Annotated in this window: 44 protein-coding genes and 3 pseudogenes; 28 read left to right on the forward strand and 19 right to left on the reverse strand. The window is 58.4% G+C overall.

Annotated elements, in window-relative coordinates:
• Window positions 1-229: 229 nt before the first annotated feature.
• On the forward strand, window positions 230-1138 hold the full coding sequence (locus BMW49_RS10025) for a LysR family transcriptional regulator (protein WP_069521277.1): 909 nt from the start codon (window positions 230-232) through the stop codon (window positions 1136-1138).
• A gap of 149 nt (window positions 1139-1287) precedes the next feature.
• Here the strand turns inward: BMW49_RS10025 and BMW49_RS10030 are convergent, their stop codons facing one another.
• Window positions 1288-2445, reverse strand: coding sequence for an L-talarate/galactarate dehydratase (locus BMW49_RS10030; protein WP_069521275.1), 1158 nt, complete (start codon window positions 2443-2445; stop codon window positions 1288-1290).
• 269 nt (window positions 2446-2714) lie between these two features.
• On the opposite strand from BMW49_RS10030, the gene BMW49_RS10035 reads away from it, so the two are divergent.
• Window positions 2715-2981 carry a ParD-like family protein gene (locus tag BMW49_RS10035; RefSeq protein WP_069521273.1) on the forward strand — a complete coding sequence of 89 codons (267 nt, stop codon included), beginning with the start codon at window positions 2715-2717 and terminating at the stop codon, window positions 2979-2981.
• On the forward strand, window positions 2978-3775 hold the full coding sequence (map, locus tag BMW49_RS10040) for a type I methionyl aminopeptidase (RefSeq protein ID WP_069521271.1): 798 nt from the start codon (window positions 2978-2980) through the stop codon (window positions 3773-3775). Before BMW49_RS10035 ends, map begins: the two co-directional genes overlap by 4 nt.
• A 257-nt stretch (window positions 3776-4032) precedes the next feature.
• Here the strand turns inward: map and BMW49_RS10045 are convergent, their stop codons facing one another.
• From BMW49_RS10045 to BMW49_RS10060, 4 genes are all read right to left on the reverse strand, one after another.
• Window positions 4033-5139: a hypothetical protein gene (locus BMW49_RS10045; protein ID WP_371850894.1), complete on the reverse strand. Its 1107-nt coding sequence runs from the start codon at window positions 5137-5139 to the stop codon at window positions 4033-4035.
• Window positions 5140-5396: 257 nt separating this feature from the next.
• Entirely contained in the window at window positions 5397-6113 is a 717-nt protein-coding gene (locus tag BMW49_RS10050) for a tRNA (adenine(22)-N(1))-methyltransferase (RefSeq protein WP_069521270.1), read from the reverse strand.
• A 329-nt stretch (window positions 6114-6442) separates the two neighbouring features.
• The gene (locus BMW49_RS10055) at window positions 6443-7129 is read right to left on the reverse strand and encodes a glutathione S-transferase family protein (protein ID WP_069521269.1); all 687 of its coding nucleotides are present in this window, start codon (window positions 7127-7129) and stop codon (window positions 6443-6445) included.
• Window positions 7130-7178: 49 nt separating this feature from the next.
• Entirely contained in the window at window positions 7179-7937 is a 759-nt protein-coding gene (locus BMW49_RS10060; RefSeq protein ID WP_069521268.1) for an SDR family NAD(P)-dependent oxidoreductase, read from the reverse strand.
• A gap of 157 nt (window positions 7938-8094) precedes the next feature.
• Here BMW49_RS10060 and BMW49_RS10065 point away from each other — a divergent pair, with 157 nt between their 5' ends.
• Window positions 8095-8994 (forward strand): AraC family transcriptional regulator, encoded by a 900-nt coding sequence (locus BMW49_RS10065; RefSeq protein ID WP_069521267.1) that lies wholly within the window; start codon window positions 8095-8097, stop codon window positions 8992-8994.
• A gap of 76 nt (window positions 8995-9070) precedes the next feature.
• Here BMW49_RS10065 and BMW49_RS10070 read toward each other — a convergent pair whose 3' ends face one another.
• Window positions 9071-9568 (reverse strand): Lrp/AsnC family transcriptional regulator, encoded by a 498-nt coding sequence (locus tag BMW49_RS10070; RefSeq protein ID WP_069521266.1) that lies wholly within the window; start codon window positions 9566-9568, stop codon window positions 9071-9073.
• A gap of 79 nt (window positions 9569-9647) precedes the next feature.
• Between BMW49_RS10070 and BMW49_RS10075 the strand changes: the two genes are divergently transcribed.
• Entirely contained in the window at window positions 9648-10811 is a 1164-nt protein-coding gene (locus tag BMW49_RS10075) for an MFS transporter (RefSeq protein WP_083251821.1), read from the forward strand.
• 101 nt (window positions 10812-10912) lie between these two features.
• Here BMW49_RS10075 and BMW49_RS10080 read toward each other — a convergent pair whose 3' ends face one another.
• Entirely contained in the window at window positions 10913-11623 is a 711-nt protein-coding gene (locus BMW49_RS10080) for a hypothetical protein (RefSeq protein WP_170829068.1), read from the reverse strand.
• Window positions 11624-11924: 301 nt separating this feature from the next.
• A complete protein-coding gene (locus BMW49_RS10085) occupies window positions 11925-13109 on the reverse strand; it encodes an aldo/keto reductase (protein ID WP_069521264.1) in 1185 nt (394 codons plus the stop codon).
• 188 nt (window positions 13110-13297) lie between these two features.
• Between BMW49_RS10085 and BMW49_RS10090 the strand changes: the two genes are divergently transcribed.
• Together BMW49_RS10090 and BMW49_RS10095 are read left to right on the forward strand one after the other, a co-directional pair.
• Complete coding sequence (locus BMW49_RS10090; RefSeq protein WP_069521285.1) at window positions 13298-14278, forward strand: AraC family transcriptional regulator; 981 nt, start codon at window positions 13298-13300, stop codon at window positions 14276-14278.
• A 252-nt stretch (window positions 14279-14530) separates the two neighbouring features.
• A complete protein-coding gene (locus BMW49_RS10095; RefSeq protein WP_069521263.1) occupies window positions 14531-15247 on the forward strand; it encodes a class I SAM-dependent methyltransferase in 717 nt (238 codons plus the stop codon).
• A gap of 213 nt (window positions 15248-15460) precedes the next feature.
• Here BMW49_RS10095 and BMW49_RS10100 read toward each other — a convergent pair whose 3' ends face one another.
• A complete protein-coding gene (locus BMW49_RS10100) occupies window positions 15461-16354 on the reverse strand; it encodes a LysR family transcriptional regulator (RefSeq protein WP_069521262.1) in 894 nt (297 codons plus the stop codon).
• A 94-nt stretch (window positions 16355-16448) separates the two neighbouring features.
• On the opposite strand from BMW49_RS10100, the gene BMW49_RS10105 reads away from it, so the two are divergent.
• The 8 genes and pseudogenes from BMW49_RS10105 (at window position 16449) to BMW49_RS10140 (ending at window position 23251) form a co-directional block, all read left to right on the forward strand.
• Window positions 16449-17615 (forward strand): MFS transporter, encoded by a 1167-nt coding sequence (locus tag BMW49_RS10105; protein WP_069521261.1) that lies wholly within the window; start codon window positions 16449-16451, stop codon window positions 17613-17615.
• Window positions 17616-17889: 274 nt separating this feature from the next.
• Window positions 17890-18363, forward strand: a complete 474-nt coding sequence (locus BMW49_RS10110) for a carboxymuconolactone decarboxylase family protein (RefSeq protein WP_083251820.1) — start codon at window positions 17890-17892, stop codon at window positions 18361-18363.
• A gap of 106 nt (window positions 18364-18469) precedes the next feature.
• A complete protein-coding gene (locus BMW49_RS10115; RefSeq protein WP_305885273.1) occupies window positions 18470-18808 on the forward strand; it encodes a MerR family transcriptional regulator in 339 nt (112 codons plus the stop codon).
• A 289-nt stretch (window positions 18809-19097) separates the two neighbouring features.
• Window positions 19098-19670 (forward strand): annotated as a pseudogene (locus tag BMW49_RS10120) (SDR family oxidoreductase); the annotation flags it as partial.
• A 365-nt stretch (window positions 19671-20035) separates the two neighbouring features.
• Window positions 20036-20464 carry a disulfide bond formation protein B gene (locus tag BMW49_RS10125; RefSeq protein WP_069521260.1) on the forward strand — a complete coding sequence of 143 codons (429 nt, stop codon included), beginning with the start codon at window positions 20036-20038 and terminating at the stop codon, window positions 20462-20464.
• A complete protein-coding gene (locus BMW49_RS10130; protein ID WP_069521259.1) occupies window positions 20461-21126 on the forward strand; it encodes a DsbA family protein in 666 nt (221 codons plus the stop codon). Before BMW49_RS10125 ends, BMW49_RS10130 begins: the two co-directional genes overlap by 4 nt.
• 45 nt (window positions 21127-21171) lie before the next feature.
• Window positions 21172-21627, forward strand: coding sequence for a methyltransferase family protein (locus BMW49_RS10135; protein ID WP_069521258.1), 456 nt, complete (start codon window positions 21172-21174; stop codon window positions 21625-21627).
• Window positions 21628-21928: 301 nt separating this feature from the next.
• On the forward strand, window positions 21929-23251 hold the full coding sequence (locus tag BMW49_RS10140; protein ID WP_069521257.1) for an OprD family porin: 1323 nt from the start codon (window positions 21929-21931) through the stop codon (window positions 23249-23251).
• Between the two features lie 429 nt (window positions 23252-23680).
• Here the strand turns inward: BMW49_RS10140 and BMW49_RS10145 are convergent, their stop codons facing one another.
• Window positions 23681-24007 carry a DUF2790 domain-containing protein gene (locus BMW49_RS10145; protein ID WP_069521256.1) on the reverse strand — a complete coding sequence of 109 codons (327 nt, stop codon included), beginning with the start codon at window positions 24005-24007 and terminating at the stop codon, window positions 23681-23683.
• A 302-nt stretch (window positions 24008-24309) separates the two neighbouring features.
• Window positions 24310-24984: a heavy metal response regulator transcription factor gene (locus BMW49_RS10150; RefSeq protein WP_069521255.1), complete on the reverse strand. Its 675-nt coding sequence runs from the start codon at window positions 24982-24984 to the stop codon at window positions 24310-24312.
• 423 nt (window positions 24985-25407) lie between these two features.
• On the opposite strand from BMW49_RS10150, the gene BMW49_RS10155 reads away from it, so the two are divergent.
• From BMW49_RS10155 to BMW49_RS10165, 3 genes are all read left to right on the forward strand, one after another.
• The gene (locus BMW49_RS10155; protein WP_083251819.1) at window positions 25408-26607 is read left to right on the forward strand and encodes a TolC family protein; all 1200 of its coding nucleotides are present in this window, start codon (window positions 25408-25410) and stop codon (window positions 26605-26607) included.
• Window positions 26608-26704: 97 nt separating this feature from the next.
• Window positions 26705-28234 (forward strand): efflux RND transporter periplasmic adaptor subunit, encoded by a 1530-nt coding sequence (locus BMW49_RS10160; RefSeq protein WP_371850893.1) that lies wholly within the window; start codon window positions 26705-26707, stop codon window positions 28232-28234.
• A gap of 22 nt (window positions 28235-28256) precedes the next feature.
• Complete coding sequence (locus BMW49_RS10165; protein ID WP_069521254.1) at window positions 28257-31424, forward strand: CusA/CzcA family heavy metal efflux RND transporter; 3168 nt, start codon at window positions 28257-28259, stop codon at window positions 31422-31424.
• A 45-nt stretch (window positions 31425-31469) separates the two neighbouring features.
• Here the strand turns inward: BMW49_RS10165 and BMW49_RS10170 are convergent, their stop codons facing one another.
• Genes BMW49_RS10170 through BMW49_RS10180 form a run of 3 tightly spaced genes read right to left on the reverse strand, consistent with a single transcriptional unit; the run spans window position 31470 to window position 34502 of the window.
• Complete coding sequence (locus tag BMW49_RS10170; RefSeq protein ID WP_069521253.1) at window positions 31470-32429, reverse strand: cation diffusion facilitator family transporter; 960 nt, start codon at window positions 32427-32429, stop codon at window positions 31470-31472.
• 28 nt (window positions 32430-32457) lie between these two features.
• Window positions 32458-33831: a heavy metal sensor histidine kinase gene (locus tag BMW49_RS10175; RefSeq protein ID WP_069521252.1), complete on the reverse strand. Its 1374-nt coding sequence runs from the start codon at window positions 33829-33831 to the stop codon at window positions 32458-32460.
• A complete protein-coding gene (locus tag BMW49_RS10180) occupies window positions 33828-34502 on the reverse strand; it encodes a heavy metal response regulator transcription factor (RefSeq protein ID WP_069521251.1) in 675 nt (224 codons plus the stop codon). The genes BMW49_RS10175 and BMW49_RS10180 overlap by 4 nt, the downstream gene beginning before the upstream one ends.
• Window positions 34503-34545: 43 nt before the next feature.
• Between BMW49_RS10180 and BMW49_RS10185 the strand changes: the two are divergent.
• From BMW49_RS10185 to BMW49_RS10215, 7 genes and pseudogenes are all read left to right on the forward strand, one after another.
• Window positions 34546-34929 (forward strand): annotated as a pseudogene (locus BMW49_RS10185) (SDR family oxidoreductase); the annotation flags it as partial.
• Between the two features lie 538 nt (window positions 34930-35467).
• A complete protein-coding gene (locus BMW49_RS10190; RefSeq protein ID WP_069521250.1) occupies window positions 35468-36052 on the forward strand; it encodes a TetR/AcrR family transcriptional regulator in 585 nt (194 codons plus the stop codon).
• Window positions 36053-36161: 109 nt separating this feature from the next.
• Window positions 36162-37025, forward strand: coding sequence for an NAD(P)-dependent oxidoreductase (locus BMW49_RS10195; protein ID WP_069521248.1), 864 nt, complete (start codon window positions 36162-36164; stop codon window positions 37023-37025).
• A 21-nt stretch (window positions 37026-37046) separates the two neighbouring features.
• Complete coding sequence (locus BMW49_RS10200) at window positions 37047-38279, forward strand: MFS transporter (protein ID WP_069521246.1); 1233 nt, start codon at window positions 37047-37049, stop codon at window positions 38277-38279.
• Between the two features lie 279 nt (window positions 38280-38558).
• Complete coding sequence (locus BMW49_RS10205) at window positions 38559-39185, forward strand: nitroreductase family protein (RefSeq protein WP_069521244.1); 627 nt, start codon at window positions 38559-38561, stop codon at window positions 39183-39185.
• 9 nt (window positions 39186-39194) lie between these two features.
• Window positions 39195-39404 (forward strand): annotated as a pseudogene (locus tag BMW49_RS25100) (LysR family transcriptional regulator); the annotation flags it as partial.
• 545 nt (window positions 39405-39949) lie between these two features.
• Window positions 39950-42088, forward strand: a complete 2139-nt coding sequence (locus BMW49_RS10215; protein ID WP_069521240.1) for a hypothetical protein — start codon at window positions 39950-39952, stop codon at window positions 42086-42088.
• 351 nt (window positions 42089-42439) lie between these two features.
• On the opposite strand, the gene BMW49_RS10220 is transcribed toward BMW49_RS10215, so the two are convergent.
• The 4 genes from BMW49_RS10220 to BMW49_RS10235 form a co-directional block, all read right to left on the reverse strand.
• Window positions 42440-43399, reverse strand: a complete 960-nt coding sequence (locus BMW49_RS10220) for a restriction endonuclease (protein WP_069521238.1) — start codon at window positions 43397-43399, stop codon at window positions 42440-42442.
• A gap of 345 nt (window positions 43400-43744) precedes the next feature.
• A complete protein-coding gene (locus tag BMW49_RS10225; RefSeq protein WP_069521236.1) occupies window positions 43745-44101 on the reverse strand; it encodes a DUF7079 family protein in 357 nt (118 codons plus the stop codon).
• Window positions 44086-44868, reverse strand: a complete 783-nt coding sequence (locus tag BMW49_RS10230) for a hypothetical protein (protein ID WP_069521234.1) — start codon at window positions 44866-44868, stop codon at window positions 44086-44088. Before BMW49_RS10230 ends, BMW49_RS10225 begins: the two co-directional genes overlap by 16 nt.
• A 10-nt stretch (window positions 44869-44878) precedes the next feature.
• A complete protein-coding gene (locus tag BMW49_RS10235) occupies window positions 44879-45424 on the reverse strand; it encodes a PAAR domain-containing protein (protein ID WP_083251818.1) in 546 nt (181 codons plus the stop codon).
• 509 nt (window positions 45425-45933) lie between these two features.
• Here BMW49_RS10235 and BMW49_RS10240 point away from each other — a divergent pair.
• Together BMW49_RS10240 and BMW49_RS10245 are read left to right on the forward strand one after the other, a co-directional pair.
• Window positions 45934-46176, forward strand: coding sequence for a hypothetical protein (locus BMW49_RS10240; RefSeq protein WP_069521232.1), 243 nt, complete (start codon window positions 45934-45936; stop codon window positions 46174-46176).
• The gene (locus BMW49_RS10245; RefSeq protein ID WP_069521231.1) at window positions 46169-46465 is read left to right on the forward strand and encodes a LasR-specific antiactivator QslA; all 297 of its coding nucleotides are present in this window, start codon (window positions 46169-46171) and stop codon (window positions 46463-46465) included. The genes BMW49_RS10240 and BMW49_RS10245 overlap by 8 nt, the downstream gene beginning before the upstream one ends.
• A gap of 59 nt (window positions 46466-46524) precedes the next feature.
• Here BMW49_RS10245 and BMW49_RS10250 read toward each other — a convergent pair whose 3' ends face one another.
• Window positions 46525-47517 (reverse strand): hypothetical protein, encoded by a 993-nt coding sequence (locus BMW49_RS10250; RefSeq protein WP_069521229.1) that lies wholly within the window; start codon window positions 47515-47517, stop codon window positions 46525-46527.
• 290 nt (window positions 47518-47807) lie between these two features.
• On the opposite strand from BMW49_RS10250, the gene BMW49_RS10255 reads away from it, so the two are divergent.
• On the forward strand, window positions 47808-48974 hold the full coding sequence (locus tag BMW49_RS10255) for a zinc-dependent alcohol dehydrogenase (protein WP_069521227.1): 1167 nt from the start codon (window positions 47808-47810) through the stop codon (window positions 48972-48974).
• Window positions 48975-49165 lie beyond the last annotated feature (191 nt).

Below are 49165 nucleotides of genomic sequence, written 5' to 3' on the forward strand. Positions count from 1 at the left end.
TCATCGAATGTTCTGCGTTTTTGGGACATGGGCAAACTCCTCGATAGATGTATTTTCCACCTATCGAGGTGTCCGGGGAAATTAGACCACTACAGACACCATCACCCCGACACCCGCCTTCTGCGCCCTCAGGCCCACCTCAACACCTGCCCACACCCCCGATAATGGACGCACTCATTGATACAGGTCTAATCTAGATTAACTCTCGATTGATACCCGGATTGAATCAATGTTTGAACTGGCCCAACTGCGCTGCTTCACCACCTTGGCCTGCGAGCTGAACTTTCGCCGCGCCGCCGAACGCCTGCACATGACCCAGCCACCGCTGAGCCGGCAGATCCAGTTGTTGGAACATCAACTGGGCGTGACCCTGTTCACCCGCAGCACCCGCGCGGTGGCGCTTACCGCAGCCGGCCGGGCGTTCTTTATCGAGGCCCAGGCACTGCTCGACCAGGCCCAGCGCGCCGCGCAACGCGCCCGCCAGGCGGCGACCGGGGAAAGCGGCTCGCTGACCATCAGCTTCGTCGCCAGCGCGGTGTACGATTTTTTACCGCGCACCGTCACCTGGGCCAGACGCGAACGCCCCGACGTGGCTATCAACCTGCTGGAAATGACCACCTTCGAGCAACTGCAGGCCCTGCGCGCCCGCCGCGTCGACCTGGCCATCGTGCGGGCGCCGCTGCAACACCCGGGGCTGGTCAGCGAATGCCTGCTGCGCGAACCCTTCGTCCTCGCCGCGCCCAGCAACCACCCGTTGGCGCAGCACGAGCAGCCGAGCCTGGCGATGCTCGATGGCCAACCCTTTATCGTCTACGCCCACACCTCCTGGCAGCCGTTCAACGAACTGCTCACCGGCATGTTCCGCTCCCAGGGCGTAGAGCCCGACTACGTGCAATCGCTCGGCTCCACCCTGACCATCCTGGCACTGGTAAACGCCGGCCTCGGCCTGGCCATGGTGCCGCGCAGCGCCAGCGCCATCCGCTTCGCCAACCTGTGCTACCGCGACCTGCCCCTGCCCGCCGGCATCTGCGGCGAGCTGCACCTGGCCTGGCGCGACGACAACGACAACCCCGCCCTGCCAGCGGTACGCGAGGCTTTGCGCCAGGCCGCAAGCCAGCCTGGCGAGGCATGCTCGTAACGCGGTCGAGACCGCGCTGGCCATAGCATCGCGAATAAAGGCTAGGCGCCCAAAAGCAGCCCAGCAGCCCCGCTCAGGTAGCCTGGGTCGAGCGCAGCGACACCCGGGAAGGCCTACACCAATGCCCCAGACAGACACATCAGCCAACGCTAGCCGCGCGTGCCGATCTCCGCTTCCTGCACCGTCCAGCCCGCCACCTGCTCGCTCAGGCTCAACCCCAGGCCGGGGCGATTCGGCACCAGCATGCGCCCGTCGCAAATATCCAGACGCTCCTCGAACAACGGCTCCAACCACTCGAAATGCTCCACCCAGGGCTCGCGGGTATGGGTCGCCGCCAGGTGCACATGCAGCTCCATGGCAAAGTGTGGCGCCAGGGTCATGCCGGCCTGCTCGGCCAAGGTCTGGATGCGCAGGTAAGGCGTAATACCGCCCACGCGAGGTGCGTCGGGCATCAGATAATCGGCGCCGCGCTGGCGGATAAACTCCCAGTGCTCGGCCGGGCTGGTGAGCATCTCGCCAGTGGCAATTGGCGTATCGAACTGGCGCACCAACTCGGCATGGCCCTCGGCGTCGTAGCAGTCCAGCGGCTCCTCGATCCACACCAGATCGAACGGCTCCAGGCGCCGGCACATACGCCGCGCCATGGGCCGGCCCCACTGCTGATTGGCATCGACCATCAACGGGAAGCTCTCACCCAGGTGCTGACGCACCGTCGCCACGCGGTGCAGATCCAGCGCCCAATCCGGCTGACCGACCTTGAGCTTGATCCCGCCAATGCCCTTTTCCCGCGAGGCATCGGTGTTCTTCAACAACTGCGCAAGCGGCGTGTGCAAAAAACCGCCCGAGGTGTTGTAGCACCGCACCGAGTCACGCTGGGCACCGAGCAAACGCGCCAGCGACAGCCCGGCACGACGCGCCTTGAGGTCCCACAGCGCGACATCGAAGGCACCAATGGCCTGGGTCGCCAGCCCGCTGCGCCCCACCGAGGCGCCGGCCCAAAAGAGTTTGTCCCACAGTTTGGCGATATCGCTGGGGTTCTCACCAATCAGGTTGGGCGCCACCTCCAGGGCATGGGCAAACTGCCCCGGCCCACCGGCACGCTTGGAATAGCTGAAGCCCAGGCCCTGGTGGCCATCGCGGGTCTCGACCTCAGCCAGCAGAATGGCGATCTCGGTCATCGGCTTCTGCCGGCCGGTGAGCACCTTGGCGTCGCTGATCGGGTTGGCCAGCGGCAACGCCACCGAACGCAGACGCAGCCAGGTGATGCGGTCATCGTCAGCACAAATGATGGTGGGCTTGTCAGTCATGATTCCTCCTCGGGATGGCAAGCCGACAGCCCGCAACGGCAACCCCTGATTGCGCAATCAGGCTCAGCCCCAGGCCGTCGGAATAGAAACAGCCCGAGTCAGGCTACGATGATTGCGCAATCATTCAAGAGGATGAAATGTAGCAAGCGGCAAAACCAGCGAACAGCGATCCACCTCCCCCAAAGCTGATCCCCTTTGAGCAGCGTTGCCAAAAAACCACTTCACTCCTAATATACGATTCATAAACGTTTCGTATATTTGGTGGCGCCATGGGTATTGTGAAAATTTCCGAAGAGATGCACGAGAGCCTGCGTATCTCCAGCAACGCGTTAAGCCGCTCGATCAATGCACAGGCGGAGCACTGGATGCGCCTTGGGATGCTTGCTGAGCTCTACCCAGACCTTGATCACAGCCAACTCTGCCGCATGCTGATTCGCGCTGAAGAAGCCGGTGGCCTGAGTTTGAAGCGAGTCTGTGATCTGGCAGACGCCTCACCGAATGCCCGCTCAGCCACTGTGCTTGAGCGTGCCTCATGAGGGCCCGCATTCCCCTCAACAGCGCCGCTGAAATAGCCTGTTCCAAGGCGGCTGGCAGCCTGGCGGCCGAAGTGCTCGCGATGATCGCCGAGCACGTCAAGCCGGGCATAACCACTGAGCGACTCGACCAGATCTGCCACGACTACATCGTTCAGGTGCAGAAGGCCATTCCGGGAAATATTGGCTATCAGGGTTACCCTAAAACCGTGCTTACGTCGGTCAATGATGTGGTCTGCCACGGCATCCCCTCCGCCACCGAGCTCAAGGACGGCGACATCCTGAACATCGACGTCGCGGTGGTGAAGGATGGCTGGTATGGCGACACCAGCCGCATGTACGTGGTTGGGCAAGCGAGCCCGAAAGCGTTGCGGCTGGTCAAGACCACCTACGAGGCCATGTGCGCCGGCATCAGCGTGGTACGCCCCGGCGCGACGCTGGGGGATATCGGCCATGCGATTGAGCAAGTGGCAGCGCGCGAAGGTTTCAGCGTAGTTCGCGACTTTTGCGGGCATGGCATTGGCAAGGTGTATCACGATGCCCCGCAGATCCTGCACTTCGGCCGGCCCGGTCAGGGCTTGAAACTCAAGGCCGGGATGATCTTCACCATTGAGCCGATGCTCAACGCCGGCAAGTGGCAGGTGAAGACCCTGACTGACGGCTGGACGGTGAAGACCAAGGACCAATCACTATCGGCACAGTGGGAGCCCATGGTGGCAGTAACGCCCACGGGGTTTGAAGTGCTCAGCCCCTGGCCAGACTCAGTCGACGGCTATCAACCGATCACACAGGGCTGATGCCCCAGACACAGGCCAGCACGCCGGCTCTGCTGTGATCTATCACCCCGAACCAGGGGCCGATGCTTTCGTAGGAGTCGCGCCCCGCGACGAATGCTGTGCACACCCTCGATGTCACTGAATGGCTGCAATCGCTTCGCACCGAGGCGGGGCTACGGGTGTTCGGCGGTTCATACAGATGTTGCGTTATGTCGCTCCGGCACCACGCCGCCGATCATGGCGGCGTGGCAGGAGACGCCATGATCGGCTCATCGCCTTTAGCTAGCGGTGCACTTGGCCTGCGCCGCTTCGGGAGTCAGGTTGCGCACCGAGGTGTAGAACAGCTCGCAGGTTTGTAGTTTTTCAGTGACCTGCCATTGCTCGATGCAGGCGTTCAGCACCGGGCTCGCATCCTGACTGGGTTGCTCACCCATACGGGCCTGCCAGCAAGCGGCGCTGAGATCCTGCCCCATGACCTTGAGGCCGGCCGCATCGGCTTTCTGCTGATCGCCGCCGTTGTTTGCCGGGTCAGCGGCATACCAGATGTAGCTGGGGTGGTTGGCGCCGAGCACGGCCACTTGCTGCCCGGCAACCGGGCTGATCTGCGCAAGACCCAGCACATCGACAGACACCCCATACTGCTGATTAACCCAGCTGCGCACCGGGCTGCCAAAGGCCACCATGGGCAGCGCCTGGCCGTCTTTGCCGGCGGTCAACTGCATGACCATCTGCGTCTGGTAGGCGTTGAAATAGCTGTAGACACCCTCCAGCGCGCTACCGGCGTTAGCAGGCGCGGCAATGGGGGCAATGTCGATGATGGTCTGGAAGGCCGGTGTCTGCGCCGCATTGATGCCGTTCTGGACAAGCAGATCAGCCCAGCGGTTGGTGGTGCTCGACTCCAGATAGTCCTGCGCCTGGGTCAGCGAGTAATCCGGCGGGAAGTGCAGCAGCTCAATGCTCTTGCGGTTCTCCAGCGCCATGCCCAGCGGCAGAAACAACGACCAGTTGTATTGCCACTTGCCATCCTGGTTGAGCAACTTGGCGCCCGCATAGGCCAGCTCTCCAGTCTTCAGCAATTGCTCAAGCGGTTTACCGTAGCCCTCAGGCACCTCGGTGAATTTGGCGTAGAGGTCTTGCTGCTCGCGGTGCACGCTGACCTTGGCGGTGGCATAACCATCGCGCTGCAAGCTCTGGCCCAGGTAGTGCTCGGCGGTTTGCTCCAGCGTCCAATCGCGATAACAGATCACATTGCAGTTATTGGGATACGCAAACAAACGGGTGACGCGCTCTGCACTGCCCAGCTTGACCGTGACATCCGCGGCTTGAGCCTGACCGGCAAACAGCCAGGCAATTGCGACGAGCATAAATTCTTTGCGGCTCAGCATAAGTGACTCCTTGTACGAGAGAGGGCCTGCGCTCCAAACCTGAGGCTGAAGTACAGAACTAAAGAGGTCGGCGCGACTAAACATAGGCTATGTACCCGTTTTATGTTGCGGCGCTGCTACTTTTAGTAGGCCCGCGCCGCGCGGCGAATAGCGGCCATTCAGCGGGATAGCGGAGCGGCCAAAGGCTTCGCGCCGGGGCGCCGCTCCCACGGGCGTTGCGCCTGCAACAGGCACTTGGGACAGAGCCTAAAAATAGACTACTGCGCCCTCTCTTCATGCCCCGCCAGCATCTCGCCAATCCAGCGCACCTGTTGTGCCAGCTCCTGTACCTTCGCCTCGGGCACGGCCCGCCGCGCCTGGGCAAAGTCGGCCAGGGTGCGCTGCTTCAAGCGCAACAGCCGCTGCCACTTGGCGATAAACACCGGGCTGCGCTGCTGCAGCTGCAGTGGGCCGAAGTACAGCGCCTCTGCGCTGTACAGCACCGGCGGCCTGCGCTCGGCGACGATGATTTCGTAGTAGAAGCGGTTTTCTCGCAGCAGCTCTTCGCAGAGGATGCAGTAGCCGTTGTCCATCAGCCATTGGCGCAAGGGCTGCTCACCGCCGTTGGGCTGCAGGATCAACCGCTCGGCACCGCTCAAGCGCGCCTTGCCGCTGTCGAGGATGTCGCGAATCCGCTCGCCACCCATGCCACAAAGGCTGACCGCCGTGATGCCGTCACCCGGCTCGATAGCCGCCAGGCCATCGGCCAGGCGCACGGTGATGCGCTCGCTCAAGTCGTTCTCACGCACGGTACGTTCAGCCGCATAAAACGGCGTCAACGCCACCTCACCCGCCACCGCCGCCGTGATCACGCCGCGGTTCATCAACGCCACCGGCAGGTAGCAGTGATCCGAGCCAATATCGGCCAGCCGCGCACCCGCCGGCACATGCGCAGCGACGCGTTCCAGGCGCATGGACAATGCCCGCTCGTTCACCTTCAGCCTCTTTCACATCAGCGCCCGGCACGGACGGCCGGATCGGCGGGCGATTCTGCCGGGCTGTGGGGGGGATGGCAAATGATGTGGAGACGCCCACGGCTCGTGCCTATGCCAGGCTCCGGGTACACCTGACAGACCTTAGTGATGGATGATTTGCTGCCCGACGCTGCCAGGCAGGTCAGGGGCAGCAATCGGCCAGTTATGTTGAAAACAGTCGGTTTCTGAGCGAACCACACTTCAATGTCGCTAATGCTCTCAGCAGAACCGGCCAAAAGCGCACGCTGGGCCTCAGTAATATAAGGTCTACCTCTGCGTTGAACGAGCGGCTAGCCAAGGATAGAGCCTGCGAATATTGCCTGCTGTTTAACCAAGTGCTGCTGAAATAGAACGGCGTAATCGTCTCGCACGGCTGAGATAACACTTGGCCTGCTCGCCAGTGAAGCCCGCCACGTTGATACGCGGGGAAGGTTATCGAAGATCGGCTGGGAGACAGCCGGTCTCAGCACATCGAAGTAACGAAAGATCGGGGCAAATACCGCATCGACCATGCCGAACGACGCCCCCGAAAAATAGGGTCCTTGATCAAGCGTGTCTTCAAGTCGCTGCAATTTATCTCGAAAAGCTGCTTTCTTGTCGTCAGCGGTCACAAGATCTTGGGCGTTGAGGAACAGCCAGGCGTCAGTGAGCGCCGTGCCGCCAAACTCTACCCAGGCGCGCTGTTGCGCCCGGCAGAGGGCGTCGTCGGAGTACAGGCTGGCACCACCCTGCGTTTCGTTGAGGTATTCGCAAATGGCTATGCTCTCGAATAGGATCGCGTCCGCCCTATCCGATAGCCCCACCTTGAGTAAAGGCACCTTGCCCGTCGGCGACAGCGCCAGAAACCAATCTGGTTTGGCCGCAAGGTCGACGTCGATCCTCTCAAAGGGCATGTTCTTTTCCAGCAGCACGATGGCCGCGCGCTGAACGAACGGGCACAACGGATGACTGATGAGCGTAAGTTGAGCGTGCGGCATGATGGGCTCTCGATAGGGCAGCGGCGGGATGGACTGAATGCAACTGTGACTACAGCAACTGCCCGCCCGAAATATCAAAAGTCGTCCCGTTAGCCCAGGCCATGTCATCGGACAGGATGGCGGCAACCGCACTGCCTATATCGTCTGGCAGACCGACACGGCCCAGCGCGATGCCCTGTGCCACATAGGCGTTCACATCCTTGTTATCGCGCACTGCACCCCCGCCGAAATCGGTTGCGATGGCACCCGGGGCAATCGCATTCACTCGAATTTGGCGCGCACCAAGCTCCACGGCCATGAACCGGGTCAGCACCTCGACTGCGGCCTTCACTGCGGCATAAATGCTGTACCCAGGCAGAGTAAAACGCACGAAGCCAGAGGAAACGTTGAGGATGCGACCGCCATCTTCTACGAGCGGCAACAGCTTCTGAGTCAGGAAAATCGGCCCGCGAAGGTGGGTGTCGACCAGTGAGGCAAACTGTTCCTCGGTCGCGTCAGTAAAGTTCGCAAAGAGGCCATTGCCGGCATTGTTGACGAGGATGTCGAAGCGCTCGCGGCCGAAGGTGGTCTTCAGCGTATCAGTCAGTGCGTTTGAAAAAGCCGGATAGCTGGCAGTATCGGTGATGTCGAGCGGTAGCATCGCGGCCTTGCCGCCCTGTGCTTCGATCTCCTGCTTCAGCGATTCGGCTTCTGCCACGCCGCTGCGATAGGTGCCGATGATGTGGACACCGCGCTTGGCGAGGTGAAGCGCCATGTTGCGGCCAAGGCCACGGCTGGCGCCAGTGATGAGTGCGATCTGATTGGTCATGGGCTGTCTCTACTAGGTTAGGTGCGCTTTTGGGCGCTTTCTTGACCTGCCCAAGATAGGCAAAGACCGGTTTTTAACCCACGCCCAATAGGCTCAATTCCTTGCCTGATTGTCTCAACCACCTTGCGTGGTGACAGGTCGTGGGCATAATCGGCCCATGAACAACGATCTTGCACCGCATCTTGATATAGCCCTGCGCCACGCGCAGCCGGGGCTGACCCCCACACGGATCCCGCGCGTGGATATCTGCGTGGGACAAGGTTCTACAGACAAGGCGCCATGTCTGTATCGCTCGATGATCTGCTTCATCCTGCAAGGCTCGAAGCGCGTTTCGATTAACGAAAATCTTCTGAGCTATGACAGCGAACACTATCTCGTGAGTGCCCTGGACCTGCCGTTGATCGGGCAGATTCTTGATGCTGAAGGGGGACAGCCCTACGTAGCGGTATCGCTCACTCTGGATCCGGCCACACTGGCGGAGTTGGCAGCGACCATACCGCCTGTTCGCGAGAGCGAACAAAAGGGCATCGGCATCGCGATAAACCCAATGACCGCTCCGTTGCGCGACACATTACTGCGCTTGTTGTCGTTGCTCGACACGCCTGCCGATATCCCGGTTCTCGGTCCCATGGTCGAACGGGAATTGCTCTATCGTCTCCTGCAGGGGCCACAGGGAAGGCTACTGCGGCAGATTGCTCAACCTGAGGGAGCCCTGGGTAGCATCCGGCGGGCCGTTGCCTGGATCAGAGACAATTACAACACCCGACTGCGCATTGAAGCATTGTGCAACGCAAGCGGCATGAGCCGCGCGAGCCTGCATCGGCATTTTTTGTCAATGACTGGCCTCAGCCCTATCCAGTATCAGAAACAACTCAGATTGCAGGAAGCTCGCCAGCTTTTGCTTGCCGGTGAACATCGCGCATCTGACGTGGCATTCGCCGTCGGTTATGAAAGCGCATCACAGTTCAGCCGCGAATATCTACGGCAATTCGGCACATCGCCTGCGCGCGACGTGCGTGAGATACGGCAGGCAATCGGTACTCCATCTAGGGCCTAAACGGTAGTTTGGGGTTACGCGAACCTCACTGCACCCCAGCGGCTAAGTGCCTTTTAGCCTGATAATAGACAGGTAATTAATCCAGTATCGGTGACGGGCCTCTTTCAAGATAGGTAGAGAGCGCAATACTGCTACGCGTCGCCTCAATACCTTCTATTCCATGAATAATGGCGAGTAACTCCTCCAGGGTTTGAGTATCTCGAGTGCGTACCTTGAGCAAGACAGCATTCTCGCCGGTCACGGTGTGGATCTCTTCAATTTCAGGCAAGTCGACCAACTGTACAAGTTGCCGCGTTTTTGCCCAGCTTTTCGTGTCTACATTAATGAATGCAAGGAGAGGCCTGCCAAGCTTGGCGCCGTCGAGTGAAGCAACAGTCGCCTTTATGATGCCGTGCTGCTTAAGGCGTTTCACGCGTTCATGCACAGCCGGACCTGATAGATGAACCAATTCGCCCAAGACGGCATAGCTAAGCGTCGCATCTACTGCCAGATGGCCTAATAATTTTCGGTCAATCCCGTCCAACAAGGTGCTTTTGGGCGCACTTCTCTTAATCAGGTTCGATTCTTCACTCATTTTTTAAGTATCTCGTTTTCGCCAAATGTAGTTCGGTATATTCAAGTTCCTTTTGTACGTCACTCCGAGGTTCGTTGCAATGAAAGTGGCATCTCACTCAGCAGCTAGCGCGCCGATAAACGTTACATTGCTAATGTGCTCGGTCGCTATTGTGGGATCGAATGGCTTGCTTTTGAGCCCAATTCTTTCTGATGTGGCATCTTCTCTGGTTGCCCCCCTTAATTCAGCGGCGATTGCAATGTCATCTTACGGCGCAGGCACCGCTCTTTCAGCATTGTTTCTGGCGCCTCTAATTGATCGTCATGGTGCATCCTGGGCTTTAAAAACTGGCTTGATAGCCCTTATCCTTTCGTTGTTTGGCAGCTCTTTGGCCGTCTCTGTGACGATGTTGATCGTCTTTCAGGCATTCGCCGGGGTAGGTGCTGGTCTGGTTCTGCCATCTGCCTACGCACTTGCAACTAAATCTACTTCCCCGGAATTTGCTTCTCAGGCCTTGGGAAAGGTACTCATAGGCTGGTCACTTTCGCTCGTCGCGGGAGTTCCACTTTCAGCATTGGTTACGGAGTACGCAGGGTGGCGAGTTGCCTACCTCTGTTTAGCAGTTTCGGCAACGTTCATATTCGGCTGTTTACCTTGGTCATCGCTGTATCCCAATAGAAATAAAAATACCGCTAGCTGGTCAACCCCATTGCGTGCACTAAAAGAAACTGGCGTACGCCCTCTTTTGACTATAGGTCTGGCGTTTACCAGTTCGTTCTACGGCACCTATGCATTTGTGGTACAGGAAACACATCAAGTGCTGCAGACTTCAACAGCACAAGCAGGCATTGTTGTACTGATGTTCGGGCTCGGTTTTGCAGGTGCCTCAATAGCGAATCGATGGGTTGACCAGGTCGGACCCAAGAAAGTCTTACCATGGCTGCTGCTGATTAATGCGGTTATTTTCGTGTGCATGGCCCTCACTATGACCTCGTGGCTGGCATTCCTTGCGGTGGCCTTCTGCTGGGGTTTTGCTAATCATCTGACGCTTAACTCGCTTGTGCTGCTGTTATCGCAATCCAGTGAAAAACAACGTGGCGCGATACTTGGATTAAACAGTGCAACAACCTATGTTGGGCTGACCACAGGAACTGTTGTCGCGAGTCTCATTTACCCCGCAGCCGGCTTCAGACTCATCCTCGCCATTGCAGCAACGACACAGATAGCGGCCGCCCTATTAGCTTTTTACCGGATTAAAACCTAGCAGTTACTGAAAGCGGAAGAAACAGGAAGGTATATTGACCGAACGCTTACTCAAAAAAGGCCTAATCCCCAGATAGTTAAAAGTAATTTCTAGCATGGTCTTTAACCCGGCGGGCTTAGTGAAGAAAATCCTCTTGCCCCAGCCGCAGAGTTCAACCAAAGTAGAATTGCTGCGAGACAAGCGGCTGCTATCAACATAAGCCACATGATGACCAACAGAGTGAATGTAACGCTGTTGTTTAACTCACGGAAAATGCCGAAGGCAAAAGCTGTGTACCAAGACACCGCTGAAACTGCACCTGATGCGATAAATAAGGTGGCTCTCCTGCGGGAGACGCCAAACAGCAGGGGGCGACTCAAGTCGCGTAATACTTTTGGCAATACAAAAGCGTGGATGATTACTCCATTGATCGTCAGGACGATAACCACCAATACCTTCGCCCAGAGCTTGGGGTTTTCAAGCTTTTCCGGTGACTCCATCGCGTAAAGGGCAAGGAAACCAAGACCTGAAAGCCACAGCAGGCATAGTCCAGTAGCGACCACGCTGCTGATAAAGTGAAAGGTGCGTCCGATTTCAACTGGAAGGCTCCCCCTGCGCATCCAACGCAAAATCCAGAGGTCTAGCATCGTCGCCCCACCGAGACCGAAGCACATACCAAGCAGGTGTATGCCTACAAGGAATGTCAGAACCTTTAACGGTGGGAGTGGATCAGGCAATGGAAGGTAAATCGCAAGGGTGTCCGCGAATAAGTAGCCACTGCTGCAGAGCATAAGCAGGCCGCTAAAAATCATGAAAGACGTTCGCATATTCATTTTTACAACCTCACCCAACGCCATTATATTTACGCAGGCACAGCTCATCTAATGGAAATAATTCCTTTAAATCCGCAGCATATTTGATGCAAGTAGCCTCCCGAGAGGCAAGTTAGACCTTGCCCCAGCATTTACGCTAATAAGCCGACTGCTATCTGCATCACTGCTGCACTTGACAGAGTGCGTTTAAACCAGCCACGGAAAATGGACAGATCTAAACACCACCTGCGTTTTTAGAGATGTCCAAATGAAGCTAACGACGATAGGCTCATATCAACAAGTTGCGCGGGCAGGCTGCTACTCAAGAAGGGACCGGTGCTTGAGCATCAATCAAACTCTGGCTTTTCAGCTCATCCCAAAAGGCTGCCGGAATACCGACCTTCATCGCCTGGACATTGGAAACTATCTGCCCCGGCGAACGCGCACCCGGAATGATCGCCGATACTTGCGGATGTGCCGCTGCGAACTGTAAGGCGGCGGTATGGATGTCGATACCATGTCGGCTGGCAACCGCCATGATCTGCGCCCTCTTTTCTACCGCCCCGGCAGGTAGATCCAGGCTGAAGTTGTATCGGCTGCGCCCGCCCAGAAACCCATCATTCAGTGGTGTGCCAACCACGACGCTGGTGCCTTTGTCTTTCAGCGCGGGAAAGGTATTGCGCAATGCATCGCCGTGGTCCAGAAGGGAATACTGGCAGGCAAGCAACACAACGTCTGGAGTCGGGTCATCACTGGTCATTGCCTGAACCACCGCGTGCGGCGTGTTGACACCGAAGCCCCACGCCTTGATGAGGCCCTCCTCACGCATCTTTTCAAGCTCGACCATCGCCCCCGTGCGCGCAATTCGATACGCCGCTTCCCAGCCGCCTTCCAGTTCGGTGTTATCTGACGATATGTCATGAATAAAGACGATATCGATACGTGGCAGCCCCAGGCGTTGAAGACTGTCCTCCACGGATCGCCGCGCACCTGCTGCGGTGTAGTCATACCGGTAATTGAAGGGCGCGGGCGACTTCCAGATGGCATGATCCGCACGCGCGCCACCAGCAGCCGTCAGTACACGGCCGACCTTGGTGGAGACCATATAGGCGTCAGGATTCTTGCCGCGCAGAAAGCGGCCCAGGCGGTATTCGCTCAAGCCAAACCCATAGAACGGCGATGTATCGTAGAGCCTGACACCGGCGTCCCAGGCAGCCTGCAGAACCACTTGCGCCTGCTCGTCGCTGATCGGCGCGAAGATATTGCCGATCTGCGTCCCGCCCATACCGAAGCGTTGAGGCGTCATGTATCTCATCGTGTGCGAGGGCGAATTGACAGGCAGATCTGTGCGCACGATCCGCCCCTCCGTACGCATCACGCTTCCGCGCTCCGTCAAGGAGGACGGCACTGGGGGCGCAGCCAGCGAACTTGCGACGCTTGATGCGGGCAATAAAGCAGCCGCAACAGCGCCAACCGCCGAATAGGTAAGAAAATCTCGTCTGTCCATCCACATTTCCTTTCTCGACTGAGGACTCACAGGCTTATCGGAGCCGGTATTCGTGCTAGAAATTAGAACAGCGGTGATTGGCCGGGTGACCCTAATGCGCCTTCTCTTTTGCACAATCCTGCCGGTACGCTTGTGCTGACCACGCACTCTCAGCAGACTCGAACAATCCGTTAACAGGGGCGCATATGATGACGAGCGGTTCCTCCTCGCAGTTCGGTTTCGGCCATGTCCATTCCCTGACCTCAAGCGAACCTGCTCAGCCCAATGAGCGCCTCCAGGCACTGCGACGGCTTATCGAAAAAGTCACCCTGCAGATTGGCTCGAACGAGATGTGCACCACATCGATTCCAGGCCTGACCTTTTATCGAATGGTCGATCTGGGAACCCCCACGTACTGCATTTATGAGCCCTGCGTGGCCATCATTCTGCAGGGCGCGAAGGAGATCACCTTCGGTGAGGAGGCCTGTGAGTTCGGCCAGGGGGCGTTTTTCGTCACCTCGGTGGATATCCCCACACTGGCTCGCGTTACCGCGGCTAGCGAGCAAACCCCTTATCTATCAGTCGTCCTGAAGCTCGATCTTTCCATGCTCAACGAGGTGATCCAGACCCTGGAACCACCACGGCAGGAAACGGCTTCTCGAGCGCGGGGCTTCGCATCGGGTGCGGCGTCGGGTGAAATGCTCGACGCTTTCGCTCGACTCTCCACACTGATCGAACGGCCCCTTGAAGCAGGCCTGATGTCAGACCTGATCAAGCGGGAGATATGCGTTCGGCTACTGCTCAGTGGCGCGGGCCAGTGGTTGCGCAGCGTCACTCGCGATGGTTATCGAGATAAGGGCATCGTCAGAGCCATTGAATGGCTGAAACACCACTACGACAAACCACTGCACGTGGCTGATCTTGCCGAACGATCGGGAATGGCCAGCTCTACGCTGCATCACAACTTTCGCAAGCTGACAGGCACCAGCCCCGTTCAATATCAAAAATCCCTACGACTGCAAGCCGCGCGCAGCCTGATGCTGACCGACAGGGTAGATGTGAACACAGCCGCGTTGCGGGTCGGCTACGAAAGCGTCGCCCAATTCAGCCGCGAATATGCCCGACGTTTCGGTGCGCCACCCTCAAGAGACATCAAGCAGGCACGGGAACAGGCTGGGGGGCTCGACTAGACCTGCTCTCGTTTACCGCCAAGCCATTGATTTATAAAAATCTTATCGTTTCGTGCCCATTAGCGTCATTGACACGGCCATTTCACTGATCCGCTAGGCAAGTAGTCTGTGTAGTCAGCTTTCGCGTCATCCTTCTGCTGCTAGTCCGTAGAAGCTCCGCCTCCAGCTGGGAGGCTTGACAGCTCTGGGATACTGAATGAGGCGCCGCGGCCAGCGCGGTGCACTCCATCACGCAGCAAAGGAAGGTGCTCCATGCACAATGAAGAACTCAAGGCCTTGTTCGACCAGCAAGCCGCCGGCTACGACAAGCAATGGGCGGGAATGGCTTCACTTCGCGACGCCCTGTATTTGCTGCTTGACGCCCTCTTCGCCGGCCTGCCGGAAACTGCCCGGATACTTTGCGTCGGCGTGGGCACCGGTGCAGAACTGGCCCACTTGGCCGAGCGTTTCCCCGGCTGGTATTTCACCGCTGTAGATCCCTCGGGTGCCATGCTCGACATCTGTCGCCAGCGGGCAACACAGGGCGGTTTTCTCTCGCGTTGCAGTTTTCACCACGGTTACCTCGACACCCTGCCTGCCGAGCCCAGCCACGACGGCGCGACCTGTTTTCTGGTGTCTCATTTCTTGCTCGAGCCGCAGGCCCGCATCGCCTTATTCCACGAGATCGCCCGTCGGCTTGAGGTGGGTGGCGTACTGGCAAATGTCGATCTGGCCTCAGATGTCCAATCCCCTGCCTACGAGGTACTGCTACGTAGCTGGATGACGCTGATGTCCTCTGCCAGCGTGCCGCCGGATGTATTGGAACGGGCCCGTGCCGCCTACGCCAGCGATGTGGCGATCCTGCCGCCGCAGCAGGTCGCAGACCTGATCAAGGAGGCCGGTTTCGAGGCGCCGGTGCAGTTCTTTCAGGCTGGGTTGATGCATGGGTGGTTTGGCGCACGGAAGGCAGACATCAACCTGGGCAAGTAGCCTGCACGGCGAGTTGGTTAACTCAAATTCGGATGCCTGAGGCTCTGAGGTAAGGCGCTGCCTGACTATGGCAAGGAGCGGCAACGCGATAGCAGCGCCACAGGAGCCGCAACTGACTCATTGAACCAGCCACTGCTCAGGCCCATCGCAAACATCCAGTCTTGGTTGCTTCTGGCAGGAAGCCGCCATCCACCGTCGCCAACTGCCAGCCGTCTATATCCGGTGATGCTCCAGCAAGAAGTCCACAAACATCCGCACCCGTGCTGGCATTGCCGAACCACCCACGAATACCGCGTGAATCGGCTCCCGGTCGCCGGGGTTCCAGGCGTCCAGCAGCGGCACCAGATCACCGCGCTGCAGGTCCTCGCTGACGCTGAACTCGCCGATACGGGCGATGCCGGCACCGACCCGGGCCAGCTGCGCCAATGCCTCACCGCTGCTGCATTCGATATTGCCGCTGACCTTGAGGGTAAAGCCGCTGCCGTCGCGCACGAACGGCCAGTTGGGTTCGGCACGGCGAAAGTTGAAGCGTAGGCAGTTGTGCCGCAGCAGGTCTTCCGGCTCCTGGGGAATGCCGTGGCGCTCTAGATACGCGGGCGACGCCACCACAACCTGGCCGGTGTCGCCGATCCTGCGCGCGGTCAGCGGGCTGTCGGGCAGATGGCCAAAGCGCACCGCCACGTCGGCCTGGCCGCCGAGAATATCGACCACTTCATCGCCCAGGGTCAGGTCGACGGTGATATTCGGGTAACGCGCGCTGAAGGCGGCGACCAAGGGAACGATGGCCAGCCGTCCATGACCCAGGGCGGCGCTTACGCGCAAGCGGCCCCTGGGCACGCCCTGGTCGGCGATAGCGTCTTCGACCTCAGCCATGTCGGCCAGAATACGCCGGGCGCCGCGCAGGTAAGCCTCGCCCTCGGCGGTAAAGGTGATCGCCCGGGTGGTGCGCAACAACAGGCGGGTGCCGAGGCGTTGCTCGGTGCGCGCGATGATCCGACTCACCGCCGAGGGTGTCAGCCCCAATGCCCGCGCCGCGGCCGACAGGCTGCCTGCCTGCGCCACCGCGGCGAACACGCCCATTTCACCTGACCTGCCGTTAACGTCCATTTGTGCTCCGAGCGCAAAGGTGCATGCCAGAAATGCCATCTACCGCCTTCGAAGGCTGGATCGTAGCATTCGCCGCATAGATAAGGAGCCTTCCATGCGTATCAATCCACCCCTTGTAGCACTCGCCATTGGCGCCTTCGGCATCGGCGTGACCGAGTTCGCCCCCATGGGCATGTTGCCGGGCATCGCGGCGGATCTCGGCGTTTCCATTCCCGCCGCCGGCCTGTTGGTCAGCGCGTACGCCCTGGGCGTATTACTCGGCGCACCACTGATGACCCTGACCACCGGCAAGATCCCCCGGCGCTACCTGCTGATCGGGCTTATGGCGATTTTCACCTTGGGTAATCTGATGTCGGCCCTGGCGACCGATTACTACAGCCTGATGGTCGCCCGGGTGGTGACCTCACTGAACCACGGGGCGTTCTTTGGCGTTGGCTCCATCGTCGCCGCCAGCGTGGTCGCCCCGGAGAAACGCGCCGGGGCGGTTGCGGCCATGTTTATGGGCCTGACCCTGGCGACCATCGGCGGCGTGCCGCTGGCCGCCTGGTTTGGCGAACTGCTCGGCTGGCGCACCGCATTCTGGGGCATCACCGGCCTCGGCGTGCTGGCCATGGCCGCGTTGTGGTTCGCCCTGCCCAACCTGCCCGCGCCGAAAAGCGTCGGTGTAATGGCGGAAATTCGCGCACTGGGCCGTGGCCCTGTGCTGGGGGCATTGGCCCTGACCGTGGTCGGCTCAAGTGCGATGTTCACCGTATTCACTTACATCGCGCCGATTCTCAGCAGCGAGACTCACGCATCCACCGCCTTTATCACCGCCATGCTGGTGCTCTACGGCGTGGGCCTGACCCTGGGCAATATGTGGGGCGGCAAGGCCGCCGACCGCTCCATCGACCGCACCCTGATCGTCTCGCTAAGCGCCCTGATTGTCGTCTTGCTGGCGTTCACCGTACTGATGCGCTGGCCGCTGCCGGCCGCCGTGGCCATCCTGATCTGGGGCATCGCCAGCTTCGCCATCGTGCCGCCGCTGCAGATGCGCGTCATGGAAGCCGCCAAGGGCGCGCCCAACCTGGCCTCGGCGGTGAATATCGGCGCCTTCAATCTCGGCAACGCGATTGGTGCGGCGCTGGGCGGCGCGGTGATCAATGCCGGGCTGGGCTACCCGGCGATCTCCCTGGCTGGTGCGGCGATGGCGGCGCTGGGGCTGCTGATGGTGCTGGGGTTTGCCTGGCGCTCCAGAGCGATTGCAACTTCGATGGTGTGAAGATGATGTGAGGGGGGGGCTGTGAGTGACCATTGATCAGTGACGGCTAGCGCCCACCGCAGCCATTCGCGAATGCTCAACATGCTCCCCAATCCGCGAAACGGCCAGAAGCAGGGGGTTGGCGTACAGAAAACAGGCTTGCCCCCTTTAGCTGCGGGCCCCTTTAGCTGAAAGCAACTGGCGCTTGACTTAGAGCGCGCTCTAACCAATAGCCTCCATGTTACGCCGCCAAAACGGCCAGGTCCGTTGCGCGGCTTAAACAAGGAGATAGGTCATGACATCAAAAAAACTGAGCGTGGTAACCGGGCTCTTGCTTTCAGCAATCGCAATTCCGGCGTCGGCAGCGGAACCAGATAATCGACGAGTGAAAGGGGTAGAAACCCTGGAAAGAATCACCGGGACCGCCGGCAACAATGTGGTCAAATCGCTTAGCGATATCTCGCCCGAGCTGGGTGAATGGATAGTCGATTTCGCCTATGGCGATGTGTTTTCTAGGCCTGGTGTCGCTCTGTGCACACGCGAGCTGGCAACCATCGCTGCCCTCACCGCATTGGGAAATGCGCAACCTCAACTCAAGGTGCATATAGAGGGGGCGCTGAATGTGGGTTGCAAACCTGAGGAAATCGTTGAAATCATCATCCAGATGGCGGTGTATGCTGGCTTTCCAAGCGCGTTGAACGGCATCAGCGCAGCGCGGGAAGTGTTTGCCAAACGAGGCATCAAAATTGTTGCCCCACCTCCCGAGTGAGCGGGACTACTGCATTACCGAACACCGATGGTCAAGGATTGTGCTCATGAACGCCTACCAGACGATTGATCAGATCGCCAAGCGCACAGGCCTCACGGCCTAGACCCTGCCCTACTACGAACGCATCGGCCTGTTGGCACCGGTCGCCCGTGCGGCCGGCCGGCAACGGCTTTATGCGCCGACTGATATGGCGTGCCTGGAATTTCTGCTGCGTTTACGCACCACGTACATGACCATCGGCAAAATGCAAATATTCGCCAAGCTGCGCAGCGCCGGGGACTCAACGATTGCCGAACGCCGAACGCCGAACGCCGAACGCCGCCAGATACTGGAGAGCCATTTACAGCATGTACAGGCCGAAGTTACTGCCGTGCAAAAGGCCGTTGCTGCACTGCAAATCAAGATTGACCACTACCGTGCGCTTGAGGCCAAGGAGGATGTTTAGCATCTGCTCTGCTGCACGACTCCTGCCCATTGCGACAAGCAGGGCCCTGCTGAAATCCTTCATGGCCGCGAGCGAAGCGGGCACCTTGAGACTATGCGCATTGCCACTGCAGGGAATGTATTGATTTCAATTGTCAGCCCGCCAAGGAAAGGAGCCTGTATGTCTCTGATTCTTCATGCCCGGTTCCATTATTGGAATGACCGAATGAGCAATCCGTTAACCGATGCCCATAAGCGCAGCTTGATCAATGGGCAATACCTCGTCAGTTCGTGAGCGTCTGGTCGCTACAGGCTACCCGACTACCTTCGCGGCCTTCGCCGAGACGCTGCAAGGTGTACTCAAAGCGACCTGGCAGCGCGACAGCTTCGATCACCTGGTCAACAACGCCGGGCATGGCGACATGGCCTCGATTGCCGAGACCACAGAAGCGCAATTCGATGCCCTGGTGAACGTGCACTTCAAAGGTGTGTTCTTCCTCACCCAGGCGCTGCTGCCGCTGCTCGCCGACGGCGGACGGATCGTCAACCTCTCCACGGGCCTGACGCGGTTCGCCTCCCCTGGCTTTGCCGCCTATGCCGCCGCCAAGGGCGCGGTGGAGGTACTGAGCCTCTACCTGGCCAAGGAGCTGGGCAGCCGCGGCATCGCTGTGAATACCGTGGCGCCGGGCGCGATCGAGACCGACTTCCTGGGCGGTGCGGTGCGCGACATGCCGGACCTGAACAAGGTCTTCGCAGAGATGACGGCGCTTGGCCGCGTGGGTGTGCCCGACGACATCGGCCCGATGATCGCCAGCCTGCTCGGTGAGCAGAATCGCTGGGTCAACGCCCAGCGTATCGAGGTCTCCGGCGGCCAGGCGATCTAACACCAAAGCGCGCGAAACCCAGGGATGGGCGTTTGCGTCGATGCGCGAGCGGAGCAAAGAACCACTGGGCATTACGGTCGGATCATCGCCACCTGCCAGCCCCACAGTGATGCGTGGGCATATCTGAACCTCTAGCACTGAGATCGGATAACGGCATGCTGTGGACAGAGACAACGCTCGCGCCACAACCGTAGGGCGTGTCAAAGGCAGCCATCGGCCAAAGCGGACGTGTGTGGCAATTAGTCCAAGGAGTCAGCAGCAGTTTTTTCCTGTGAGTATTGACCTTGTAGTAGCTACAGCCTTCATCCTTCGCGCTGTTTGGCAATTTTGCCATTGGCATGAACCCTAAAAGCTGGAGTTACTCGATGGATGATCCTCAGCCAAATCCTTGGCTTGCGTTACTTTGCGCATGGCTGCTGGCATTGATTGCCACGCTGAGCGTGTTGTTTGTCGGCGAGGTCATGGGCCAGGCGCCCTGTAATCTGTGTTGGTTTCAGCGTGCGTTCATGTTCCCGCTGGTGCCCATGCTCGCTGTCGCGTGCTTCCTTTCCGATGGCACTGTCTGGCGCTATGCATTGCCGGTCGCGGCGCTTGGCTGGCTGGTTGCGCTGTACCACAACCTCTTGTACTTCCGGGTTATCCCTGAGGCCATCAAGCCCTGCGGCATGGGGCCGTCGTGCTCGGGTTCCGACATGATGGTGCTCGGCAGCCTGCCGCTACCGCTACTGTCTTTGGGCGTGTTCAGCCTGATCATTGTTCTTCTGTTAATCGTTCGCCGGAGATTGTCCGCATGAGCCGCCGTGCCCTGGTCGTCGTCATCACTCTTATTGCCGTTATCGGTTTCGCCCTCGCTGCGTTGTTCTATCCGCGACAGCCCGTACCGGCTTATCAGCCTGGAGCTCAAGCTACGCAGCCGGTTGAGGCGCCAAGCGCGCAGAACCTGGTGCGCTTCCATTCGCCAAGTTTCGGCCCGGCGGATGCTCGCGTGACGGTGGTCGAATTCTTCGATCCATCATGCGAGGCCTGCCGCGCCTTCTATCCCATCGTCAAACAGATAATGGACAAGCACCCGAAAGACATTCGTGTGGTCATCCGCTATGTACTCAACCACAAGGGATCGGAAGAAGCGGCACGAATCATCGAGGCGGCCAGAAAGCAGAATCTGTTCATGCCGGTGCTCGAGGCCCTCCTCGATTCTCAGCCCGCCTGGCATGACGACGCGCAGGTGATGGCCGGCTGGGAAGCGGCAGAACGTGCAGGGCTGGATGTGCAAAAGGCTCGGGAGCAGATGAATTCAGCTGATATAGATGCTGCCCTCAGCAAGGATGCCGCCGATGCCCAACGCCTCGGCGTACGCGGCACTCCCACCTTCTTCGTCAACGGGCGTGCACTCACTCAGTTCGGCGCACAGCCGCTGTACGACCTGATCAGAAGCGAAATCGACAAGCCGCGTTGATCAGCGCCTGAACCGGGCAGTGGCAACTAACGAGGAGGGCTCAGAATGGCCTTTTTGCAAAATCGGATTCCGCCTGTGTTGGTGTTGGCGGTATGCGCTGTACTGATGTTGCTCGGTGTCTTGCCTAGGCTGGAAATGCCGTCACCGTGGCGGCTCACCCTGGTCTTCTCGACACTGCTGCTGGGTTGCGTCATCAGCCTGGCCGGTGTGTTGAGTTTTCGGCGGGCACGTACCACGGTCAATCCGCTGGTTCCGCAAGAGGCATCTGCGTTGGTTGAGGGCGGTATCTATCGCTACAGCCGCAACCCGATGTACCTGGGATTCGCCATCGTGCTGCTGGCCTGGGCGCTGGCCTTGGGGGAAGCGCTGCCTTTTCTCGGCGTTATCGGGTTCGTGCTGTATATCCAGCGGTTCCAGATAGCGCCTGAGGAGCGGGCGTTGCAGCAACACTTTGGCGAATCCTTCAGTTCTTACAAGGGCCGTGTGCGGCGCTGGATATAAACGCGCGGTCATATCTACCAAGAAAACGGCAACGCTTGGACTGTGTTCGAGAGTCTGTGTTTGAAGATTGTTAATAGAAACTTACGCTGAATCAACAGGCTGCTTCGGGCGCGGATATATCCTGGTAAAGAGTCGTGGATAAGGAGCAGCATCAGCGACCGGTATGAATATTTCAAAATTGTAATGTTGCGATCATCTCGACGTTAGCTTCTGGCAGCAAGGATAGGGCGCGGAAAAGGTATCAGTTCAAAAACTATAAGCCGCCACCTTAAAGAAACTGCCGTTAACGTCGGGAGCAACCATGAATAGAAAAACCACGCTATCACTCGCCATTTTTTCGGCAGCTATTGGCAGCAGCCCAGCCGCTTTTGCAGATGAGCAGAAAGAAGGGTTCATCGAGGGCAGCAGCCTTACCCTTCTCAATCGAAATTTCTATTTCAACCGTGATCACCGCAACGGTGAAACGGCGCCAGGCGGAGACGGATATTCCGAAGCCTGGGCACACGGCATCATTAGCAAATTCGAGTCCGGCTTTACCCGGGGCACCGTTGGTGTCGGGGTGGATGCGTTCGCCATGATCGGCCTGAAGCTCGATACCGGTGGCGGCCGTAATGGCGGGCAAAGCTCTTTCGATGTCATGCCGGTGAAGAGCAACGGCGAGGCACGGGACGAATACACCAAGGTGGGCGGCGCGCTCAAGGCCAGGGCATTCGATACCACACTTGCCTTGGGTGATGTGTTCCCGGCGACGCCGGTGGTGCACTACGGCGATTCGCGCTTGCTGCCGGAATCGTTTCGCGGCGTCACGCTGGTGAACAACAGCCTGGAAGGGCTAACGCTGCAGGGTGGCCGTTTGCATTCGATGAGCCAACCGGTATCGAGCAACATGCGCGATAACTTCGTGACCTTCTACGGTGGCAGTGTCGACTCGCCATGGATTGGTTACTTCGGTGGCGACTACAGCCTGAACGACAATGTCAGCTTCAGCGCCTACAGCAGCCGCCTGAAAGATGTCTGGAATCAATACTACGTCGGCACCTCGCTGCGTTACCCGCTAAGCGATGACTTGGCGCTGATCGGTGGCTTCAATTACTACAAGGCGGTCGATGAGGGTTCGCAGCAATTGGGCGAATTCAACAACAGCATCTGGAGCGGCAAGATCGGCGTGCAGTTCGGCGCCCACACCCTGGCGCTGAGCCACCAGCGTAACAACGGCGACGATGACTTCGACTATCTGCGCCAAGCCGACTCTATCTACCTGGATAACTCCATTCAGTACTCCGATTTCAACTCGCCCAAAGAAAAGTCGTGGATGCTGCGCTACGACGTGAACATGCTGGCCTATGGCGTTCCCGGCCTGTCGTTCATGGTGCGCTACGGCAAGGGCAGCGACGCCGACTATTCCAACGCCAACGCGGTGTACATGCGTCGTGATGACAATGGCAACCCTCTGACGGATCAGAAACGCTGGGAGCGTAACATCGAAGCCAAGTATGTCGTGCAGGGCGGCTCGCTCAAGGACATGTCGTTCCGTATTCGCCAGGCCAATACCCGTGCGACACAGTTCGAATCGGATCTCGATGAGATCCGTCTGATCGTCGAATATCCGCTTAGCGTTCTGTAATCAAAGGCGAGGGCCAGCTAAGCGCAGGCCCTTTTTGCTGACAGATTTTCAATGTTCCGATGCTTCTTCTGTCAGGTACCTGCCCATATATCGCACAGGTAGTCGCTCATAACCGTTTTAAAGTGCTGAACAGTGTTGAGCACTCCCCTATTCACCTTTGAAGCGTAATTGCTCCTTGGAAAGAGGTGAATCTTGGCGCCCGTTATGGGCGCTTTTTTTTGCCTTTTCGTCACGCTGCAAAGGCGAGCTTACAGCGCAATAAATCACGCTGCTGATACGCTTCAGGGTACGTCCACATAGGCTGACGGTGCAGTTAATGCAGCGATGATAACGCTGTGTTTATTAGCCGAGCCTCTGATGAAATCGCCGGCTCGTATCGATACCAAAAAAAACCGCCCATAAAGGGCGGCTGAAGAGGTATTTGAACGATTAACGCTGATTGACGCACTCGCCCTGCAGGGTATAGCGCACAGCGTGCAAGTTACCTGCAGAGTCTTCGTAACTCATGATCTTCTTGAAACTGCCACAGGTCTTGATGTCGTTGGTGGTGTGAATCAATTTGGCGACATCAATTTTCATCCCATATCGATAATCGATGATTTTCGGGGCTGGTTTGCCGGCCTGTTCGGCGTATTGCTGGGTAATGGCGGTATTTTTCTGCTGATAACGCTCGGTAAGTTTCTCTACGGCCACGTTAGCGTAGGACTGAGTGCTACCCAGTAGAGCGATGGTAAACAAACAGATCTTGATCTTCATGCTGCGACTCCTGATTGGTGTGGGCCTACTTTAAAAAAACCGGGCTGTCGCAGAAGTGACTGAAAAATTACAAGTTTGAAAGCTCCCACTTACATGGCTGGCAACATTGACCAGTGACCGCTATAGGGCACTTCTAAAAACGTAGACGAGGCAGTCAGCGCAAGGCAAAAACAGGCGAAAAAGCGGAGTTTACGAGCTGTAAATGAGCATTTTGAGCCTGTTTTTAACGCAGCGATGGCAACGCAGGTAGTTTTTAGAGGTGCCCTATAGCACTGGGGCGATAGCTATGTGGATGACGAACATCACGTACGGGGTTCCAGTACATAGCCAACGCCTCTTAGCGTGTGGATCAACTTGTCATTAAAGGGATCGTCGATCTTGGCGCGTAAACGCCGGATGGAAACCTCGACCACATTGGTATCGCAGTCGAAGTTCATGTCCCATACCAGCGAGATGATCTGGGTGCGCGACAGCACTTCGCCCGAGCGGCGCATGAGCAGATGCAACAGGGCGAACTCCTTGGTTGTCAGCTCGATGCGCTGGCGGCCGCGAAACGCCCGGTGCCGCCCGGTATCCAGCTCCAGGTCGGCGACCCGCAACACGACGGGCGTCTGCACCTGTTCGGTTCTTCTGAGCAGCGAGCGCAGGCGGGCCAGCAGTTCCGGGAATTCGAAGGGTTTCACCATGTAGTCGTCGGCGCCCAGATCTAGGCCCTTGATCTTGTCTGCCAGGCGCCCGCGTGCGGTCAGCATCATCACGCGGGTGCTGCCATGGCGGCGGATATTTTCCAGTACGTGCCAGCCGTCCATTTCCGGAAGATTGACGTCGAGAATCACCGCCGTGTAGTTGTGCTGGCTCACGAGATACAGGCCATCGACGCCTGTGCTGGCCTTGTCCACCACATAACCACTTTCCGTCAGGCCTTGATGAAGATAATCGGCAGTTTTCGGCTCGTCCTCGATAATCAGGATTCGCATCGGTATTCACCTGGGGTGGAAGAAGTCTTATTGAGTTGCAGGAATGGCTGCATGTAAATAACGGCAGTTGGCAACAGCTGATGCATTCATTTATCCGTGGCGAATGGTCGCAATCATTGCGATGCCGATTACGTTAAAAGTTATTGCACACGACTACATCGCCTTGAAGTCGCCAGGCAATGTCCAGTTCAGAGGTTGAGTCTGCCGATAGTAATGCAGCGGGTTTAGTTCGAGCGCTCTATTACATATTTGTAATGCGGCAGTCACCTTGGCGATAAGCGCGGCTTATTAGATTTACCCTCAATCAAGTTTCCATCCATATATCGGGCGCTGGGCGTGAGTCAGTTGGCGTCGGCTGAGGGCTTTCATTTGTCTTTTCATCATGCACGTCGCCACTCTTCGCGTGGCTTGGGTATCGCACTCATGGCGGTGGGTTGTTTACTGAGCGGGCAGAGCCTGGCGAATGCCGGCGAAGTGACGTTCTCGCAGGCGCTGCAGCGGGCGCAGGAAAATAACCCGAACATGGCTGCCGCGAAGTGGCAGGTGGATATCAGCCAGGCAGAGCGAAGGCAGGCGGGGCTGATTCCCAACCCCGAGCTTTCCTGGGAGGTTGAAGACACCCGCAGTGATACACGCACGACTACCGTGCAGCTCACCCAACCGATCGAGTTGGGTGGCAAGCGTGGCGCCCGGGTGGAGGTGGCGCAGCGGGGTATTGATCTCGCCGCGCTGGGGCTTGAGCAATACCGCAATGGCCTCCGGGCTGAGGTGATTCAAGCGTTTTATGGTGCTCTGCAGGCCGGCATGCGTGTGGAGCTGGCAGAACAGTCTCGGCAGATCGCGCAACGTGCATTGGGCATCGCCCAGGGACGGGTGAAAGCAGGAAAGGTTTCCCCGATCGAGCTGACCCGCGCCCAGGTGCAACTGGCCGAGCTTGATCTGGAAGCTACTCGGGCGCAGCGAGACCGGCGCATTGCCGAGGATCGCCTGCAACTGGTGATGGGCCAGGGCTCCGTCAGTGAGCTGCGACCGCAGGGCGACGCGACCCGCCTGCCTGAGGTGCCGGCTACGTCTCGTTTGCTGAGCGCACTGGCAGCGAGTGCCGAGCTGCGCTCTGCGCAGACAGCCATTGAGCAGCAGGAAGCTTCGTTTGCGCTGGAGAAAACGCAGCGTATTCCCGACCTCAACGTCAGCCTGGGCAGCCAGTACAGCGCCGCCGACCGGGAGCGCGTCAATCTGGTGGGTTTGTCCATGCCGCTGCCGTTGTTCAACCGCAATCAGGGCAACATTCTGGCGGCCGCTCGCCGCGCCGATCAGAGCCGTGACCTGCGCAACGCTGCCGAGCTGCGCCTGCGCAACGAGATCCAGGTGGCGGCGGCGCAGTGGCAATCGGCTCAGGTGGAAATCCAGGCCTTCGAGTCGACCATCCTGCCGTCAGCACAACAGGCGGTCGACAGCACGGCGCGTGGCTTCGAAATGGGCAAGTTCGCTTTTCTCGATGTGCTGGATGCCCAGCGCACGCTGATTCAGTCACGTGCGCAGTACATCCAGTCACTGGCGGCCGCCACCGATTCCTGGGTGCAGCTGGAGCGGGTTCTGGGAGATATCTCCGTCATCAGGTAGGCCACTTGCCGGGCCCGCCAAGGGCCAGGCGCATTGACACCATTCAAGGGGCCTGCTGCTACGCCAGCGCCTCTGATCCATCTATCCGGGAGTTCTCATGAGTAAGAAATTAGCCGTGGCGATCAGCCTCGCTGTCGGGATCGGCGTGGCCGGTGCGGGCGCCTGGTACATCAATGAGCACGCCGGCACGCATGCCGAATTGGCAGACGATGCCCATGGCGAAGAGGGGCATGGTGAGGAAAGCCATGAGGAGCAAGGTACGCACGGCGACGCGCAAAGCCAGTCCCGCGGACCTCATGGTGGTGAAATCTTCATGCAAGGGTCTCTTGGCCTGGAGCTGGTCGCGCCGGAAAGCGAAGACGGCGCAGCGCCTATTTCCATTTACCTGAGCGAGGCCGGTAGAGGCATTGCGCCCTCGCCTGCCATCACCGTCAGCCTTGAGGCCACACGAGCCTCTGGAGAGCTCATCGTGCTGACGTTCGAGGCGAGGGAGGACGCCTACGTCAGCCCGCGCGGCATCGCTGAACCGCATTTTTTCAACGGCCGCCTGACTGTGCGCAAGGATGGCCAGGCCTATGACTTCGCCTATTCCAAAGCCGAGGGGTTGCTGGAACTGAGCGCCGAGCAGATCAGGATTGCCGGAATCGAGATTGCCACGGCGCAGCCTCGCGTCATTGACTCGACGATACGCCTGCCCGGCGAGATCCGTTTCGATGAGGATCGCACGGCGCACGTCGTGCCGCGTATCTCCGGCGTGGTGGAAAGCGTGCCGGTCAACCTGGGCGACAGCGTGAAAAAGGGCCAGACCCTGGCCGTGATCGCCAGCCAGCAGATTTCCGATCAGCGCAGCGAGCTGGCGGCCGCTCAGCAGCGCAGCGAGTTGGCGAGAACAACCCTGCAGCGCGAGCAGCAGCTCTGGCAGGACGGCATCTCGGCCGAGCAGGATTACCTGCAGGCCCGTCAGCTTTCTCAGGAAGCCGACATCGCCCTTAGTAATGCCCGGCAGAAGATGAACGCCCTTGGCGGGCAAGGCGCGCTGTCGCAGGGCAACCGTTATGAGCTGCGTGCGCCGTTCGATAGCACAGTGGTGGAAAAACATTTCGTGCTCGGCGAGGTGGTCAGCGAGGCCAGCAACGCCTTCACCATTTCTGACCTCAGCCGCGTGTGGGCCACCTTCAGTGTCGCGCCAAAGGACCTGGGCGCCATTCAGGTCGGCAAAAAGGTCCTGGTGGCGTCCCCGGAGTTGCAGACCAAGGTCGAGGGCGACATTGCCTATATCGGCAGTCTTCTGGGTGAGCAAACCCGCACCGCCACCGCCCGCGCAGTGCTGGCCAACCCTGATGGCGCCTGGCGCCCAGGGCTGCCGGTGGTCATCGAGGTGGCAACCGCGTCCCGACAGGCCAAGGTGAGTGTGCCGGTCGCAGCGGTGCAGCGCATCGATGAGCAGAATCAGGTGTTTGTGCAGGTCGACAAGGGCTTTGTCGCGCAGCCCGTGACCCTGGGGGCGACAAGCGGCGGTTTCGTCGAGGTCACCCAAGGCCTGAACGCCGGCATGCCGGTTGCGGCCGCAGGCAGCTTCATTCTCAAGTCCGAGCTTGGCAAGGGCTCCGCAGACCACGCCCACTGACAGCCATCGACGAGACAATCCTATGTTCGAGCGTATTATCCAGTTCGCTATCGAGCAGCGCTTCATCGTGCTGCTTTTCGTACTCGGCATGGCCGGTGTCGGTGTGGCGAGTTATCAGAAACTCGCCATCGATGCGGTTCCCGATATCACCAACGTTCAGGTGCAGATCAACACCGCCGCTGGCGGTTTTTCCCCACAGGAAATCGAACAGCGCGTGACCTTTCCGATCGAGACAGCGATGGCCGGGCTGCCGAGCCTCCAGCAGACCCGCTCGCTATCGCGTTCGGGTTTTTCGCAGGTGACGGTCATCTTCGAGGATGGCACCGATCTGTATTTCGCCCGCCAGTTGGTCAACGAGCGCCTGCAAATGGCCAGGGATCAACTGCCGCCGACCGCAGAAACGGCGATGGGGCCGATTTCCACCGGCCTAGGGGAAATCTTCCTGTGGACGGTCGAAGCCCAGGAGGGCGCGGTCAAGGAAGATGGCAGTGCCTACACGCCAACCGACTTGCGGGTGATCCAGGACTGGATCATCAAACCGCAACTGCGCAACGTTACCGGCGTGGCTGAAATCAATACCATCGGTGGTTTCGCCAAGGAGTTTCAGGTCGCGCCCGACCCCAGGCGCCTGGCGGCGTACCGCTTGACCCTGGGCGATCTGATCACAGCGCTGGAGCGCAACAACGCCAACGTCGGCGGCGGTTTCATCGAGCGCAACGGTGAACAGTTGGTGGTGCGCGCACCGGGGCAGGTGGCTGGCGAGCAGGACATCGCCAACATCGTCGTGTCCAATGCCAGCAGTACGCCGATCCGGGTGCGCGATGTCGCCGAGGTGCAGATCGGCCGCGAGCTGCGCACTGGCGCGGCAACCGAAAACGGCCGTGAGGTGGTGCTCGGTACGGTGTTCATGCTGATCGGCGAGAACAGCCGCAGCGTCTCTCAGGCCGTGTCCGCGAAGCTGGTTGAGATCAATCGTTCGTTGCCGGATGGGGTGGTGGCGGTGCCGGTGTATGACCGCACCAATCTGGTCGACAAGGCAATTGCCACGGTCAAGAAGAACCTCATCGAAGGCGCGATACTGGTTATCGTCGTGCTGTTTCTGTTCCTGGGAAACATTCGTGCGGCGCTGATCACCGCCATGGTCATCCCGCTGTCCATGCTATTCACCTTCACGGGGATGTTCGCCAACCAGGTCAGTGCCAACCTGATGAGTCTGGGCGCGCTGGACTTCGGCATCATTGTCGATGGCGCGGTGGTGATCGTCGAAAACTCGATCCGCCGCCTCGCGCATGCTCAGCAGATGCACGGCCGCATGCTGACCCGCGCCGAGCGCTTTCGCGAAGTGTTTGCGGCGTCCAAAGAAGCGCGGCGTCCACTGATTTTCGGTCAACTGATCATCATGGTGGTTTACCTGCCGATCTTCGCGCTGACGGGCGTTGAGGGGAAAATGTTCCACCCCATGGCATTCACCGTGGTCATCGCCCTGTTGGGCGCGATGATCCTGTCGGTGACCTTCGTGCCTGCCGCCATCGCCCTGTTCATCACCGGCAAGGTGAAAGAGGAAGAAAACCTGGTCGTGCGCTCGGCCCGCCGTGCTTACGCGCCGGTACTGACCTGGGTGATGAACAACCGGACGCCGGTATTTACCGGTGCGTTGATCGCCGTGTTGCTCTCCGGCGTGCTGGCCAGCCGAATGGGCAGTGAGTTCGTGCCCAGCCTGAGCGAGGGCGACTTCGCCTTGCAGGCGTTACGTGTGCCAGGCACGAGCCTGACGCAATCGGTGGAGATGCAGAAGCGCCTGGAAATCGCGTTGATGGAAAACATGCCGGAGATCGAGCGGGTGTTCGCGCGTACCGGCACGGCCGAGATCGCCGCCGACCCCATGCCGCCGAACATTTCCGACGCCTACGTGATGCTCAAGCCGAAGTCACAATGGCCAAACCCGGACAAGTCGCGTGATGAGCTGGTCGCCGACCTGCAGCGGATCAGCGCCACGGTGGCGGGCAGCAATTACGAGTTGTCGCAACCGATCCAACTGCGTTTCAACGAGCTGATTTCCGGGGTGCGCAGCGATGTGGCGGTCAAGGTCTTCGGTGACGACTTGGAGGTGCTAAACAGCACCGCTGCAGAAATATCCGAGGTGCTGGAGTCGATTGATGGCGCTTCCGAGGTCAAGGTCGAGCAAACGTCAGGCTTGCCGATGCTGGCGATCAATATCGATCGCGAGAAGGTTGCCCGTTACGGCCTCAACGTCGGTGATGTGCAGGATACCGTCGCCTTCGCGATTGGCGGCCAGCAGGCCGGCACGCTGTTCGAGGGCGATCGCCGCTTCGATATCGTCGTGCGGCTCTCGGATGAACTGCGCACCGATGTCGACGGCCTGTTGCGGCTGCTGATTCCGATTCCGCCACGCCCTGGCAGCGTCACGGATCAGATCGAGTTCACGACGCTGGCTGAGGTCGCCAGCCTGGACATGGTGCTCGGCCCCAACCAGGTCAGCCGCGAGAACGGCAAGCGCCTGGTGGTGGTCAGCGCCAACGTGCGTGGCCGCGACATCGGCTCGTTCGTGGCCGAAGCCAGCCAGCGGCTCGAGCAGGACGTGCAGATCCCCAGTGGCTACTGGACCACTTGGGGTGGCCAGTTCGAGCAACTGCAATCGGCGGCCAATCGTCTGCAGATCGTGGTGCCGGTTGCGCTGCTGCTGGTCTTCACCCTGCTGTTCATGATGTTCAATAACATCAAGGACGGGCTCGTGGTGTTTACCGGCATCCCCTTTGCGCTGACTGGCGGCATCCTGGCGTTGTGGCTGCGTGATATCCCGCTGTCGATTTCCGCCGGGGTGGGCTTTATCGCCCTGTCTGGTGTGGCTGTGCTCAACGGGCTGGTGATGATTGCGTTCATCCGCAGCCTGCGCGAAGCCGGCATGCCACTGCACACGGCGATCACCGAAGGCGCGCTTACTCGCCTGCGTCCGGTGTTGATGACGGCCCTGGTGGCCTCGCTGGGGTTCGTGCCGATGGCGCTGGCCACCGGCACCGGTGCCGAAGTGCAGCGGCCCCTGGCCACCGTGGTGATCGGCGGGATTCTGTCCTCCACCGCACTCACGCTGCTGGTATTGCCTGCGCTGTACCAGTGGATTCACCGGCGTGAAGATGACGAGCAGCCGAGCCTCGTCAAACCCGCAGACTGACGCTTACGCCCCAACCGGGGCGTAAGCACGTCTGGCGCTGGCGGTTCAGTGTTGCTGCAGGCTGCCCGGCGGGTCGACCTGAACCGTGATATGGGCGAGGCCGTAGCGCTCGCGCAAGTAATCGCCGACGACCGCTGGCAATCTCAGGCTGTCGGCGCCCGCAGCCGGTGTCACGTGAACGGTCGCGACGCTGGCGTCGTCGGTCAGTGTCCAGGCGTGAAAGTGGCCGGCTTCGGCTACCCCGGGCAGCTCGGTCAACGCCTGCTCGGCCTGGCGCGCGTCGATTCCCGCTGGCGTAGCCTGCAGCAGCACCTGAATGGACTCGGCGATAAGGCGCCACGCCGAGCGCACCACGAGCAGGGCAACCACCACCGACAGGATCGGGTCGAGCACTGTCCAGCCCGTGAACATGATGCCGATGGCGGCGGCAATCGCGCCCACCGAACCGAGCAGATCACCCATGACATGCAACAGCGCACCCCGCAGGTTGCTGTCGCCCTTGTTGCCTGCGTTGAGGATCAGCGCGCCGGCGATATTCACCAGCAGGCCGATGCTGGCAACGACGAGCATCGGCCCTGCCAGCACCTCGACCGGCTCGCGAAAACGCGCAATCGCTTCCCAGACGATCCACACAACCAGCAGCAACAGGGTCGCACCATTGGCCAGGGCGGCGAGCACCCGCACCCGATGAAAACCATAGGTGCGCCGCGCATCAGGGGCGCGGGCGGCGACCTGATAGGCGATCAGGGCCAGGAGCAGGGCTGCCGAGTCGGAAATCATGTGGCCGGAGTCGGCAATCAGTGCCAGTGAACCCGAGAGCCAGCCACCGACGGCCTGAATCAGCGCGTAAAGCGTGGTGAGAATGAACACCAGGCGAATGCGCTTGGCGTTGTCCGCCGTCACCGCTGGCGCGTGGCTGTGCCCTGCGTGGCCGTGATCATGGCCGTCGCCGTGCCCATGCGGATGGTCATGGTTGTGAGTGTGTCGATCATCGCTGTGTGTCATCGGAGCGCCCTTGTGCGGCGAAATGGAATCAACGCTGGGTGGGAAACGTCAGGGTAAAGGTAGTCTGGCCTGCGTGGCTGCTGGCTGCTGCCGTACCACCATGCAGGCTCATGATCGAGCGCACGATCGCCAGGCCAAGCCCGGTGCTGCCCGTGGCGCGTTTACCAACCCGGTAGAACCGCTCGAACAGGTGCGGCAGATGCTCCGCAGCGATACCTGCACCCTTGTTGCTTATGGCCAGGGTCGCCTCGTGTGGCGTCTGTGCGGTGACACAGAGGTGGATTGTGCTGTCGGCTGCGGCGTGGCGCAGGGCATTCGACAGCAGATTGGAAATCGCCCGCTGGATCATCAACCGGTCCCCCAAAACACTGGCGGCACCGTCGATCACCAGCCTGATACCACGTTCCTCGGCCAGCACTGCAAAGAAGTTGCAGACGCGCCGCGCCTCTTCATCGAGGGCGATATTTTCGAGTGTCAGGTCGAGTTCGGCGTGGCTCACCTGGGCCAGAAACAGCATGTCGGTAACGATACGGCTGAGGCGCTCCAGCTCCTCAACCGACGACTCCAAGGCATCGCGGTATTGCTCGCGGTCACGCTCGCGGCCAAGCATCACCTGAGCCTTGCCGAGCAAATTGTTGAGCGGCGCACGCAGCTCGTGCGCGGCGTCATCGGAGAACTGGGAGAGTTGCTGAACGTCCTTGTCCAGCCGGTGCAACATGAGGTTCAGCCCCAGCGCCAGGTCTTGCAGTTCCTTGGGAAGGCGATCCGTGCGGATGCGTGGCGACAGGTCGCGGGCCGATATCTTCGCTGCCAGCGCCCGGAAGCGGCGAAGCGGGCGCAGGCCCTGGTGGGCGACGAGCCAACCTGCCAGCCCGATCAGAATGAGCAAAAACGGCACAGCCGCCGTCGCCGACTTCAGAAACGCGGCAAGCAGGTGCTTGTCGGCACTGCGGTTCTGGCTCAGCTGCAACAGCATCGGTGCCATGCCCGTCACCTCGACAGGCATTTGAGCTGTCAGGAAATGGGTGCCGTCTGCACCTTCCCACTCGCTGAACAGGATGTCGTTAGCCCGTGGCGAGCGGCGCTGGGGGACGGTATCCAGTGATCCGACTCGTAGCACAACTGCGCCTGTCTGGCTGTCGATCGCCACCAGAGACAGGTCGCTGTGCCCGGTAACCGCATCCGCCACAACGTGTTGCCAGGGGCGACGCTGGTGAATATCCACATCGTCTTTCAGACCACTTTCGATCTGCGCGAGCTTGGCTATAACTTCATTCCGGGCGCCACTGTCGAGTTCCCGTTCGAGCACCCAATAGCACATCGCGATCAGCAGGGTGACCAGCGTGGCTCCGGCGAGAATAACGTTGAGTGCCAGGCGCAAGGCGAGGCTGAAGGGCTTCATTGCTGATCTTCCAGCAGGTAGCCGACGCCGCGGATGGTGTGGATCAGGCGATGCTCGAACGGCTCGTCGACCTTCACACGCAAGCGGCGAATGGCGACCTCGACGACGTTGGTGTCGCAGTCGAAATTCATGTCCCAGATCAGCGAGGTGATTTCGGTACGCGTCAGCACTTCGCCGCGGCGGCGCAGCAGCAGATGCAGCAGGGCGAATTCCTTGCCTGTCAGGTCGATACGCTGGCCGGCGCGAAACGCCTTATGGCCGCTGGGGTCGAGCACCAGGTCCGCGATCTGCAGGCTTTCGTTGACCATCACGGTCTCGCCGCGGCGCAGCAAGGTGCGAATGCGTGCAAGCAGTTCAGGGAACTGAAACGGCTTCACCAGGTAGTCATCAGCGCCAAGCTCGAAGCCGCGGACTTTTTCTTCGAGCCTGCTGTGGGCCGTTAGCATGATCACACGGGTCTGTTTGCGGCGCCTGATCAGCTCGAGCACTTCCCAGCCATCCATGGTCGGCAAGTTTACGTCGAGCAGGATGAGTGAGTAGTCGGTCTGCAGCGCCAGATGAAAGCCATCCAGCCCAGTGTTTGCGATGTCCACGATGTAGCCACTTTCCGTGAGGCCCTGGCGTAGATAATCCGCTGCTTTTTCTTCGTCTTCGATAATCAGAATACGCATTGTGAGAGAGCTCCTGAGCCTAAGTGCGCGAGAGCGTGTAACGATAAAGTCTGAAGTCGCTATAGGGTCAAGAGCTACCTTCTTCCTCACCCAGGCGCTGCTGCCGCTGCTCGCCGACGGCGGGCGGATCGTCAACCTCTCCACGGGCCTGACGCGGTTCGCCTCCCCTGGCTTTGCCGCCTATGCCGCCGCCAAGGGCGCGGTGGAGGTGCTGAGCCTCTACCTGGCCAAGGAGCTGGGCAGCCGCGGCATCGCAGTGAATAGGGTGGCGCCGGGCGCGATCGAGACCGACTTCCTGGGCGGTGCGGTGCGCGACATGCCGGACCTTAACAAGGTCTTCGCAGAGATGACGGCGCTTGGCCGTGTGGGCGTGCCCGACGACATCGGCCCGATGATCGCCAGCCTGCTCGGTGAGCAGAACCGCTGGGATGGGCGCGCGCGTGGCGCCCAACTACCGATGTGCGATCGGAGCAAAGAACCGCTCGGCATTACGGTCGGACCGTTGCCAGCTGCTGGACGCACAGTGATGCGTGGGCATGTCTGAACCTCTAGCACTGAGATCGGAAGCGGCAGGCTGTGGAGAGAGACGACCTTCGTTCCAGAAACGTAGGACGTTTCAAAGGCAGCCATCGGCCAAAGCGGACACTCAACAGCGCCAATATCGTGGTCTGTCCCAGATTATTCCTCCCCGGGAAACGGCCATCACGATAAGTGCAGTGGCGAGCATTCTTGAGGCCAGAGCGTCCATGGGTATGTCGAAGATAAAAGTGTTCAGCATCGTCGTGCCTTGTATCCAAGAGGTTACAAGCCGGCGATGCGGCGTTTGCCCCCCCGATTTGAGACGTGGGTGTTTCCATGCACCAACGTTTTCTAAAGTTCGACGATGGACGATCCGATTGTTCTTGACGCTCCAGAAGTAGCATCGTACATTTACTGGAACGATCATTCCAGTTAGTTGAATTATCATGCGTACCAAAGCGTTCGAGCCCGACGAGATTGCCGATGCCGCCATGAAAGTTTTCTGGCAGCGTGGATACGCCGCGACCTCGATTCAGGATCTGGTCGACGGCACCGGCCTGTCGCGCAGCAGCCTGTACAGCACATTCGAAAACAAACAAGGGCTCTACCAGCAGGCGCTGCGCCGCTACCAGGCCGTAACTCAGGCCAATGTGGAATTGCTGGCCAGCCCCAACTCTTCCCCCAAGGCACTGATCCGGCAATTGCTGATGCGCATCGTCGAGGACGAGTTGAACGACCCGCTGCGGCGCGGCTGCTTAGTCGCCAATGCCACGCTGGAACTGGCGGGGCAGGACGACGCTGTTGCCGAGCTTGTGGCGTACAACTTCCAGCGCTTGCAGAGGGCGTTGGAAAAGCTGATCCAGCATGGACAGCAATCAGGTGAACTCGACAAAGCCAAGAGTCCGCAGGCGCTGGCCCGGTTCTTCGTCAACACCATTCAGGGTCTGCGGGTGCTGAGCAAAGGCAGTCCAGTGAACCAGCGTCGCCAGTGCCTGCTGGACGTGATCGATGTGGCGCTCGATACGCTGTAGCCGTTTACCTGCCCGTCATCCCGGCGCACCGCGCAGGGGTTGACGGGTTTTTATTTGATTCAAATTGGAATGATCATTCCAGTAATTTTTAACTGCCAAAGGAGTCCTCATGAGCACGAACCGAAATATCACCATTGCTGTCCTAGGCACTGGCCTGATTGGCGCGCCCGTCGCACGCAACTTACACAAGCAGGGATTCACGGTGCATGCCTGGAATCGCACCGCAGCCAAAGCCCAGGCGCTGGTGGCAGAAGGCGTTCAGGCGTTCGACAGCCCTGCCGAAGCGGTGCGCGGGGCTGACGTCATCGTAACTGTGCTCAATGACGGCCCCAGCGTCGAGGAGGCCATGCAGGCGGCTGTACCGGCCCTGGTCAAGGGCTCCGTCTGGGTGCAATTGAGCACGGTGGGTATTGAGGGCATCGACACCCTGGCGACGTTGGCCCAACAGCATGGGCTGGCATTTTATGACGCTCCTGTGCAGGGCACCCGCCAGCCGGCCGAGCTGGGCCAACTGATCATCCTGGCATCCGGCCCCGTCGAGCAACGCCCAGTCGTGCAGCCCGTCTTCGATGCCATAGGCAAGCGCACGCTGTGGGTATCGGAGCAGATCGGCGCCAGCAGTCGTCTGAAACTCGCGCTAAACAACTTGGCCTTCGCGCTGACTCACGGACTGGCAGAGAGCCTGGCCATTGCCAAGGGGCTGGGCGTCGATCCCGCGCTGGTGGTGGATGTGGTCACGAGCGGGCCGATGGACAGCGGCTATTTCCGAGCTAAAGCCGCCGCCATTCTCGCGGAGAACTACGACGCCAGCTTCTCCATCACCAACGCGGTGAAGGACGCCCGACTGGTGGTCGATGCCGCCGCCCAAGCCGGCGTGCAAGTGGATACGGCGCAAGCGAGTCTTTGGCGTTTCGAACGGGCGCTGGGAGCCGGGCACGGGGACAAGGATATGGCAGCGTCTTATCTCGCCTGAGCCGTTTGGAGCGACGTCAGCATGAATATCAAACATCATCAAAGCGCTCTGCAAGCGCCAGTGGAAAACGCCGATAGGCTACCCTTTGGCAGGCTGCTGGCGTTAACTATGGCGGGCTTTCTTGCCATCATGACCGAGACCATGCCGGCCGGCTTGTTGCCGCAGATCGGTCAAGGACTGGGTGTTTCCGAAGCCTTCGCGGGCCAATTGGTGACAGTGTATGCGCTTGGATCGGTCCTGGCTGCCATCCCGGTCGTCGCCATCACCTGCAGTTGGAACCGCAGGCCGTTGTTACTGCTGGCAATCGGCAGTCTCCTGGTGTTCAACACCATCACAGCGTTATCCACCCATTACGGCCTTACTTTGGTGGCGCGTTTCATTGCGGGCATGGCGGCTGGCGTGGTGTGGGGATTGCTGGCCGGTTACGCGAGGCGCCTAGTGGCTCCGCATCTACAAGGGCGCGCCTTGGCGGTGGCCGGTGTCGGCCAGCCCATTGCATTGACCATAGGCGTTCCTCTGGGTGCGTGGCTGGGCACCTTGTACGACTGGCGCGGCGTGTTCTGGATCATGTCGGCGCTGTCGCTGTTGCTCTTGGCATGGGTGCGGCTGGCGGTACCGGATTTCGCGGGGCAATCGGCCAGGCAACGCATGCCGATCCAGCGCATCTTCATGATGCCTGGCGTCCGCCCGGTGCTGCTGGCGCTATTCGCCTGGATGCTGGCGCACAACATCCTCTACACCTACATCGCTCCCTTCCTAGCTTCGGTTGGGCTGGGTCATCGGGTCGATGCTGTGCTCCTGCTTTTCGGCGTGTCGTCGATCATGGGGATCTGGATCACCGGGTTGCTGGTAGATCGCTGGCTGCGTGCGCTGACGCTGCTGAGCCTGGCGGCATTCACCGTGGCTGCGCTGGTGCTTGGCTTCTCCAGTGCTTCACCGTGGGGCGTCTTGCTCGGAGTAGCAACGTGGGGGCTGACCTTCGGCGGTGCGCCGACATTGCTGCAAACCGCATTGGCAGATATGGCGGGCGATGGTGCCGACGTGGCGCAATCCATGCTGGTGACGATCTTCAATCTCGCCGTGGCAGGCGGCGGTGTGCTGGGTGGCGTGCTGCTTGAGCGCGCGGGGGCACCATCGCTCCCTTGGGCGATGGCGGCACTGGCCTTGCTGGGGCTGGTCGTTGTCTGGTCGGCGAACCGGCATGGTTTCCCGACGGGTCGGCACGTCACGCATATTGATCGCGTATATCCATGACCAGAAGCACGACGAATAGCTGGCGTCTTTGCGTGTTGGCGGCCCTGAACATCGGCGTTTTTCAAGAATTGCTGTTTGTCGGCGCCTACATTGGGCCTGCTCAGTCCGTTGACGCCAGGGCTCCTGGGCTGGGTAGTGTTTGACCAAGCCATGACCGGAGCAGCCATGCTCGGGCTGGTTCTCGTGCTGATCAGCGTGCTTGCCGTGCAGTGCCCAGCACCCAGAGGGCGCTAGGCATAGCCTTTCTTCTTTCCGAATTATTTTCCATTGGACTATGACATGACTGACATGACGAATCTTATCCAGAATATTCTTGAATCTCGTACATCAATTAATCAATTTCAGCCGAATCGCCCCTTGGGTGATGACGTGATTGCGTCTTTGGTCAGTTATGCGACCAAAGCGCCATCGGCCTACAACATGCAGAACTGGCGATTCATCGCCGTACAGTCCGAGGCTGCCAAAGATCGTCTGAAAGCGGCTGCTTTTGAACAGCAGAAGGTTGTGGATGCATCTGTCGCGTTCGTCATCTGCGGCACGCTGGCAGCGCATGCACAGTTGGCCGTAGCTCTGAAGCCCAGTGTGGACGCGAGCATTATGGAACAGCACATGGTCGATGGATGGGTAGCACAGGCAAACGCATCTCATACTGACAATCCGATCTTGCAACGTGACGAGGCGATCCGCTCGGCGTCCCTGGCTTCCATGACGCTCATGTTGGCAGCACAGGCAATGGGCTTGGGTTCGTGCGCCATGAGCGGATTTGATGCCAAGAAAGTCATTCTGGAATTTGGACTTTGCGCCAACGAGTTGCCGGTGATGATTGTCGCTGTCGGCTATCCAGAAGCAGGAAACTGGCCGCAGAAACCCCGTAAAGCACTCTCGGAAGTGTTATCCATAGTGTGAGCCGTTGCCATGGAGTTTCGGCACCTACGCTGCTTCCTGGACGTGGCCGAAGAGCTCCATTTCGCCCGCGCGGCCGAGAAGCTGCCTAGAGAGTAGTTACTGCTGTCTCGCGCCTTTAAGGAGTTGGAGGAAGAACAGGGCGTAGTGCTGTTTGCTCGCACCACACGCACCACGCGGCTGACCCGTGCGGGAAAGTTGTTTCTGGAGGACCTGCCACGTGGAATCGATGGGGTCAGTGTCATTGATTTCCAGCTTTCGCCTCCAGGTACGCTGCAGACTTTCTGTCTCCCGCATACCCGAGTGGATCTATGACACTGACCCCATTGATTGTAAGCGGCAAGGCGCGCGAAACCCAGGGGTGGGCGTGCGCGTGGCGCCTAACTGCCGATGCGCGGGCGGGGCAAAGAACCGCTCGGCACACGATCCAGGAGCATAGGCAATGCCCGCTCGTTCAACCTTAGCCCTTTTACCACCACGCCGGCACAGACGGCAGGATCGGCGAGCGATTCTGCCTGGCTGTATGTGGGATAAAAATGGTTGCGAGGATCATCTGCGGCCTGCGTCTGCGGCACAGAGAGCGGTAGGCCTTGCCTTTGAATACCTAAAAAATCAGAGGCAATAATTCGCGCGCTCCGTGATGATAGACTCGGAGCTAGGCAACCTCCCCTTGGAGGAACATCAATAGGTGGCTCGAACAGCTTGCGAACTGTCTTAAGGTAGTTCTCAGTTCGGAAATTTCAAAACAGCTTTAAATTGAGACGAAAATGACACTTGATATCCGGGGAAGCATAAAAAACACAAAGCTCAGCTCCAACCCATATGTCGTTTTTGAAGAATTGATTTCTAATGCCATAGACTCTTATCTCATCCGAAAGGATAGCGATCCTTCAGCACCAAGTATGCGAGTTGAAATCAAGGTCGTCTTTTCCCCCGCAGACATGCTTGAAGATAGAGAAAGCATGGTGATTTTCTGCAAGGACAATGGATGCGGACTAGGAGAAGATCAGCTCAAGGCTTTTCTGACGAAGGATACCTCCTACAAAGACGATCTTTCCATCTCGGGGATTGGTAAGTGTAAAGGTGCTGGCCGCATTCAGTTTTTCCATCATTTCTCCGCCCTATCGATTGACAGTACTTACCGCCAAGAAAGTGACATCATCAGGTGCGAAATGCACTACTCAGAACCGCAGAAGCAGATTGACTCCGATGATTTCAGATTTGGTAGCGGTAGCGAGAGTACCATCGGAACAGTCATTAAACTGGCGCAGTTCAAGGAATCTGTACGAAGCAGAATCACGCATGGTGATGCATTAAGCAGTTTTTTTTCTGCATCGATGCTCAAAAAACAAATGCTCGTCGCCTTTCTTCAGAGACTTATAGGGCTCGACAGTCGCCTAGGTGATTTTGAAATAAATTTCACAACGTGTCACTGGCAAAACTCTGAGCAGATCGATTTACTCAAACGCTCTGACTTACCTCCTGTGACTGCTGAGCGCGTGGTTGAAGTCGAAGAGCGAGATCCATCTACGGGTAACACTCTCGGCACATCCCAAAGCTTCAAAATCTCACATTTCCAGCTTGATGCCGGGCAGTACGGCCTTCCCAAGAATTCAATAGCATTCTGCGCAAAATCATCCCCTGTAAAGGATATTACCCCCCGATATCTACGAACCCGAACGGAGCAGAATAATCCGGTAGGCGGTTTCCACCATATCGTACTGATCGAGAGCGATTACCTTGATCAACGCGTCAATGAGCAGCGTGACGACTTCGATAGTATTCCATTAGAGATTCCAAGCGGTGACATGTTTTCGTCTGAAAAACTGTCCTACATTGCGATTCATGACGTAATCGACCCAGTGATTGACGAAATGGTCGTTCCTGCAATTTGGAATAAGGAAGAAGTCCTCAAAGAAATCACCGATCAGTTCGGGATAAGTGAGGATATGCTCCAAGATACGACTACACGCATCGTTTATGGCGAATCGGCACAGTCGGTCGCTGAGCGAGTCCTAAAGAAATATCAGGAGCGAGTCGTCGATGAAACCGCCGAAATTTTCAATCTCAAAGAAGAAATCATTAAGGCAGAACCGGACTCTGAAGAGTTCCGGAGAAAAATAAATGAGCTATCATGGAAATACACATCGTCGCTCAAAAATTTTGATATGGCTAACCTTTCTCAACTCATCGTCCGACGCGCTGCAATTGTTCAGATTCTTGATTTGGCTTGCAGAAAGAAGCTCGCAATGCAGACCTTAAACAATGAAAGTCGCCGCAAAGATGAGCGCATAATTCACAGCATTTTCTTCCCAATGCGCAAGGACAGCACTGAGTTCGCCGATCATGATATCTGGCTCCTAAGTGAGGAATATCATTACTACGACTATATTGCTTCAGACGTGCCGCTCGCGAACATCACTTGGGACGATAGCAGTAAGGTATTTGAGAGCGATATTGATCAGGAATTTCAGAAATTACTGGCAAAGCGATCTGATGACAATGGAGGTAAGCGGCCAGATATAGCTCTTTTCAGCAAGGAGGGATCAGCAATAATAGTTGAATTTAAGGCACCCGGCGTTTCTATGGATGATCATATCGGCGATCTCTCAGAATATGCCCATCTCCTCGCTGCGAAATCAGGGGGAAAACTCAAGAAACTCTATGGCTATCTTATCGGCGATACAGTCAACCCATTGCGCCTGCAGGGGTGGACGCCGTTCCCTACGGGGAAAGGCTGGTTTCAGTCAAGTGCGCTTCTTGACCCTGGTACCAGACAGCAGCTCGGAGAAACCTATTTCGAGATACTGCATTTCAGCGATGTAATAGACCGAGCGAAAAAGCGGATAGGCGCCTACCAAAACAAACTCAAATTCAATCTAGAAATTCCACAAAATGACCATTGATCCGCACCAATCATATGCCTCGCATGTGGTCTGGGTGAAGGCTCTCACCGGCACGGCAGGCGGAAAGCCCAGTAGAAAGAAACACTCTAGTAAACGCAGAATCAATGAGGTCAGTGTCATTGATTTTCAGCTTTCGCTTCCAAGTACGCTGCAGACTTTCTGTCTCCCGCATACCCGAGTGGATCTATGACACTGACCCCATTGATTCTGGATAAACCGTTTCATGGGCTTCCCTTGCGATGAAATTCTCAGAAATCATAGCAAGGGTATGTCCGGGCGTTTTTACACACTCTGGGCCGGTTGCAGTCGGTGGCCACGGGCAGCTACCCGCCAGAAGCTAACGTTGATGCATCACCATCGGCCAATTCCCTGCTCGATGAGCATCTTGGCAAATTGCTCACCATCAACAAGTTCGATTAGAACGCCGGTAGTTTCCGTATAGGTCATGGCAGCCTTTACCGCACTCTCATCGATGGTGCCCGAGGTAATAACCATTCCCAAGTTGGCGTTGGACGCTTCGATGCCATCAATGAGCTGCTCAACCACTTTGCTTGTAACGGGAGCGCTTCCATTCCAATGCTTCGCTTGAACAGCAAGCGTGTACTGGAATGTTTCTGCAACCCTAAAGGTTGCTAGCACGTCTGCCCCTTTATCCAGGCGGCGAGCGACCACCTCCGCATTTTTGGCACCCATTTCGATCAGCAGCTCCTTGATCAGCTCCTCGAATCCAAAGTTATCGATATGGCCTGACCGGAGATGAGCAACGGTCTCTGCAACGAGGGCGCCTTGCAATTCGACTTTGAAAGAAGGCTTGCTTCCGGAGGCCCCTCGCGTGAGCGCGTCATTAATCTCCTCCAGCAAGTCCGTTGCTGATGCCGACGTTCCGTAAACCTTCATTCTGGAAATAAGAGCGGTCTTCGCATAATTCCTTGGGATCGGTTTTTTGCCATTGAGCCACCTGACGGCGCGCCGATAGCTCGTGTCATCGCTCGACCTTTCTGGCAGATAGATGGCATCCCCGATGATTTCAGCCACGTAGAACTTCGGGCCAGAGGGAACGACCACAAGATCGCCAATCTGCATCTCGCGAACAAAGCGCCACATGTGGCCAGCCGCTGCACCGGCACGGTGAAGGGTCTTCTCTTCTGCGTAATGATTGATGTGGATTTGCTGCCTGAATTTTTTCCAAGGCAGAGACGCATCAAGTAATCCTGGCGTTGCTGACCACCCGATAATGATCTGATCGCTTTCGAGCGCTTCAGGCACCTTGTCGATGTTGCTGGGGGCGATTCTAAGAATGAATGCTTGCATAAGTCCTTTCACCTACTGCCAAGACTAGGCCGCCGAGCATAACTGACGGTGAAGATCGCGGGTGCTGAAAGATAGCCCAATAGGCAGAAGCTAGCCGCCGATCCCTCAGCTGCATACACCCAGGCTCTATGACATCGCGCACCTCTAGCGAGCAAACGTGAAATCAATGGGGTCAGTGTGATTGATTTTCAGCTTTCGCTTCCAAGTACGCTGCAGACTTTCTGTCTCCCACATACCCGAGTGGACCTATGACACTGACCCATTGATTAAACGCCGAAACAGCCAGAAATGCTCAGCGGTTTTTCCTAATGTTCAGCGAGTCGCAAGTTCATTTTGCGTTCGGGTTCAAAACCTACTGGCGATTTCCTTCCAGATGTAGGCGTAGTTGTATTGTAGCCAGCGAACCAGCACTTTATCGAACTGCCGACGAAACCAGTTGCGCTCTCTAGCTGCCAGCCTTTCTTCTATCGATTCTCTAAGCATGTCGGGGTCGAACCCCGTCCATACCGGAGGCACTGCTGCCAAGAGATTGGTGAAGCACACCGGCGCGACCTCTGAATAGAGGATTGTGTAAAGTACTTCAGGGTCGACGCCTCTCACCTTATTCGCCACATAGTCATATTCGACGGGAAAATCATTGAAAGGCTCGGAAAGAGCAGCTCTGACTTTCGTCAGTAGTGGTTCGGTCAGAAGATGTCCCAATGGGTGAGCTCCTCTAACTCTTCGTCTAGTGAGCTCGCCACCGCTTCGCCTGCGACACCACCGGCGATTGTCCCAGCCAAGACAACTGCTATTGCACAAATGGGGGCGCCTGGGCCGCACAATGCGCTAACCCCCATCCCTGCAAGAATACCGCCGACCGCACCAGCACCGACGATGATGCCTTGGCGAGCTGCTTCTTTGGGTTTGTTGTCTGCATTCAATATTTGATAGGTCGCTAAAGCAGCCGTCACGAGAACACCAAGCTTGCCCATGATCAGCATTTTTTTTGTGCCGGTCGTGAATTTTGCATTATCACGGCCCGAAGATTCCAGGATGGCGTAGTGAACCTTGTTCTTTTCTACTTCTGAAAGGCTGTCGTAACCCTTCTGAAACAGGTTTTCAGAATACATATCCAAAAGTGTTTTTAGTCCCTTTCCCTCATTTTTCTTCTTCTGAACAACCGCCAACCCCTGCGCTGAAGTGAATTTACGATGTTCCATCATGATTTTGTTTCGCATCTCATGACTAAACTTCACCCCTTCTTGCGCCGTAATCTTTCCCGCTTTAACGTCATCTCGGACTTGCTGAGACATGCGTTTGATATTCTTCGTATAGCTCGACCTGATCTTTTCATCAGAGATCGCATCCAGTGAAAATCTCAGCGCAGAACCTTCCATCAGTTCTAACGCCCTGTCGAGCGGAGATTTTTGCAAAGCGTGCTCACGCTGAACGACATAGCTACCGGTGACAATGTAAGGCTCTGTCATAGGATGGTCCTTATCCTAAAATGGTGTTCAATAGGCTCTCGGTAAGAGAGGAAGGCTGTGCGGATGCTTGCTCTTCAAACTTGAGCATCACGCAGGTCTTACCGGACGGATTTGAAAACTTAACTGCGTTATCTTTATTGAATACACCACTGAGTGATGAACCATCATCAAAATGCGCGGTGCACGATAAGCCCTCATAGCTCTCCTCGGCAGGAATTCTGAAACCGATCCAGCTTGCGAAACCTGTTAACGGAGTTGGAGGAACAAACTCGCAGGGCGTATGGAAATCCCCGATGATCACCGTACCCGAACCACCAATCACGACGTCGCCATGGCTGCCCGTGGTACCGACGAGTGCCGCATTCTTACCATTGATAAATACCGTAGCTGACACGCTCGACGCTAAAGCGCTACCACAGGTACAGGTATCGCCTTTGGCCGCCGCTGCAAGCCCGTCGAAGAACACGTCAGGGGAGGCGGAAGCGATAGCTTGAGAGCCGTGCCCAGGGATGGGGCAACTGGTAGGGTCGGTAATACGTGCGGCTGGCTTTGCCATATTGAACTCCCTGTCAAAAAATCTACGAAGGCCGACTGTATCAAACCTGTGTTGGCAGACAGCACATGCGGCGCGAAATTGGGACACGTCGCGCTATTCGTACTTTTGGATAACAGCTTATGGCTGATCACTGTCGACTGATCTTGCCCCACCCTCCCCTCCCACGCTACAGTCCGCCCGTCGCGGTAAATCCCGCGACCGGGTGTGGTAGCCCGATACACACGAAGGCGCGGTAGCGCCATAGCCGAGAGCAGGCGCTTTTTTCATGCCTGCTGTTTTCTCGCGCAGTTATGGCGGGCCGTGTGAGGCAGGCTTCGGCCTGGCCGGCATTCCTTCGTGAGTCGGTCTACCACCCTTGCACGGTCCGCCTCCATCCGTGTGGTAGCGAATGGAAAGCGGCTCCTTAAAGTCACGAAGGAGCATAAGGAAAATGCACTATCCCCCTTTTATCCAAGGGCTCCGCCCTGGGCTGTTAGCTGTTGTGTTCACGTCCGTTCTGGAGGTGCTGCATGACCAGGCCTGAATCCGTTGTTATCCCCTTCCCCACACCCGCCAACCCGCTGCACAGCTATGTCGCGGACAATTGCGCCTACCAGGCAGCAGCCGAGTATCGCGTGGCCCTGCTGCTCAAGTTGCTTAAGCGCTTGCTGCAACAGGAGCTGGCAACCACCAGCAGCGCCTTGCTCAGCGATTTGATTGTGCTCTACCGCCAGGCCATCACCCAGGCACACAGGAGGGCTGCGCATGATTGATCGGTACTTCGCACACCTCCCCGCCCACGACAATCACCCCGGCGCCGCATTCAGCTGGAGCGAAGACAGCCAGCTGAACTTCACCCGTGGTGTGGAGATGGCCCAGGCCTGGCTGGACGACCCCAACAGTGGTTGGCTATGGACCAACCTGCTGCTGGAGCGCCAGCGGCTCCCTCCCGGGCCGCAACGCCATGCCTTTGAGCTGGGCTTTCTCAGCCGTATCCACCAGCGCCTGTGCTCACCGCTGGGTGGTAATCACCTGGCCAGGCGCACGGCGTTGAGGTTGTAACGGTAGACGCCTAAGGGCCTGCCCGCCGCACATACTGGGGCGGGCAGGTTGTACTTCGCTCATTGACCAAGGCCATCCCCCTGGCTGCTCGTCGCTACGCTGGGATCTGGCGTTACGGTGGGCGGCACGTAATCGCGCAGCAGGCTCCAACCGTCCGCGAACGCGCTGCCATTCTGTACCGATGTCAGGGGGACGCCGATCTTGTACTCGATATGCCCAGCGTTGATGGTTTCTTTAGTCGTGGCGGCGTTTCCCTGGGAGGAGTCGACCATCGGGCTGACGACATGGCCGACCTCCACGCGCAGAATCGCCAGGGCGTCATACTGACCGTTGGCAATATGCAGCGCGTAGCTGGCGTACTCGGTCCTGAACTGACTCTCCTCGAATAAATACACCCGGTGCCGGGTTATCTCCTGTTCGTTATCCGCCACCAGCTCTTCATAGGCGTAGGACAGTTCACTGAGGAAATGGCCGCAGTACCTGGACAGGTCCAGGGTGTCGATAAACCGGCAAGCGGTATCAAGGAAGGGTTTCGTCCTCTTGACGCCCATCAGCCTGGACTTCTCCGCGGTTGATAGCTTTTGCTGCTTGTTTTCCAAGCTGTTTTTCGCATCTAGTCTCGTCTGCATCTCATACAACAGGTCCTCGTCAAAAGGCACGCGGGCCCGCCGGAGTTCGCTGATATACGCAGCGAGAATCTGTTCAAGGTCGGCTTGCGCCGCGACGAGCCCCTTGTTTTCTGGAATGCCCCCATAGGTGCCCTGAACCCGCGCATAAGGCAGTTCTTCAATGGTGCCGAAGTTCGTGTTGGAGAACGCGATATTTACCCGCACCGCGCTGTCGAGAATTGTGCGGGGGGCATAGCCCTCCTCGGCCAGTTTTTTCAGGAACTTCTTGAAGCCAACCAGACGTTTGCTTTCCCGCGTGTCGATCCGGTTCTGCTGCGTCGCACCCAGGGCTCTGGAGGCCGGACGCTTGGACGCAGGCGCCATCCCGCTGTCGCGGATGCCCACCAGATTGGCCTTGTTCGTCGTGTGGTACAGATAGGGCATAGGTATTTCCTTGGCTTGCGCACGCAGCAGTCCATTGAGGGTTGAGGTGCCGAGACAACTCGTTCCGTACAGAAGCCTAGGCCACGAAGCAGAAAAGGGCTTACGTCATCGTTTGCCGCAGCCCCCACAGGTATGTGCGCAGACCTTGCACATGGCAAACGTAGTGTCTCGCAAGCCCGAAGCTCGCCCATGGGCCGACTGTTTAACCACTCATCCTCAAGCCTGAACTAAGCGCCGCGCTACCTCCTCGGACGTTAGGAGCCTCACTCCCCAGGCCTTTGGAGAAAACCATGCGCGCACTGACTTATCACGGTAGCCACGACGTTCGTGTCGACACCGTAGCGGACCCTGTCATCCAGGAGCCAGACGACATCATTCTGCGCGTGACGGCCACCGCCATCTGCGGTTCGGACCTGCACCTGTACCGTGGCAAGATCCCCCAGGTAAAACACGGCGATGTGTTCGGCCACGAGTTTATGGGGGTGGTGGAAGAAGTCGGCAGCGCCGTGACCGCCGTGAGCAAAGGTGACCGGGTGATCGTGCCGTTCGTGATCGCCTGCGGCAGTTGCTTCTTTTGCGAGATGAACCTGCAAGCCGCCTGCGAAACCACTAACCCCGGGCGCGGCGCGATTATCAACAAGAAGCAGATTCCCTCGGGGGCGGCCCTGTTCGGCTACAGCCATCTGTATGGCGGCATGCCGGGCGGCCAGGCCGAGCTGGTGCGCGTGCCCAAGGCCAACGCCGGGCCGTTCAAGGTGCCCGATGAGCTTGATGATGAGCAGGTGTTGTTCCTCACCGACATTCTGCCGACGGGTTACCAGGCGGTGATTAACGCCGGTGTCGGGCGCGGTAGCTCAGTGGCCATCTACGGCGCCGGGCCGGTCGGCCTGATGGCGGCAGCCTGTGCGCGCATGCTTGGCGCGGAGCAGATCTTTATGGTCGATCACCACCCCTACCGGTTGGCTTACGCGCAGGCGACCTATGGCGTGATCCCTATCAATTTCGACAAGATCGACGACCCGGCAGAAGCGATTATCGAGCAGACGGCCGGGCACCGTGGCGTCGATGCGGCCATCGACGCAGTGGGCTTTGAAGCGAAGGGCAGCACCACAGAAACCCTGCTGACCACGCTCAAGCTCGAAGGCAGCAGCGGCAAGGCGCTGCGCCAGTGCATCGCCGCTGTGCGGCGCGGCGGCACCGTGAGTGTGCCGGGGGTTTATGCGGGCTTCATCCACGGCTTTTTGTTCGGCGATGCCTTCGACAAAGGCCTGACCTTCAAAATGGGCCAGACCCATGTACATGGCTTTCTGCCGGAACTGCTGGGGTGTATCCAGAGCGGCCAACTGCAACCGGAGATCATCATCAGCCACCGTATGACCCTGGAGGAAGCAACCGAGGGGTATCGCATCTTCGACAAGAAGGAAGAGGATTGCCGCAAGGTGATCCTGCGGCCCTAGAGCAATGCGGTAACGCCATGTGCCAGGGCGGCCCATGGCGTGCTGGACTTGCCGGTGGTGCGCGCAGGTCGAACAGAGTGATACCTGGGGCATCGTTTCCCGGGTATCGCTGCGCTCAACCCAGGCTACCTTTGCAACTTTTCATTTATTGGCTAGGCCATGGGCTAAGAGCAGTTCACCAGCAAGATTTA

This window comes from Pseudomonas cuatrocienegasensis (genome assembly GCF_900110925.1).
GTDB lineage: Bacteria > Pseudomonadota > Gammaproteobacteria > Pseudomonadales > Pseudomonadaceae > Aquipseudomonas > Aquipseudomonas cuatrocienegasensis.

Coding starts and splice junctions, on each gene's coding strand:
- BMW49_RS10250 (WP_069521229.1), bottom strand. CDS start 47,517: ATGCCCTATCTGTACCACACGACGAACAAGGCCAATCTGGTGGGCATC.
- BMW49_RS10255 (WP_069521227.1), top strand. CDS start 47,808: ATGCGCGCACTGACTTATCACGGTAGCCACGACGTTCGTGTCGACACC.
- BMW49_RS10135 (WP_069521258.1), top strand. CDS start 21,172: ATGGCCTTTTTGCAAAATCGGATTCCGCCTGTGTTGGTGTTGGCGGTA.
- BMW49_RS10025 (WP_069521277.1), top strand. CDS start 230: ATGTTTGAACTGGCCCAACTGCGCTGCTTCACCACCTTGGCCTGCGAG.
- BMW49_RS10110 (WP_083251820.1), top strand. CDS start 17,890: ATGACATCAAAAAAACTGAGCGTGGTAACCGGGCTCTTGCTTTCAGCA.
- BMW49_RS10105 (WP_069521261.1), top strand. CDS start 16,449: ATGCGTATCAATCCACCCCTTGTAGCACTCGCCATTGGCGCCTTCGGC.
- BMW49_RS10160 (WP_371850893.1), top strand. CDS start 26,705: ATGAGTAAGAAATTAGCCGTGGCGATCAGCCTCGCTGTCGGGATCGGC.
- BMW49_RS10055 (WP_069521269.1), bottom strand. CDS start 7,129: ATGCCGCACGCTCAACTTACGCTCATCAGTCATCCGTTGTGCCCGTTC.
- BMW49_RS10090 (WP_069521285.1), top strand. CDS start 13,298: ATGACGAGCGGTTCCTCCTCGCAGTTCGGTTTCGGCCATGTCCATTCC.
- BMW49_RS10220 (WP_069521238.1), bottom strand. CDS start 43,399: ATGCAAGCATTCATTCTTAGAATCGCCCCCAGCAACATCGACAAGGTG.
- BMW49_RS10180 (WP_069521251.1), bottom strand. CDS start 34,502: ATGCGTATTCTGATTATCGAAGACGAAGAAAAAGCAGCGGATTATCTA.
- BMW49_RS10195 (WP_069521248.1), top strand. CDS start 36,162: ATGAGCACGAACCGAAATATCACCATTGCTGTCCTAGGCACTGGCCTG.
- BMW49_RS10100 (WP_069521262.1), bottom strand. CDS start 16,354: ATGGACGTTAACGGCAGGTCAGGTGAAATGGGCGTGTTCGCCGCGGTG.
- BMW49_RS10155 (WP_083251819.1), top strand. CDS start 25,408: ATGGCGGTGGGTTGTTTACTGAGCGGGCAGAGCCTGGCGAATGCCGGC.
- BMW49_RS10230 (WP_069521234.1), bottom strand. CDS start 44,868: ATGACAGAGCCTTACATTGTCACCGGTAGCTATGTCGTTCAGCGTGAG.
- map (WP_069521271.1), top strand. CDS start 2,978: ATGAGGGCCCGCATTCCCCTCAACAGCGCCGCTGAAATAGCCTGTTCC.
- BMW49_RS10200 (WP_069521246.1), top strand. CDS start 37,047: ATGAATATCAAACATCATCAAAGCGCTCTGCAAGCGCCAGTGGAAAAC.
- BMW49_RS10150 (WP_069521255.1), bottom strand. CDS start 24,984: ATGCGAATCCTGATTATCGAGGACGAGCCGAAAACTGCCGATTATCTT.
- BMW49_RS10085 (WP_069521264.1), bottom strand. CDS start 13,109: ATGGACAGACGAGATTTTCTTACCTATTCGGCGGTTGGCGCTGTTGCG.
- BMW49_RS10065 (WP_069521267.1), top strand. CDS start 8,095: ATGAACAACGATCTTGCACCGCATCTTGATATAGCCCTGCGCCACGCG.
- BMW49_RS10240 (WP_069521232.1), top strand. CDS start 45,934: ATGACCAGGCCTGAATCCGTTGTTATCCCCTTCCCCACACCCGCCAAC.
- BMW49_RS10035 (WP_069521273.1), top strand. CDS start 2,715: ATGGGTATTGTGAAAATTTCCGAAGAGATGCACGAGAGCCTGCGTATC.
- BMW49_RS10140 (WP_069521257.1), top strand. CDS start 21,929: ATGAATAGAAAAACCACGCTATCACTCGCCATTTTTTCGGCAGCTATT.
- BMW49_RS10215 (WP_069521240.1), top strand. CDS start 39,950: ATGACACTTGATATCCGGGGAAGCATAAAAAACACAAAGCTCAGCTCC.
- BMW49_RS10165 (WP_069521254.1), top strand. CDS start 28,257: ATGTTCGAGCGTATTATCCAGTTCGCTATCGAGCAGCGCTTCATCGTG.
- BMW49_RS10130 (WP_069521259.1), top strand. CDS start 20,461: ATGAGCCGCCGTGCCCTGGTCGTCGTCATCACTCTTATTGCCGTTATC.
- BMW49_RS10075 (WP_083251821.1), top strand. CDS start 9,648: ATGAAAGTGGCATCTCACTCAGCAGCTAGCGCGCCGATAAACGTTACA.
- BMW49_RS10145 (WP_069521256.1), bottom strand. CDS start 24,007: ATGAAGATCAAGATCTGTTTGTTTACCATCGCTCTACTGGGTAGCACT.
- BMW49_RS10175 (WP_069521252.1), bottom strand. CDS start 33,831: ATGAAGCCCTTCAGCCTCGCCTTGCGCCTGGCACTCAACGTTATTCTC.
- BMW49_RS10235 (WP_083251818.1), bottom strand. CDS start 45,424: ATGGCAAAGCCAGCCGCACGTATTACCGACCCTACCAGTTGCCCCATC.
- BMW49_RS10060 (WP_069521268.1), bottom strand. CDS start 7,937: ATGACCAATCAGATCGCACTCATCACTGGCGCCAGCCGTGGCCTTGGC.
- BMW49_RS10190 (WP_069521250.1), top strand. CDS start 35,468: ATGCGTACCAAAGCGTTCGAGCCCGACGAGATTGCCGATGCCGCCATG.
- BMW49_RS10125 (WP_069521260.1), top strand. CDS start 20,036: ATGGATGATCCTCAGCCAAATCCTTGGCTTGCGTTACTTTGCGCATGG.
- BMW49_RS10245 (WP_069521231.1), top strand. CDS start 46,169: ATGATTGATCGGTACTTCGCACACCTCCCCGCCCACGACAATCACCCC.
- BMW49_RS10045 (WP_371850894.1), bottom strand. CDS start 5,139: ATGCTGAGCCGCAAAGAATTTATGCTCGTCGCAATTGCCTGGCTGTTT.
- BMW49_RS10080 (WP_170829068.1), bottom strand. CDS start 11,623: ATGAATATGCGAACGTCTTTCATGATTTTTAGCGGCCTGCTTATGCTC.
- BMW49_RS10205 (WP_069521244.1), top strand. CDS start 38,559: ATGACTGACATGACGAATCTTATCCAGAATATTCTTGAATCTCGTACA.
- BMW49_RS10030 (WP_069521275.1), bottom strand. CDS start 2,445: ATGACTGACAAGCCCACCATCATTTGTGCTGACGATGACCGCATCACC.
- BMW49_RS10070 (WP_069521266.1), bottom strand. CDS start 9,568: ATGAGTGAAGAATCGAACCTGATTAAGAGAAGTGCGCCCAAAAGCACC.
- BMW49_RS10095 (WP_069521263.1), top strand. CDS start 14,531: ATGCACAATGAAGAACTCAAGGCCTTGTTCGACCAGCAAGCCGCCGGC.
- BMW49_RS10170 (WP_069521253.1), bottom strand. CDS start 32,429: ATGACACACAGCGATGATCGACACACTCACAACCATGACCATCCGCAT.